At 72.1% G+C, this 56,456-nt stretch carries 51 protein-coding genes, 2 tRNA genes and 1 other RNA gene (2 of these 54 only partly in view); 27 read left to right on the forward strand and 27 right to left on the reverse strand.

Translation table 11 applies throughout. The features are described 5' to 3' along the window. Positions 1 to 463: the 3' end of an alkene reductase gene (locus tag ACIBFB_RS13835; RefSeq protein WP_397229832.1), read on the forward strand. It extends 776 nt beyond the left edge of the window; the window shows 463 of its 1,239 coding nt (coding positions 777-1,239); the start codon falls outside the window, past its left edge; it ends in the stop codon at positions 461 to 463. Between the two features lie 105 nt (positions 464 to 568). Then, complete coding sequence (locus ACIBFB_RS13840) at positions 569 to 1,723, forward strand: methyltransferase domain-containing protein (protein WP_397229972.1); 1,155 nt, start codon at positions 569 to 571, stop codon at positions 1,721 to 1,723. Between the two features lie 56 nt (positions 1,724 to 1,779). Here the strand turns inward: ACIBFB_RS13840 and ACIBFB_RS13845 are convergent, their stop codons facing one another. Next, on the reverse strand, positions 1,780 to 1,971 hold the full coding sequence (locus ACIBFB_RS13845; protein WP_397229834.1) for a DUF6243 family protein: 192 nt from the start codon (positions 1,969 to 1,971) through the stop codon (positions 1,780 to 1,782). A gap of 117 nt (positions 1,972 to 2,088) precedes the next feature. Between ACIBFB_RS13845 and ACIBFB_RS13850 the strand changes: the two genes are divergently transcribed. Next, positions 2,089 to 2,703 (forward strand): TetR/AcrR family transcriptional regulator, encoded by a 615-nt coding sequence (locus ACIBFB_RS13850; protein ID WP_397229836.1) that lies wholly within the window; start codon positions 2,089 to 2,091, stop codon positions 2,701 to 2,703. A 46-nt stretch (positions 2,704 to 2,749) separates the two neighbouring features. Here the strand turns inward: ACIBFB_RS13850 and ACIBFB_RS13855 are convergent, their stop codons facing one another. Beyond that, positions 2,750 to 4,849 carry a DNA polymerase III subunit gamma and tau gene (locus tag ACIBFB_RS13855; RefSeq protein ID WP_397229838.1) on the reverse strand — a complete coding sequence of 700 codons (2,100 nt, stop codon included), beginning with the start codon at positions 4,847 to 4,849 and terminating at the stop codon, positions 2,750 to 2,752. 106 nt (positions 4,850 to 4,955) lie between these two features. Further along, positions 4,956 to 5,051: signal recognition particle sRNA small type (gene ffs, locus ACIBFB_RS13860), an RNA gene on the reverse strand. Positions 5,052 to 5,147: 96 nt separating this feature from the next. Here ffs and ACIBFB_RS13865 point away from each other — a divergent pair. Both ACIBFB_RS13865 and ACIBFB_RS13870 read left to right on the forward strand, forming a co-directional pair. After that, positions 5,148 to 5,235 (forward strand) — tRNA-Ser (locus ACIBFB_RS13865). A gap of 212 nt (positions 5,236 to 5,447) precedes the next feature. Next, positions 5,448 to 6,104 (forward strand): maleylpyruvate isomerase family mycothiol-dependent enzyme, encoded by a 657-nt coding sequence (locus tag ACIBFB_RS13870; RefSeq protein ID WP_397229840.1) that lies wholly within the window; start codon positions 5,448 to 5,450, stop codon positions 6,102 to 6,104. 113 nt (positions 6,105 to 6,217) lie between these two features. Here the strand turns inward: ACIBFB_RS13870 and ACIBFB_RS13875 are convergent, their stop codons facing one another. Next, positions 6,218 to 7,468 carry a DUF418 domain-containing protein gene (locus tag ACIBFB_RS13875; RefSeq protein WP_397229842.1) on the reverse strand — a complete coding sequence of 417 codons (1,251 nt, stop codon included), beginning with the start codon at positions 7,466 to 7,468 and terminating at the stop codon, positions 6,218 to 6,220. A gap of 128 nt (positions 7,469 to 7,596) precedes the next feature. Here ACIBFB_RS13875 and ACIBFB_RS13880 point away from each other — a divergent pair, with 128 nt between their 5' ends. The 3 genes from ACIBFB_RS13880 to ACIBFB_RS13890 all read left to right on the forward strand — a co-directional run bounded on the left by ACIBFB_RS13880 (position 7,597) and on the right by ACIBFB_RS13890 (position 11,176). Next, positions 7,597 to 8,490 carry a PaaX family transcriptional regulator C-terminal domain-containing protein gene (locus ACIBFB_RS13880; protein WP_397229844.1) on the forward strand — a complete coding sequence of 298 codons (894 nt, stop codon included), beginning with the start codon at positions 7,597 to 7,599 and terminating at the stop codon, positions 8,488 to 8,490. A gap of 104 nt (positions 8,491 to 8,594) precedes the next feature. Then, on the forward strand, positions 8,595 to 10,610 hold the full coding sequence (locus tag ACIBFB_RS13885) for an FAD-dependent oxidoreductase (RefSeq protein ID WP_397229846.1): 2,016 nt from the start codon (positions 8,595 to 8,597) through the stop codon (positions 10,608 to 10,610). 20 nt (positions 10,611 to 10,630) lie between these two features. Then, entirely contained in the window at positions 10,631 to 11,176 is a 546-nt protein-coding gene (locus ACIBFB_RS13890; protein WP_397229848.1) for a PadR family transcriptional regulator, read from the forward strand. Between the two features lie 174 nt (positions 11,177 to 11,350). On the opposite strand, the gene ACIBFB_RS13895 is transcribed toward ACIBFB_RS13890, so the two are convergent. From ACIBFB_RS13895 to ACIBFB_RS13910, 4 genes are all read right to left on the reverse strand, one after another. After that, positions 11,351 to 11,438 (reverse strand) — tRNA-Ser (locus ACIBFB_RS13895). A gap of 10 nt (positions 11,439 to 11,448) precedes the next feature. Beyond that, a complete protein-coding gene (locus ACIBFB_RS13900; protein ID WP_397229974.1) occupies positions 11,449 to 11,928 on the reverse strand; it encodes a nucleoside deaminase in 480 nt (159 codons plus the stop codon). Continuing rightward, positions 11,928 to 12,413, reverse strand: coding sequence for a tRNA adenosine deaminase-associated protein (locus tag ACIBFB_RS13905; RefSeq protein ID WP_397229850.1), 486 nt, complete (start codon positions 12,411 to 12,413; stop codon positions 11,928 to 11,930). The genes ACIBFB_RS13900 and ACIBFB_RS13905 overlap by 1 nt, the downstream gene beginning before the upstream one ends. Before the next feature lie 41 nt (positions 12,414 to 12,454). Further along, complete coding sequence (locus ACIBFB_RS13910) at positions 12,455 to 12,955, reverse strand: tRNA adenosine deaminase-associated protein (RefSeq protein ID WP_075925907.1); 501 nt, start codon at positions 12,953 to 12,955, stop codon at positions 12,455 to 12,457. Between the two features lie 315 nt (positions 12,956 to 13,270). Here ACIBFB_RS13910 and upp point away from each other — a divergent pair, with 315 nt between their 5' ends. The 6 genes from upp (at position 13,271) to abc-f (ending at position 18,355) form a co-directional block, all read left to right on the forward strand. Continuing rightward, positions 13,271 to 13,924, forward strand: a complete 654-nt coding sequence (gene upp, locus ACIBFB_RS13915) for a uracil phosphoribosyltransferase (protein ID WP_397229853.1) — start codon at positions 13,271 to 13,273, stop codon at positions 13,922 to 13,924. Between the two features lie 414 nt (positions 13,925 to 14,338). Further along, complete coding sequence (locus tag ACIBFB_RS13920; protein WP_397229855.1) at positions 14,339 to 14,578, forward strand: hypothetical protein; 240 nt, start codon at positions 14,339 to 14,341, stop codon at positions 14,576 to 14,578. A 268-nt stretch (positions 14,579 to 14,846) separates the two neighbouring features. Continuing rightward, entirely contained in the window at positions 14,847 to 15,011 is a 165-nt protein-coding gene (locus tag ACIBFB_RS13925) for a hypothetical protein (protein ID WP_170293704.1), read from the forward strand. Between the two features lie 21 nt (positions 15,012 to 15,032). Further along, on the forward strand, positions 15,033 to 15,542 hold the full coding sequence (locus ACIBFB_RS13930) for a PH domain-containing protein (RefSeq protein WP_397229857.1): 510 nt from the start codon (positions 15,033 to 15,035) through the stop codon (positions 15,540 to 15,542). A 369-nt stretch (positions 15,543 to 15,911) separates the two neighbouring features. After that, a complete protein-coding gene (locus tag ACIBFB_RS13935) occupies positions 15,912 to 16,136 on the forward strand; it encodes a hypothetical protein (protein ID WP_397229859.1) in 225 nt (74 codons plus the stop codon). Positions 16,137 to 16,678: 542 nt separating this feature from the next. Beyond that, positions 16,679 to 18,355 (forward strand): ribosomal protection-like ABC-F family protein, encoded by a 1,677-nt coding sequence (gene abc-f, locus ACIBFB_RS13940; RefSeq protein ID WP_397229861.1) that lies wholly within the window; start codon positions 16,679 to 16,681, stop codon positions 18,353 to 18,355. Between the two features lie 142 nt (positions 18,356 to 18,497). On the opposite strand, the gene dnaB is transcribed toward abc-f, so the two are convergent. Then, entirely contained in the window at positions 18,498 to 20,936 is a 2,439-nt protein-coding gene (gene dnaB, locus ACIBFB_RS13945; RefSeq protein ID WP_397229864.1) for a replicative DNA helicase, read from the reverse strand. Between the two features lie 349 nt (positions 20,937 to 21,285). Here dnaB and ACIBFB_RS13950 point away from each other — a divergent pair, with 349 nt between their 5' ends. Further along, positions 21,286 to 22,635, forward strand: coding sequence for an MATE family efflux transporter (locus ACIBFB_RS13950; protein ID WP_397229866.1), 1,350 nt, complete (start codon positions 21,286 to 21,288; stop codon positions 22,633 to 22,635). Positions 22,636 to 22,821: 186 nt separating this feature from the next. Here the strand turns inward: ACIBFB_RS13950 and ACIBFB_RS13955 are convergent, their stop codons facing one another. Genes ACIBFB_RS13955 through ACIBFB_RS13980 form a run of 6 tightly spaced genes read right to left on the reverse strand, consistent with a single transcriptional unit; the run spans position 22,822 to position 28,280 of the window. Further along, positions 22,822 to 23,532 (reverse strand): response regulator, encoded by a 711-nt coding sequence (locus ACIBFB_RS13955; protein ID WP_397229868.1) that lies wholly within the window; start codon positions 23,530 to 23,532, stop codon positions 22,822 to 22,824. 46 nt (positions 23,533 to 23,578) lie between these two features. Continuing rightward, a complete protein-coding gene (kdpC, locus tag ACIBFB_RS13960; protein WP_397229870.1) occupies positions 23,579 to 24,148 on the reverse strand; it encodes a K(+)-transporting ATPase subunit C in 570 nt (189 codons plus the stop codon). A 1-nt stretch (position 24,149) separates the two neighbouring features. Continuing rightward, on the reverse strand, positions 24,150 to 26,309 hold the full coding sequence (gene kdpB, locus ACIBFB_RS13965) for a potassium-transporting ATPase subunit KdpB (RefSeq protein ID WP_397229872.1): 2,160 nt from the start codon (positions 26,307 to 26,309) through the stop codon (positions 24,150 to 24,152). 8 nt (positions 26,310 to 26,317) lie between these two features. Further along, on the reverse strand, positions 26,318 to 28,036 hold the full coding sequence (kdpA, locus tag ACIBFB_RS13970) for a potassium-transporting ATPase subunit KdpA (protein WP_397229874.1): 1,719 nt from the start codon (positions 28,034 to 28,036) through the stop codon (positions 26,318 to 26,320). After that, positions 28,036 to 28,125: a potassium-transporting ATPase subunit F gene (locus tag ACIBFB_RS13975; protein WP_397229876.1), complete on the reverse strand. Its 90-nt coding sequence runs from the start codon at positions 28,123 to 28,125 to the stop codon at positions 28,036 to 28,038. The genes kdpA and ACIBFB_RS13975 overlap by 1 nt, the downstream gene beginning before the upstream one ends. After that, complete coding sequence (locus ACIBFB_RS13980) at positions 28,122 to 28,280, reverse strand: potassium transporter Trk (RefSeq protein ID WP_397229878.1); 159 nt, start codon at positions 28,278 to 28,280, stop codon at positions 28,122 to 28,124. Before ACIBFB_RS13980 ends, ACIBFB_RS13975 begins: the two co-directional genes overlap by 4 nt. 208 nt (positions 28,281 to 28,488) lie before the next feature. On the opposite strand from ACIBFB_RS13980, the gene ACIBFB_RS13985 reads away from it, so the two are divergent. Continuing rightward, a complete protein-coding gene (locus tag ACIBFB_RS13985; protein WP_397229880.1) occupies positions 28,489 to 31,053 on the forward strand; it encodes an ATP-binding protein in 2,565 nt (854 codons plus the stop codon). Between the two features lie 54 nt (positions 31,054 to 31,107). On the opposite strand, the gene ACIBFB_RS13990 is transcribed toward ACIBFB_RS13985, so the two are convergent. The 6 genes from ACIBFB_RS13990 to ACIBFB_RS14015 form a co-directional block, all read right to left on the reverse strand. Then, positions 31,108 to 31,935: a peptidoglycan recognition family protein gene (locus tag ACIBFB_RS13990; protein WP_397229882.1), complete on the reverse strand. Its 828-nt coding sequence runs from the start codon at positions 31,933 to 31,935 to the stop codon at positions 31,108 to 31,110. Between the two features lie 200 nt (positions 31,936 to 32,135). Next, a complete protein-coding gene (rplI, locus tag ACIBFB_RS13995; protein ID WP_397229884.1) occupies positions 32,136 to 32,582 on the reverse strand; it encodes a 50S ribosomal protein L9 in 447 nt (148 codons plus the stop codon). Between the two features lie 28 nt (positions 32,583 to 32,610). Further along, the gene (gene rpsR, locus ACIBFB_RS14000; RefSeq protein ID WP_013155832.1) at positions 32,611 to 32,847 is read right to left on the reverse strand and encodes a 30S ribosomal protein S18; all 237 of its coding nucleotides are present in this window, start codon (positions 32,845 to 32,847) and stop codon (positions 32,611 to 32,613) included. Positions 32,848 to 32,959: 112 nt separating this feature from the next. Next, entirely contained in the window at positions 32,960 to 33,526 is a 567-nt protein-coding gene (locus ACIBFB_RS14005) for a single-stranded DNA-binding protein (protein WP_397229887.1), read from the reverse strand. Positions 33,527 to 33,644: 118 nt separating this feature from the next. Next, the gene (rpsF, locus tag ACIBFB_RS14010) at positions 33,645 to 33,935 is read right to left on the reverse strand and encodes a 30S ribosomal protein S6 (protein ID WP_397229889.1); all 291 of its coding nucleotides are present in this window, start codon (positions 33,933 to 33,935) and stop codon (positions 33,645 to 33,647) included. Positions 33,936 to 34,205: 270 nt separating this feature from the next. Beyond that, entirely contained in the window at positions 34,206 to 37,049 is a 2,844-nt protein-coding gene (locus ACIBFB_RS14015) for a transglycosylase domain-containing protein (RefSeq protein ID WP_397229890.1), read from the reverse strand. Between the two features lie 817 nt (positions 37,050 to 37,866). On the opposite strand from ACIBFB_RS14015, the gene ACIBFB_RS14020 reads away from it, so the two are divergent. The 3 genes from ACIBFB_RS14020 to ACIBFB_RS14030 are packed head-to-tail and all read left to right on the forward strand — an operon-like array spanning position 37,867 to position 40,999. Further along, positions 37,867 to 38,946, forward strand: coding sequence for an inositol-3-phosphate synthase (locus tag ACIBFB_RS14020; protein ID WP_397229892.1), 1,080 nt, complete (start codon positions 37,867 to 37,869; stop codon positions 38,944 to 38,946). A 57-nt stretch (positions 38,947 to 39,003) separates the two neighbouring features. Continuing rightward, positions 39,004 to 40,302, forward strand: a complete 1,299-nt coding sequence (locus ACIBFB_RS14025) for an MFS transporter (protein WP_397229894.1) — start codon at positions 39,004 to 39,006, stop codon at positions 40,300 to 40,302. 55 nt (positions 40,303 to 40,357) lie between these two features. Beyond that, entirely contained in the window at positions 40,358 to 40,999 is a 642-nt protein-coding gene (locus ACIBFB_RS14030; protein WP_397229896.1) for a LysE family translocator, read from the forward strand. A gap of 5 nt (positions 41,000 to 41,004) precedes the next feature. Here the strand turns inward: ACIBFB_RS14030 and ACIBFB_RS14035 are convergent, their stop codons facing one another. Continuing rightward, a complete protein-coding gene (locus tag ACIBFB_RS14035) occupies positions 41,005 to 41,460 on the reverse strand; it encodes an Lrp/AsnC family transcriptional regulator (RefSeq protein WP_397229898.1) in 456 nt (151 codons plus the stop codon). A 94-nt stretch (positions 41,461 to 41,554) separates the two neighbouring features. Between ACIBFB_RS14035 and ACIBFB_RS14040 the strand changes: the two genes are divergently transcribed. After that, entirely contained in the window at positions 41,555 to 42,025 is a 471-nt protein-coding gene (locus tag ACIBFB_RS14040; protein ID WP_397229900.1) for a rhodanese-like domain-containing protein, read from the forward strand. A gap of 25 nt (positions 42,026 to 42,050) precedes the next feature. Here ACIBFB_RS14040 and ACIBFB_RS14045 read toward each other — a convergent pair whose 3' ends face one another. Continuing rightward, a complete protein-coding gene (locus ACIBFB_RS14045; RefSeq protein ID WP_397229901.1) occupies positions 42,051 to 42,476 on the reverse strand; it encodes a type II toxin-antitoxin system VapC family toxin in 426 nt (141 codons plus the stop codon). After that, positions 42,473 to 42,673, reverse strand: a complete 201-nt coding sequence (locus tag ACIBFB_RS14050) for a type II toxin-antitoxin system Phd/YefM family antitoxin (RefSeq protein ID WP_397229903.1) — start codon at positions 42,671 to 42,673, stop codon at positions 42,473 to 42,475. Before ACIBFB_RS14050 ends, ACIBFB_RS14045 begins: the two co-directional genes overlap by 4 nt. A 148-nt stretch (positions 42,674 to 42,821) precedes the next feature. Between ACIBFB_RS14050 and ACIBFB_RS14055 the strand changes: the two genes are divergently transcribed. Continuing rightward, the gene (locus ACIBFB_RS14055; protein ID WP_397229905.1) at positions 42,822 to 43,547 is read left to right on the forward strand and encodes a class I SAM-dependent methyltransferase; all 726 of its coding nucleotides are present in this window, start codon (positions 42,822 to 42,824) and stop codon (positions 43,545 to 43,547) included. Here ACIBFB_RS14055 and ACIBFB_RS14060 read toward each other — a convergent pair. Further along, positions 43,544 to 45,055 carry a CCA tRNA nucleotidyltransferase gene (locus ACIBFB_RS14060; RefSeq protein WP_397229907.1) on the reverse strand — a complete coding sequence of 504 codons (1,512 nt, stop codon included), beginning with the start codon at positions 45,053 to 45,055 and terminating at the stop codon, positions 43,544 to 43,546. The two genes, ACIBFB_RS14055 and ACIBFB_RS14060, sit on opposite strands and share 4 nt — an antisense overlap. 248 nt (positions 45,056 to 45,303) lie before the next feature. On the opposite strand from ACIBFB_RS14060, the gene ACIBFB_RS14065 reads away from it, so the two are divergent. The 6 genes from ACIBFB_RS14065 to ACIBFB_RS14090 all read left to right on the forward strand — a co-directional run bounded on the left by ACIBFB_RS14065 (position 45,304) and on the right by ACIBFB_RS14090 (position 54,956). Continuing rightward, a complete protein-coding gene (locus tag ACIBFB_RS14065) occupies positions 45,304 to 47,697 on the forward strand; it encodes a DUF6049 family protein (protein ID WP_397229909.1) in 2,394 nt (797 codons plus the stop codon). 83 nt (positions 47,698 to 47,780) lie between these two features. Further along, complete coding sequence (murJ, locus tag ACIBFB_RS14070; protein WP_397229911.1) at positions 47,781 to 49,616, forward strand: murein biosynthesis integral membrane protein MurJ; 1,836 nt, start codon at positions 47,781 to 47,783, stop codon at positions 49,614 to 49,616. A 69-nt stretch (positions 49,617 to 49,685) separates the two neighbouring features. Beyond that, on the forward strand, positions 49,686 to 51,560 hold the full coding sequence (gene murJ, locus ACIBFB_RS14075; protein ID WP_397229913.1) for a murein biosynthesis integral membrane protein MurJ: 1,875 nt from the start codon (positions 49,686 to 49,688) through the stop codon (positions 51,558 to 51,560). A 282-nt stretch (positions 51,561 to 51,842) separates the two neighbouring features. Then, complete coding sequence (locus ACIBFB_RS14080; RefSeq protein ID WP_397229915.1) at positions 51,843 to 53,423, forward strand: discoidin domain-containing protein; 1,581 nt, start codon at positions 51,843 to 51,845, stop codon at positions 53,421 to 53,423. A gap of 25 nt (positions 53,424 to 53,448) precedes the next feature. Continuing rightward, positions 53,449 to 54,075, forward strand: coding sequence for an RNA polymerase sigma factor SigM (sigM, locus tag ACIBFB_RS14085; protein WP_397229917.1), 627 nt, complete (start codon positions 53,449 to 53,451; stop codon positions 54,073 to 54,075). Continuing rightward, entirely contained in the window at positions 54,072 to 54,956 is an 885-nt protein-coding gene (locus ACIBFB_RS14090; RefSeq protein WP_397229919.1) for an anti-sigma factor family protein, read from the forward strand. The genes sigM and ACIBFB_RS14090 overlap by 4 nt, the downstream gene beginning before the upstream one ends. Positions 54,957 to 54,968: 12 nt before the next feature. Here the strand turns inward: ACIBFB_RS14090 and ACIBFB_RS14095 are convergent, their stop codons facing one another. Next, positions 54,969 to 55,694, reverse strand: coding sequence for a response regulator (locus ACIBFB_RS14095; protein ID WP_397229921.1), 726 nt, complete (start codon positions 55,692 to 55,694; stop codon positions 54,969 to 54,971). Continuing rightward, positions 55,691 to 56,456, reverse strand: partial view of a sensor histidine kinase gene (locus ACIBFB_RS14100; protein WP_397229923.1) — the 3' portion only. Its footprint extends 422 nt past the window's final position; the window shows 766 of its 1,188 coding nt (coding positions 423-1,188); its start codon lies beyond the right edge, outside the window; the stop codon is at positions 55,691 to 55,693. The genes ACIBFB_RS14095 and ACIBFB_RS14100 overlap by 4 nt, the downstream gene beginning before the upstream one ends.

Genomic DNA, 56,456 nt, shown 5'->3' on the forward strand with positions numbered 1-56,456 from the left:
CGCGGTCGGCGCCGAGCGGGTGGGGCTGCGGATCTCGCCCGGCAACCCGGAGTTCGAGATGGTCGAGCGCGACCCCGCCCCCGTCTACCGGGAGCTGCTGGCCGCGATCGACCCCCTGGGCCTGGCCTACCTGCACGTCACCGACGACCCCGACTACCCCGCGCTGGACGACCTGCGCCCCCGTTGGAGTTCCACGCTGGTCGGCAACACCGGGGAGCACGAGGTGACCACCGTCGAGAGCGCGACGCGCCTGATCCGCGAGGGCCGCGCCGACCTGGTGTCGGTCGGCCGCCCCTTCATCACCACGCCCGACCTCGTCGAACGGATCGCCGCCGGGATGCCGTGGTCGCCCGACGCGGAACCGGAACTGCACTACGCGTCGGGCCCCCGCGGCTACGTCGACCACCCGCGCCACGACGGGTGGGGAGCCGTTGACCAGCGACGAACCGAGGGCGAAGAGTAGCCCTTGCGTCACTGTCGGTTGAACGGTCGTCCTGCGGGGCACAAACGTCCCGTTGGTGTCCCGACGGCACCACCGGCATCACCGACAGTCACGGGGGACGACGTGTTGACCGCCAGGGAGCGCCACGCGGCTCTGATCGAGGCGATGATCGCGGACGGCACACTGACCGATCCCGCGCTCATCGACACCTTCCGTGCCGTCCCCCGGCACCGCTTCATCCCCGAGTCCGGCGCCCTGACCCCGCGCGGAACCCCGCTCAGCGCGACCGCCAACCCGGAGCTGTGGCTCGCCGCCGTCTACACGGACAACGCCATCGGCACCCGCTTCGAGGGATCGGACCTCCCCCGGCAGCGCGGCGCTCGGGAACAGCCGTCGAAGCCGGGGAGGTCGGCCACCTCCTCCAGTTCCGCGCCGACGGTGCTGGCCCGCATGCTGGAGCTGGCCGACCTCGCCAACGGCCAGCACGTCCTGGAGGTCGGGACCGGGACCGGGTGGAACACGGCCCTGCTCGCCCACCGCCTGGGCGACCGCGCGGTCACCAGCCTGGAGATCGACTCCCGGGTCGCCGCGGCGGCGCGCGGGACGCTGCGCGCCGAGGGCTACACCCCCGGGGTCGAACACGCCGACGGGTACGAGGGGTGGCCGCCCCGCGCCCCCTACGACCGGATCACGTCCCCCTGCGGAGTGCGGCGCCTTCCCCCCGCCTGGGCGCGGCAGGTCCGTCCGGGCGGGCTGGTCGTCTGCCCGTGGGGGCTGCTGGAGGGGGCCGGGGTGATCGTCCGGCTGGAGCGCGCGGAGGACGGATCCCTGACCGGGACCTTCCACGGCGGGGTGGGGTTCGTCCCGCTGCGGGTGCCGGGGCCGCCCGTCCTGCCGGTGCGGGACTCCGGGCAGCAGCCGGACGAGTACCGGCTCACCCAGATCGACCCGCTGGCGCCGCTGACGGCGTTCGCGTCCGCGTTCGTGCTGTCCCTGCTGGTTCCGGACTGGCGGGTGCGGCGGCGGTGGATCGGCACGGGGTCGGGCGTGTGGGTGTGCGACCAGGCGGGGGAGTCGTGGGTGCGGGTGTACCCGTACGGCACCTCGTGGATGATCGAGCAGGGCGGCCCGCGGAGTATCTGGGACGAGTTCGAGGACGCCCTCGCGGAGTGGGAGCGGCTGGACCGGCCGGAGCCGGAGCGGTTCGGGCTCCTCGTGGACGCCGAGGGCGGGCACCGGGTGTGGTTGGACGCACCCGACGGACCGGGATGGGAGGTGTGACCGCGCGCCGCTCCGGGAGCGCGGTCACGGACGGGGACGGGGCAGCGACCCCGCGGTCACTCCCCGTCCCCGTCCTCCTTCGCCTTCTCGCTCTTCTCCTTGAGTTTGCGCAGGAGTTCGCTCTTCTGGTCCTGGGCCTGGGCGCTGGGGCCGCTCGGACCGCCCTTCTTCCCTCCGCGCAGCGCGCCGCGCGAGACGGTGTTGCGCTGACCGCCCAGTCCGAGGAGGTTGTCGCTGTTCCTGGCCATGGGCTCTCCTCTCCCTCACCGCGGGACCCGGGGTCCCGCCTGCGTACTCGGTCCCTAGGAGAGTAACCAGAATCAAGACGAGACGTCTCGTTCTTTTCTGCGGCTACCGTGGGGCCCATGGACACCCCCACGGACGAGACCAGGGAGAGGCGGGCGCCCGACCCCCGACGCCGCAGCGAGCGTGCGCGGCGCGCCATCCTCGACGCCGCCGCCGAGCTCATCGTCGAGGTCGGCTACGCGAAACTGACCATGGACGCGATCGCCGCCAGGGCGAGAGTCGGCAAGCAGACCATCTACCGCTGGTGGCCCTCCAAGGCCGTCGTGGTCCTCGACGTGTTCGAGCGGATGACGGGCGCGCCGGGCGCCCCGCTGCCGGACACCGGTGACCTGGCCGCCGACCTGCGGACGGTGCTGCACGCCACGGTCGACGAGTTCACCTCTCCCGAGACCGACCGCGTCGCGCGCGCGTTCACGGCCGAGATCCAGCACGACCCCGAGCTCGCCGCGACCGTGGCCGAACGGCTGACGCGACCGAACGACGAGGCCTTCCGGGAGCGGCTGCGCACCGCGCGGCGCGCGGGCCAGATCGACCCGGGACTGGACCTGGACATCGCGTTGGAGCTGGTCACCGCCCCCGTCGCGCGACGGTGGCTGATGCGCACGGCGCCGCTCACCCATGCGTACGTGGACGAACTCCTGGACGCGGCGCTGCGCGCCATCGGTCCGCGCTGAGGACGTCGCCCCGCCGCGCAGCGGCAGTCGGGCGGTGGAGTGCGGGTCAGTCGGCCTGAGCCCCGTGCTCGATCTCCTCGATGACGCGACCGCCCAGCTCGGACTCGATGAGCGAGGCGCCGGCCCCCGAGGGGACCTCCGGCGATCCGCTGTCGGCGGGCTTCGCGGCGGGCTTCCGAACGGGCTCCGGTTCCGGTCGGCGCGCGGGTTCCGGGGCGGAGTTCCCGAACTCCGGCGGGGGCGCGGCCGAGGCGTCCTCGAAGGGGTCCGGCGGCGGCTCCTGGAGACCGGTGACGATCCGGTCCGGCGCCGGGCCGGCCGGAGCGCTCGGCTCGGACGCCGGAGCGGGCTCCGGACGCGCGGGCTCGGGCTGGGCGGGCTGCGGCGCGGGCGGCTCCCAACCGGTGGGCTCGACCGGGCGCGGTGCGGGCTCGGGGCGCCGCGCCGGCCCGCCGCCCTGCCCCGATCCGGCGGCCGCCACGCGCACCTCGACGCCGAGGACCTGCCGGACGGAGTCGGCGACCACCTGGTCGCTGCCGCTGTTGGCGAACCCCTTGGCCTCGTTGGGCCGGTTGAAGCCCAGCAGGACGGTGTTGCCCTCCATCCCGACCGGGCGGACGTCGCTTCCGGTGAGGACCATCCAGGTGAACCGGCGGCGGCCCTTGACCACCTCCAGGATCTGCCCCCAGGCGCCCTGGACGCGGCCCAGGTCCAGCGATCCGCCGGAGGACGGTGCGGCCTGCGGAGCGGACGCGGGGCGCGGCGCGGGGTCGGGGGTCGCCCGCCGCGGCGGCGCGGACCAGTCGTCCGGCTCCGCGGCGGCGCGGGGCGCGGGGCCGGGCGCGGCCGGAGGCGTGGGATCCGGGGCGGGCGCCGGAGCGGCCCTCTCCACCGGTGCGGGCGCGGAGGGGGCGGGCGACGACCGGTGCGCCGGAGCCGGGGCGGGCGGAGCCGCCTGCGGCGCGGCCGGAGCCGCGGCCCCCGAGGCGACGCGTCGCTCCATCTGCTCCAGGCGGGCCAGGAGGGCGGCGCTCTCGGCCCCGTCGGTGCCCGGCAGCAGGACCCGCGAGCACATGAGTTCCAGCAGCAGGCGCGGGGCGGTGGCGCCGCGCATGTCGGTCAGGCCCTGGTTGAGGATCTCGGCGGCCCTGGTGAGCTCGGCCGGTCCGAGACGGGCGGACTGCTCCCGCATCCGCTCGGCGGCCCCGGGATCGGCGTTGACCAGACCCTTGTCCAGAGCGTCGGGGACCGCCGCCAGGATGACCAGGTCGCGGAAGCGCTCCAGCAGATCGGTCGTGAACCTGCGGGGGTCGTGGCCGCCCTCGACGACGCGGTCGATGAGGGAGAACACGGCGGCTCCGTCGCGGGCGCCGAGCGCGTCGACCATGTCGCCGAGCAGGCTGGAGTCGGTGTAGCCGAGCAGGGAGACGGCTCCCTCGCGGGTGATGCCCTCCTCGCCCGAACCGGCGATGAGCTGGTCGAGCACGGAGAGGCCGTCACGGGCGGAACCGGCGCCGGCCCGCACGACCAGCGGCAGCGCGGCCGGGTCGTAGGGGATCCCCTCCTCCTTGAGCAGGTCCTCGAACAGCTCCTTGAGGGTGCTCGGCGGGATGAGGCGGAAGGGGTAGTGGTGGGTGCGCGACCGGATCGTCCCGATGACCTTCTCGGGTTCGGTCGTGGCGAAGACGAACTTCAGGTGCGGCGGGGGTTCCTCGACGAGCTTGAGCAGCGCGTTGAAACCCTCGCGGGTCACCATGTGCGCCTCGTCGATGATGTAGATCTTGTACCGGGAGCTGACCGGGGCGAAGAAGGCGCGTTCCCGCAGGTCGCGGGCGTCGTCGACGCCACCGTGGGAGGCGGCGTCGATCTCGATGACGTCGATGCTGCCACCGCCGTCCGGGGCGAGGGCGACGCAGGAGTCGCAGGCGCCGCAGGGGTCGGGGGTGGGTCCCTCGGCGCAGTTCAGGGAGCGCGCGAGGATACGGGCGCTGGTCGTCTTGCCGCAGCCGCGCGGACCGCTGAAGAGGTAGGCGTGGTTGATCCGGCCGCTGCGCAGCGCCTGGCGCAGCGGATCGGTCACGTGCTCCTGTCCGCGCACCTCACCGAACGTCGCCGGACGGTACTTGCGGTACAGCGCGATGCTCACGGTGTGATCACTCCCCTGGTCCCTGCCACGGGTCCATTCAACCCGCACGCGGCGACAACTCGGACGGGATCGTGGAAAGCCGGGGGCTCGTCCGGGCCCGGAGAAAGAGAAGGACCCCCCGCGCACCCGCCAGAGCCTACTTATCCTTGCTGCCTTCCGGCCCTGGGGAGGTTCGTAGGGTGACGCCGCACGAGGGGTCTGCTCCGAGTGTATCCGAACCCCCGAGTGCCCGGGCAACCCTCCGTGCGCCCTCCACACCCGTTCGAACCACCTCCCTCGAACCTGTAGAGTTGTTCGCGGAGGATTCGCCTAGTGGCCTAGGGCGCACGCTTGGAAAGCGTGTTGAGGGCAACCTCTCAGGGGTTCGAATCCCCTATCCTCCGCCACGGCCCACCAGCCAGAACGAAGCCCCGGAGCGCTCAGCGCCCCGGGGCTTCGTCGTGTGTGGTCTCAGTCAGCCGCCCCCAGGCCTCCAGCCGTCCCCTTCGCACCCCTTCTTCCGCCTTGCTCGACCGCATGGCCGCCCTTGACGGGTTTCAGCGTCTCTGACTGCCTGGAGAGGCTGATGTGCTTTCGTCACCACGGTGGGAGAACCGCGATGGAACACGAGGAATACTGGCGGCTCATCGAGATCGAGCGGCGCGGCGTCGCCGACCTGCTCGACGAGCTGGACGAGGAGCAGTGGGACAGCCCCTCGCTCTGCGCGGGCTGGCGGATTCGTGACGTGGCCGCTCACCTGGCCTACGTGACCGACCCGCCCTCCCCTCTCCGCATGGCCGCGGCCGCCCTGCGCGTCGGAGGGAGCTTCCACAGGCTCAACCACGGCTCCGCGGTCGAACTCGCCGACAGGTTGGGCTCCGGCCTGGCCGACCACCTGCGCCGACAGGCCGGGTCACGGCGCCTCCCGGCGGTGACCAACCACCGCAACACCCTCTTCGACGTCCTCGTCCACGGCCAGGACATCGCCGTACCCCTCGACATCCCCCGGACGATGCCCGTCGACGCCGCTCGGGCGGGCGCCGATCAGGTCTGGTCCATCGGCTTCCCGTTCTCGGCGCGCAAGCGGATGCGGGGGCTCCGGTTCACCGCCGAGGACACGGACTGGACCGTGGGCGAGGGAGCCGAGGTACGCGGCCCCGTCCAGGCACTGCTCATGACCCTCACGGGACGCACCGTGTGCCTCGACCAGCTGAGCGGCCCCGGTGCGCCCGCGGTCGCCGACCGGCTCACCGGAGCGCGCTCCGCCCTTCCCTGAGAAGGCGTGCCCGCCGCCCCCAGCCGGATCGCCGTCCCCGCGGCCACCGGCGGCGGCGCGGTACCGCTCGGAGTCCGCTCCCTCCCGCGGCGGGCCCAGCGTCGTCTCCGGGCTCAGCCAGCCGCCCCGTCGCGACGGCGAAACGGCTGCGGGGCCAGAGTGGTCCACACCCGGAGGAGCCATTCGAGGGGGCCGTAGGGGTGGTGGCGCAGCCACCGGCGACTCACCGCGGCCTGCGCGGCGAACAGCGCGAGGGCGATCACCACGGTTCCCAGCGGCGGGACCCGGCCGACGAGCGCCGCCCCGTATCCGGTGAACAGCAGGGCGCACACGAGGGACTGCCCGAGGTAGTGGGTGAGCGCCATGCGTCCGGGCGGCGCGAGCGCGTCCGTGAGCCTGGATCCGTACCGGCCCGTGGACAGCCGCAGGACGGTCGCGGCGTAGGCCGCGGCCAGCAGCGGGGCCGTGACCACGTCGACGCCCAGGGCGAGCACCTGGTAGGCGCCGCCCGGGTGTGCGAGGGACGCGTGGGCGTAGACGAGGCCGCCGGCCAGGCCCACCGTGAAGCCGACCCACTGGAGGCGGACGAGCGCCCGACCGTGCGCGAGGGGCTCCGCCAGGACGCGTCGCCGCCCCGCGGCGAGGCCGAACAGGAACGCGGCCAACGCCGAGGGGGCCTGGAAGAACGCCAGCAGGAACAGGACGTCGGGCAGCTCCGCCAGGTGGGCGCCGACGACCGACGCGGCGTCGCCCCTCAGCGCCTCGGCGGCCCCCGCGGCGGTCTCGGCCGCAGCCGGGTCCACACCCGCACCGCCCACGGCGTGGAGCCCGAGGGCGATCAGGGCGTACACGGCGCCGACGGCCGCGAGGAGCACGACGGCGACGGTCACCGCGGTGCGCGGCTGGAGCCGCCGCAGCGTGAGCAGGACGACGCCGAGCAGGGCGTAGGTGGTGAGGATGTCGCCGGGGAAGAGCAGCACCGCGTGGACCGCGCCCAGGACGAACAGGCCGCTCAGGCGCCGCAGGAACCGGGGGACGAAGCGGACGCCGCGCCGCTCGGCCGAGTCCGTCTGGAGCGTGAGGCTGTAGCCGAACAGGAAGGAGAACAGGAGGAAGAACTTGGCCTCGAAGAACACCGCAACGACCGCGCGGACCGCCTGGTCCAGGGGGCTCCGGAAGGCGGGGTCCTCGATCCCGCTGCCGTGGTAGGCGGAGGCCAGGTAGCCGATGTTGACGATCAGGATGCCCAGCAGCGCGAAGCCGCGCAGGGCGTCGACCTGGGGGATCCGTGCGGTCGCGCGGTCGCGGCGCTCGGCGGTCGGCGGAGCCGTACGCCCCCGGTCTGGTACGGGCCCGTGGGTCATCCCGCACACCTCCAAGAACTATCAGAATCAAAACGAACGTTTTCATAATGAACGTAGTAAGATAGATAGCACAAGGGGGTGCGCCGTCGTGCCGCCCCGACCGACACGACTGACCCCGGAACCGCACGATGAACGCGACGAGCCCCACGCCGGAGGACGCCTCCTGGCCCCCGATCCCCACCCGCCTGCTCGTGCACGCCCTCGTCCGCGGGGACGGCACCGTCGACGCGGGCGAGCTGTACTCGGTCGCCGGCCTGCTCGGCATGACCGACCAGCAGGTCCGGCTCTGCGTCAAGCGCCTGGTCAAGGAGGGCCGGTTCACCCACGAGGGCCGGGGGCGCAAGGCCGTGCTGCGCGCCGCGCCCGACGCGACGGGCGCGCTCGACCCCGATGTCGACTTCGTCCGCCACGCCTACCGCCAGGACCGGGGGCTCGCCCCCTGGGACGGGGTCTGGCGCCTCTTCGCCTTCGCCGTTCCCGAGTCCCGGAGGGCCGCCCGGGACGCGCTGCGCGACACGCTCCTCCACCTCGGGGCCGCCCCTCTCCAGGGCGGCCTCTACACCTGCGCGAACGCGATCACACCGCTGGTCGAGATCCGTGCCCGTGAACTCGGCGTCCTCAGCGCACTCACCCGCCTGACCAGCACGGACCTGCGCGTCGGAGAGCTCACCGACCCGACCGCCCTGGCCGCCGCCCTGTGGCCGCTCGACGAGATCGCGGCCCGGCACGTGCGCCTGGCCGACCTCGCCCGCGCCTGCCTCGCGCGGCTCGACGCCCCGGAAGCGCTCACCGGCCCCGAGAGGTTGACCATGGCCGCGCGCCTGGCGGCGGCCTTCACGGAGGCCATGGAGCCCGACCCGCTCCTTCCGCCGGAGCTGCTCCCCCGTCCCTGGATCGGCGCGGAGTCACGCCGTCTCACGGCGGCGTGCTGGGCCGCGCTCGCCGAAGCGGACGGCGACCCGGCCTCCGGTCCACGCCTGTTCACGCTGTACGAGGGCGTCACGGACGGCTTCGACGAGTGAGGCGCCTCTCCCGGGTCCGCCGGTGGACGGTTTTGCAACTTGTTGCATAATGTGGTTCGGGTCGGCCGGACACCGACCCGCGACGCACCGCGCGAGGAGACCACATGAGCGAGTACCCGCACCTGCTGGCACCACTGGACCTGGGCTACACCACCCTCCCCAACCGCGTGATCATGGGCTCCATGCACGTGGGCCTGGAGGAGGTCCCCGGCGGCTTCGAGCGGATGGCCGCCTTCTACGCCGAGCGCGCCCGGGGCGGCGTGGGCCTCATCATCACCGGAGGCATCTCCCCCAACGAGGAGGGCGTCACCTTCAAGGGCGCCGCCAAGCTCACCACCGAGGCCGAGGCCGACGAGCACCGGGTGATCACCGGGGCCGTCCACCGCGCGGGCGGCCGGATCGCCATGCAGATCCTGCACACCGGCCGCTACGCCTTCAGCGAGGAGTCCGTCGCGCCGAGCGCGATCCAGGCGCCGATCAGCCCCTTCACCCCCCGCGAGCTGACCGACGAGGACGTCGAGCGCACCATCGACGACTTCGCCCGCGCCGCCGAGCTCGCCAGGAGCGCCGGATACGACGGCGTCGAGATCATGGGCTCCGAGGGCTACCTCATCAACCAGTTCATCGTGTCCGCGACCAACAGACGCGAGGACCGGTGGGGCGGCTCCTACGAGAACCGCACGCGCTTCCCCCTGGAGATCGTCCGCCGCGTCCGCGAGCGCGTCGGCCCCGACTTCATCGTCGTCTACCGCCTGTCCATGCTCGACCTCGTACCCGGCGGCTCCACGTTCGACGAGGTCGTCCGGCTCGCCAAGGCGGTCGAGGCCGCCGGCGCGACGATCATCAACACCGGCATCGGCTGGCACGAGGCCCGCATCCCCACCATCGCCACCTCCGTCCCGCGCGGCGCCTACAGCTGGGTGACCCGCAAGCTCATGGGAGAGGTGTCCCTCCCCCTGGTCGCCGTCAACCGGATCAACACCCCGGCGGTGGCCGAGGAGATCCTCGCCGACGGCCACGCCGACATGGTCTCCCTCGCCCGGCCCCTCCTCGCCGACCCCGACTTCGTCAACAAGGCCGAGGCGGGCGCTCCCGAGGAGATCAACACCTGCATCGGCTGCAACCAGGCCTGCCTGGACCACACCTTCAGCCTCAAGATCACCTCCTGCCTCGTGAACCCCCGGGCCTGCCACGAGACCGAACTCGTCCTGTCCCCCACCCGCACCCGCAAGAACGTGGCCGTGGTCGGCGCCGGGCCCGCCGGACTCGCCTTCTCCGTGTCCGCCGCCGAGCGCGGGCACACGGTCACCCTCTTCGACGCGGCCGACGAGATCGGCGGCCAGCTCAACATGGCCCGCAGGGTGCCCGGCAAGGAGGAGTTCGACGAGACCCTGCGCTACTACCGCGTCCAACTCGGCAAACACGGCGTGGACGTACGGCTCAGGACCCGCGTCGCCGCCGCCGACCTCGACGCGTACGACGAGATCGTGCTCGCCACCGGCGTCACCCCCCGCACCCCCGAGATCCCCGGCTTCGACCACCCGAAGGTGGTCAGCTACGTCGATGTCCTGCGGGGCGAGGCGACCGTCGGCGAGCGGGTCGCGATCATCGGCGCGGGCGGCATCGGCTTCGACGTCGCGGAGTTCCTCACCGACGGCGGCGAGAAGGCCAGCCTGGACCCCGACGAGTTCTTCCGCCAGTGGGGCGTGGACACCGACCACACCACCCCCGGCGGCCTCACCGAGCCCACGCGCCCCGCACCGCCCCGCACCGTCCACCTCCTCCAGCGCAAGACCAGCAAGGTCGGCGCCGGACTCGGCAAGACCACCGGATGGATCCACCGCCTCGAACTGCGCCACCGGGGCGTGGAGATGGTCGCGGGCGCCGACTACGACCGATTCGACGACGAGGGCCTGCACCTGACCGTCGACGGTGAGAGCCGCGTGCTCGACGTGGACACCGTCGTGGTCTGCGCGGGTCAGGACCCGCGCCGCGACCTCGCCGACGAACTGGCCGCCGCCGGGCGCCGGGCACACCTGATCGGCGGCGCCGACGTGGCCGCCGAGCTGGACGCCAAGCGCGCGATCAAGCAGGGCACGGAACTGGCCGCCGCCCTGTGAGCCGAACCTAGAATGCGCTCATGTCCCTGCCCCACGCGATCCTCACCGCCCTGCTGGAGAAGCCGTCCTCCGGGTTGGACCTCACGCACCGGTTCGACCGGTCGATCGGGTACTTCTGGTCCGCGACGCACCAGCAGATCTACCGCGAGCTGGGCAAGCTGGAGAAGGAGGGACTGATCAGGACGCTGCCCTCCGACACACCGGCCCGGGGCAAGCGCAAGACCTACGAGGTGCTGCCGACCGGCCGCACCGAGCTGGCGCGCTGGGTCGACGAGTCGGAGGACCCCCGGCCGATCCGCGACCCCCTGCCGCTGCGACTGCGCGCGGCGGGGGTCGTAGGGGTCGGAGGGCTCGTGGCGGAACTGCGCCGCCACCGGGAGCTGCACGCCGCCCAGTTGGAGGAGTACCGGGGCATCGAGAAGCGCGACGCGGCCCGCGAACGGGGCACGGACCGCGACCGCGTGCAGCGCCTGGTCCTCAGGGCGGGAATCGACATGGAGACCTTCTGGGTCACCTGGCTGGACGAGGCGATCGAGGATCTGGAGGAACTCGAAGCGCGGGGGTGAGACCTGACCCCCAGCCTCTTCGCGGCGTCCGGATGTCCGCATCCGCCACGGGACGGAGGTCCCGGCGCCGGCGGTCGTGGGTCCCCTGTCGACCGAAGTCGACCGCGGCCCACGCCGGAGCTTCCCCGAACAGGCACGAAAGAAGCCGCCCCCGGCGCTGCCGGGGACGGCTGGTGGCGGTGGAGGAGGGATTTGAACCCTCGAAGGGTTGCCCCTTACCCGCTTTCGAGGCGGGCGCCATCGGCCACTAGGCGACTCCACCGAGAGGCACTCTACCGGATGCGGCGGCGTGCGAAAAACCGGGAAAGCAGTTCGGCGCACGTTTCGGCGACGTCCTCGCTGACCAGATCCGGCGGGAGGACCTCGGGACGGTGGTTGAGCCGGGGGTCGCGCACCACGTCCCACACCGACCCGACCGCTCCCGCCTTCGCGTCCCTCGCGCCGAACACCAGGCGGTCCACCCGCGACAGCACCACCGCGCCCGCGCACATCAGGCACGGCTCCAGCGTCACCGCCAGCGTGCAGCCGCCCAGCCGCCACTCACCGCGCGCCCGCGCCGCCGCGCGCAGCGCCAGCACCTCGGCGTGCGCCGTGGGGTCCCCGGTCGCCTCGCGCTCGTTGCGGCCCGTGCCCAGGACCGTGCCGTCGGCGTCCAGCACGACGGCGCCCACGGGCACGTCGCCCGTCTCCAGGGCCCGCTCGCCCTCGTCGATCGCGAGCCTCAGGGCGGCGTCCGCGGCCTCCCGGTCGATCACAGCCTCATGCCGTCGAGGATGTCCGAGAATCCGGCGCGCTCGGCCACGACGGCCAGCACGTCACTGGGAAGGACGCCGCCGCCGGTCGACAGCGAGCGGAGTTCGTCCCCGGTCACACCGAGGTCGGTGAGCAGGTCGCCGTCCCCGGTCGGCACCGGGTTGGGCCGCGCCCCCGCGCTCTCCGCGGGCTGGGGCGCGCCCAGTCCGCCCGCCTCGGACAGCACCCCCGCGAGAGGATGGTCGTGCACCACGCGAGCGTCGGACAGGTAGACACGGGGCTCGCCGCTCTCCTCGGCCCGCACGATGGCGAACCACTCGTCGTCGGCGTCCACGAGCAGGAGGGACAGGTCGCTCCCCCGCTCGACGGCGAAGTCGATCATCAGGTCGGTGACGTCGTCGATCACGTCCACCGCCCCGAGATCGACCTCGGTTCCCCGCCACGCCTTCCCGTTGGGAGCGAAGACAGCTGCGAAGGTCGACACCGCGTGCTCTCCTGTTCTCCGTGGTCGTTCTCCAGCTGTCCCTACCCCATACCGTCAAGTACACGCTGGAAGGACTGGGCGAATCCCAACCGTTCGGACACGCTGGCCAGCACCTCGTCGGGATACAGGTCGAGGTCGCCGGCGAGGGCGCCGAGCTCCATCTCGTCCAGTCCCAGGTCCGCGACGATCGACAGGTCCCCGGCGGGCAGCACCTGGTCGAGGTCGTCGTCGTCGGGGAGGTCGATGTCGAGGTAGTCGAGCACGTCCCGGGCGACCTGCCAGTCCACGGACGCGGTCACGTCCGAGAGGAAGAGGGAGACCTCCTCGCCGTAGACCCGGACGATGATGAAGAAGTCGTCCCCGACCGCCACCAGTCCGAGGGAGCCGCTGATGCTGGGCTGCTGGCGCAGCGCGTGGATGAGACCCTTGAGGTCGTGTGTGAGGGCCACCGGGAGCAGGTCGACGTCCCAGCAGTCCTCTTCCCTGTACGCGACGGCCGCGAAGTCACCCGAGTCGTCGTCGCCATGATCGAGCACTGTCATCGTCACCCCAACCCGGCTGGTGTATCGGTGCGGGCGAAGGAACGCCTGATCGCCCGTGCGAGTGCCATGGTAACGATCACTTCCGTTCCGGGGTCGCCCTTGTCACCCGTCAACGCGCCCCACGTTCTCACGACTGGCGCGTGCCCGGGCCCACACCGTCGGGATCGGCCGCTCCGCGCGCCTGGTCGGCGGTCGCGGGACGCCACGGCGTACCACCCGCGCACCCGGTGCGCGGGTGGTACGCACGGTTAGACTCGGGCTGGCCGAAACCTCCCCAGCCACCGTCCCGTTATCCCAGCTCATCCGGAGAACGCTTTGGAAACCCTGGTCGTCGACCACCCCCTGGTCGCGCACAAACTGACCACCCTGCGCGACGTGCGGACCGACTCCCCGACCTTCCGGCGCCTGACCGACGAGTTGGTGACCCTGCTCGCCTACGAGGCGACGCGGGACGTTCGCGTGACGGACGTCACTATCCAGACTCCGCTCGTGGAGACCACGGGCACCCAGTTGACGCGGCCCACCCCGCTCGTCGTGCCGATCCTGCGGGCCGGTCTGGGCATGCTCGACGGCATGACCCGCCTGCTGCCGACGGCCGAGGTCGGCTTCCTGGGCATGGCCCGTGACGAGGAGACGCTCCAGCCCGCCACGTACGCGGACCGCCTGCCGCAGGACCTGTCGGGCCGCCAGTGCTACGTGCTCGACCCCATGCTGGCCACCGGCGGCACCCTCGCGGCGGCGCTCAAACTCCTGGTGGAGCGCGGCGCCGACCACATCACCGCGATCTGCCTGCTCGCCGCGCCCGAGGGTCTCACGGCCGTGGAGCGCAAGCTGACCGAAACCCTGGACCCCGACCACGGAGCGACCCTGCGCGTGGTGACGGCCGCGGTGGACGACCGGCTCAACGAGAACGGCTTCATCCTCCCTGGCCTGGGCGATGCCGGAGACCGGCTGTACGGCTGCTCCTGACGTGGCCGCACCCGCCACACGAGGCGTCAGCGCCCTGCCGAACCCCCGGTAGGGCGCTTTTTGGTTCTTTTCGGTAGGCAGTGAATGAACAGCCGAAAATCGGGCAGAGAGCCAGAGGAGCCCCGCGTCGACCCTGGTGGCAACCGGGACGGACGCAAGCGGCGACACGGCTTTGCACCAGCCGAATTCAATTCGAGATGGGAACGTAACAGATGAGAGTGATCATGGTTCCTGACTGCCCGTAACCCGCGTGAACCGTCAGCCCGAAACCACCCCCATACCGGGTACGGTCCACCGACACCCCCTCGTGTCCGCCCGCTTCCGACGAACGGTTCCGGCTTCCCTCGGACGACTACCCAAAGCCCCCGAGCGACCACGCTTCGCCATCCACCCCCACGGCCTCGAAGGAGTGAGATGCCCGAGACTCCCGCCCCCGCCACCTCGTTCTCCCCGGACCCGAGCTTCGGCCCCGTCGTCAACCGGCTGACGACGGAGTTCTCGGGCGTGCACCACGATTCGACCGTGACCCGGTGCGTGGACGCGGCCAGACACGGAGCCGAGGACGTCACCGGCTCCGCCACCCCGGATCTCGTGGAGCGGATCGCCCGGCAGCACCTCCAGGTCCTGGCCCTGGCCTTCGCCGAACGGCGCTAGCCGGCCTCCGACGGTCGGAGGCCGCACGTCGTGGGCGGTGGACCGGGCGGGAGGGTCCCCGTTCCCCGTCTCGCCCCACCGACCACTCCAGTTACGGACCGTCAACCCCAGTGTTACCAACACCACCGGAACCGGACAGAGCCGGTAAGTGTCGAATGGCCGACATACCGCCACGCCGAGGGTGCGCCCCAGGCTTTACGGGCATCATCGTCAATGGAACAATCACAGCTGGGTTGGTGGGTCAGGTGGATTCCAAGGGGAGTCAGTCGTGGCGAAGTTGAAGAAATGGGGCGGCTACGCGCTCATCGGTTTCGTGGCGTTCTATCTGCTCACGCAGCCGGAAAGCGCCGCCGGAGTGATCCAGAGCGCCCTGGGCGGCCTGATGGGCGGCGCGGAGTCCATGTCCCGCTTCGTCAACGCACTGCTGCCGTAGTGGGGAGTTGGGTCCGGTTCCATGCGGCTCGTAGCGTCGAGTAACAGCGCTCCTGCGTCGGTCAACCGCTACCTCCTGCCTCACGAGCAGGACGTCGTGACGATCAGGCGCCATCCCGCGGTCCTCATCGGCCCGGTCGGAGCGGTCCTCGGGGCGCTGATCGCCGCGGGGATCCTCAGCAACACGCAGATCGCGGACAACAGCGCGGCACTGGCGATCATCTGGTGGCTGTGGCTGCTGGTGGTCGTGTGGTTCGTGTGGCGCGTCGCCGAGTGGTCGGTGGACTACTTCGTCATCACGTCGGCCCGTCTCCTGCTCACGACGGGCCTGATCACCCGGCAGGTCAACATGATGCCGCTGGGCAAGGTCACCGACATGAGGTTCGAGCGGACCCTGCTGGGGCGCTTCCTCGGATACGGCACCTTCGTGATGGAGTCGGCCGGTCAGGACCAGGCACTGAGCCAGATCAACTTCATTCCGTACCCGGAGCAGCTCTACCTGGAGGTCGTGGGGCTCATCTTCAAGGAGTAGCCCCGCCGCGAACGTGAGTGTGGCACCCGCCGCGACGGTGGGTGCCACTCGTGTCTCCCCGGCCGCCCGCCGTCGGCGCTCCAGCGGTCGCGGATCCCCTCCGGCCCTGACGTTCGCGCCTCGTTCACCTTCCGTTCACCTTTCTCCGGCGCCACAGTCTCCTATCTCACAGCCCCGCTGTCGCGCCAGCGGTGGAGATCCACGCGCACCCCTTCCGACCTGGCGTTCTTCGGTGGCCGCGGTACGGGGAGGCGGCTCGACGCGGACGCGGAAGTCGATCTCCACACCTCCACGCAAGAGGGTTGGATTGACTATTAGGTGAACATAGAGTTAACTTTACTCATCAGACACGGAAACGAGGAGGGTTTCATGGCACGCAGGACCGAAAGTGCGCCGCGCCTCGCTCGCTCCACGACCGACCGCCGACGCACGCGCACCGCGCCCGGGACCCGACGCCGCCTGACGAGCGGCGCCGCCTGCCTCCCGCAGCCGCGCGAGAACGCCGACAGCACGCGGTCGCAGCACCCGATCACGCACTGGGTGATGGTCACCGACGAGAACGGCCGGTCCCGCCCCGAGGCGCGCTGGCTCTGACGAGCCGCCCCGAGGGCCTCGGCGGAACCACCCGCCGACCGGAGAGCACGCGAAGGGCCGCCCCGCGGGGCGGCCCTTCGTCGTCGCCGGGGTTCCCCGAGGACGCACGGCGCCGCCCTCTTCCGCGCCGCGACCATCCTCGCCCGGAGCAGTGTCGACAAATCGGCATAGCCATTAACGGAGATTCTTCTGTCCGTAAGTGGGGCCACAGAGGCGCTTAGCGAGTGACACCGGTCTCACTCGACCCGCGTTGACACTGAACGAGACGAGACGTATCGTCTTGTGACATGAGGCTGTACTTCTTCCTGTGATCCCGCATCCGACGCCACGTTCCGAGCACACACGCCCGCTGTCCTGCGGTGCGGCTCCGTCGGCGTCGTCGAACCGCGGTCGACCTGGGAAGCCTCGACGATCCCGTCATCCTCGGACCCCAGCGCGCGTCCCGTCAGCGTGCGCCTGTCCGAAAACCTCGTCGCACGGGCACTCCCGACCGGTCCGCGGCCCCGTCCCACCGGCCCACTCCACGGATCAGGAGGCCCCCCGTGACCACCGCCCCACGCCCAGCCACGTCCCAGCTCCAGCTCACCGGGATCACCAAGCGGTACGGCGACCGCATCGTCCTCGACCGCGCCGACCTCACCGTCAGCCCCGGCGAACGCGTCGGTGTGATCGGTGACAACGGATCCGGCAAGAGCACGCTGCTGCGCCTGCTCGCCGGAGTCGAGGACCCCTCCAACGGCGAGCTCACCGTCAGCGCCCCCGGCGGCGTCGGCTACCTGCCGCAGACCCTCGACGGGGTCTCCGGCGGGGTCCTGACCGGGACCGTCGCGGACGCCGTCGACTCCGCCCTCGCGGTGCTGCGCGACCTGGAGGCCCGGATCCGCGGGGCCGAGGCCGCCCTCGGCTCCGCCCTCTCCGCGGAGCTGGCGGCCTACGGCGACCTGGTCGCGGAGTTCGAGGCGCGCGGCGGCTACGACGCCGACGCCCGCGTCGACGCCGCTCTGCACGGTCTGGGCCTGCCCGGACTGGACCGCGACCGCCCGCTGCGCACGCTCTCCGGCGGGGAGCGTTCGCGGCTGGCGCTGGCCGCGATGCTGGCGGCCTCGCCCGAACTCCTCCTGCTCGACGAGCCCACCAACGACCTCGACGACCGCGCGGTCGCCTGGCTGGAGGAACGGCTCCGTCGGCACCGCGGGACGGTCGTCGCCGTCACCCACGACCGGGCGTTCCTGGCCCGGGTGGCCACCACCGTCCTGGAGGTCGACCACGAGGCCCGCCGGATCCGCCGGTACGGCGACGGGTACGACGGGTTCCTCGCGGCGAAGGCCGCCGCCAGGGCCCGGTGGGTCCGCGAGTACGACGAGTGGACGACGGACGTCGCACGTCAGCGCCGACTGGCGGACGTCAACGCCCAGCGCCTCGACGGCATCCCGCGCAGGATGGCCAAGGCCTCCTTCGGGCACGGCGCGTTCAGACTCCGGGGCCGCGACCACGGGGCCCGGAGCCGGATCCGCATCGCCAAGGAGCGACTGCACCGGCTGACGGTCAACCCGGTGGCCCCGCCTCCGGTACCGCTCCGGATGCACGCCGACTTCGCGGCCTCGGACACCGGTGCCGCGACCGCCGTCGCACCCGCCGCCGTGCTGGAGGGGGTCGCCGTCGACGGCCGGCTCCACGTGCCCCGCCTGGCGCTGGCCCGGGGGGAACACGTCCTGGTCACCGGGCCGAACGGGGCGGGCAAGACCACGCTCCTCCGCCTGCTCGCCGGAGAGCTGGCCCCCGACTCGGGAAGCGTGACCGTGCCCGGGCGCGTCGGCCTGCTGCGCCAGGAGGAGGGACGGCCGCCCGGGACCGGAACGGTCCTGGAGGCCTACGCCTCCGGGAGGCCCGGTCATCCGGAGGACCACCGGGACGAGCTGGGCTCGCTCGGCCTCTTCCGGCCGGAGGAGCTGGACCGTCGGGTGGCCGCGCTGTCGGTCGGACAGCGGCGGCGGATCGAGGTGGCCCGGCTGGCCTCGGGCGCCCACGACCTCCTGCTGCTGGACGAACCCACCAACCACCTGTCCCCCGGACTGGTGGAGGAGCTGGAGGAGGCGCTGTCCCGGTACACCGGGACGCTGGTGACCGTCACGCACGACCGCCGCGCGCGGTCGCGGTTCACCGGTCGCCGTCTCGCGCTCCACGACGGGATGGTGATCCGAGATTCTTACTGTGAGTAATATTGATGTAACTCTTTGTCGATAAATCGGCTTGACCACAAACCGAGATATGGACGAACCGATATCGCGGGGCGGGGCGCTCGGCGCCCGCCCTGCCCCCGCACAGGGCGGCCCCCGTCGTGGACGCCCTGGTCGAGAACGGCTACCCGGGCGCCATGTCGACGAAGCGGCTGTAGTGGCCCTGGAAGGCGACCGTCACGTCGGCGGTGGGGCCGTTGCGGTGCTTGGCCACGATGATGTCCGCCTCGCCCGCCCGCGGGGACTCCTGGTCGTAGGCGTCCTCGCGGTACAGCAGGATCACCATGTCCGCATCCTGCTCGATGGACCCCGACTCGCGAAGATCGGACACCTGTGGGCGTTTGTCCGTTCTCTGCTCGGGACCGCGGTTGAGCTGGGAGAGCGCGATGACCGGAACCTCGAGCTCCTTGGCCAGGAGCTTGAGGGACCGGGACATCTCGGAGACCTCCTGCTGACGGCTCTCCACCCGGCCGGGCGAGGACATCAGCTGGAGGTAGTCGACCACGACCAGCTTGAGGTCGTGCTGCTGCTTGAGCCGTCGGCACTTGGCCCGGATCTCCATCATCGACATGTTCGGGGAGTCGTCGATGAAGAGCGGGGCGCTGGCCACCTCGCCCATGCGCCGCGCCAGCCGGGCCCAGTCCTCGTCGGTCATCTGCCCCGAGCGCATGGTGTGCAGGGCCACCCGCGCCTCGGCCGAGAGCAGGCGCATGACGATCTCGTTGCGCCCCATCTCCAGGCTGAAGAAGACCGAGGTCATCTCGTGCTTGATCGACGCCGCCCGCGCGAAGTCGAGGGCCAACGTGGAGTTGTGGGTGGGGATCATCGACCGGGTGGCCAGGAACAGGTGGTCCGGGTGGTCCACCTGGACACAGCGGACCGGAACGCTGTCCACGCGACGCACGTCGGTGATGAACCTGGCGTCGATGCGGCGGTACCGACGGCCCTCCGCCCGCTCGCGGTGCGCGGATCGCCTGCGTTCGGTCCCGAAGACCTCGCTCCGGGATCCGAACGTGACCGTGTAGCGGACGGACGAGCGCGCGTCGCGTCCGTCGACCCGCGTGGCGCACATCCCGGTCCTGTGGCCGAGGCTGTGCGCGAGTTCGCGGAAGCCCGCCGCCAGCCGCTCGTCGTTCGCCGCGAACCGGATCGAGCCGTCCGCGTCCACACCGCCGTCGCCGTCGAGGAGTCCGGCCAGCAGTGCTCGGCGCTGTCGCTGTGAGGCGCGCAGGTACAGGTCGGGGATGTGCTTGTCCCCGAGGACGCCGATCGTGCGGAGCAGGGCCGCGACACCGCCGAGGCCGCCCTCCGGACGCCCGGCGGGGTCGGCGTCGTCCGTGGGGAGGAACACGCCGTGGGTCAGCCGGGTGGACTCCACCGGCTTGGTGACCAGGCCCTCGGCCTCGATGTTGGTGAGGACCTCGGGGTCGGCGGTGGTGACGCGCGCCGAGTCCGGGGCGCCGCCCCCCAACCACACGCCCAGGAAGTAGGGCGGGAGGGGAAGATCCCTCTCCGGAAGTTCCAGGGCCCGGGCGTTGGACACCGAGTGGTTCGGTCGCCGGTCGGCCGTCTCCAGGCGCAGCGTGCGCGCGATCTCCTCGGTCGTGCGCACGGCGGGGAGCGCACGCGGCCTCCCGGCCCCTCGCCTACGGGCCTCCTGGGCGGCCCGCCGTGACGCGCGCGTGTCCGTCAGCCACTGGTGACCGGCGTCGGCGACGACCTTCGTACCGTCGTCGAAGGTGATCTCGTAACACGGCCGGTCCTCCATCACCTCGCTGGCGGCGACCACCCGGGTGGGTGTGCCGTCGGCGGCGAGCACCTCGCCGCCGACCTCGACCTCACCCATCGTGGTCCATCCCTGGGGAGTCGGAACCGGGGTGTCCAGCGCCAGTGCCTTGCCCATGGCCGGTCGCGCGGCGATGATGACCAGCTGGCCGGGGTGGAGGCCGTTGGTCAGGGCGTCGAAGTCGGCGAAGCCGGTGGGCACGCCGGTGAGGGTGCCGTCCTGGGCGCCGATCGCCTCGATCTCGTCGAGCGCGCCCGGCATGACGTCGCCGAGGATGACGTAGTCCTCGCCGGTGCGCTTCTCGGCGACCTTGTAGACCTCGGCCTGCGCGTGGTCGACGAGGTCGTCCACCTCGCCGTCTCCGGCGTAGCCGATCTGGGCGATGCGCGTGCCGACCTCGACCAGGCGGCGCAGGACCGCGCGGTCGGAGACGATCTTGGCGTAGTAGCCCGCGTTCGCCGCGGTGGGGATGGCCTCGGTCAGCGTGTGCAGGTAGGTGGCGCCGCCGACGCGCGTGGCCTCGCCGCGCTTGGTCAGCTCGGCGTTGACGGAGATGGCGTCGACCGGCTCGCCCCGGGAGAAGAGGTCGACGACGCAGTCGTAGATGATCTGGTGCGCGGGGCGGTAGAAGTCCACGGACCGGATGATCTCCACGACCTGCGTGATCGCGTCCTTGGAGAGCAGCATGCCGCCGAGGACGCTCTGTTCGGCCTGGATGTCGTGCGGGGGTGTGCGCTCGTACCCGCCTTCGTCGGGCGGTGGCTCGGCAACACTCACGAACTCTCTCCCAGGGGCAGTGCTCCGTGTCGGGTCCGGACGCGGACCGACCCTTCCAGCATGCCGCATGCCCGGGAGCGGGGACGCCGCGGAGCGGGTTGTGGACCCGTCCTTTACCACCATCTCCCGCCCCCTGCGGGGCATCCGGGACAACGGTTGTGCACATCACCTGTGGATAACTTTCACGCCATCCACACATACCAGTCTCCACCTGCGAAAACACAGCGTCACCCGACACGTGAAAGATGTCTCACGAACCCCCTTTCCACAAGTTATCCACAGGGTTCGGAGGGGTTGTGGACAACCTCCCAGCGGCTGTCGAACGCCTGTCCGGTACTGTGACGGGGTCATGCCGAAACTCCTCTCGGCGGCCCCGTTCCGCCACCGCCACGACCGCGAGATCCTCGCCCTGGCGGTCCCCTCCTTCTTCGCCCTCGTCGCCGAACCGCTGTTCCTGCTGACCGACACGGCGATCGTCGGCACCCTCGGCACACAGGCCCTGGGCGCGCTGGGTGTGGCGGGTCAGGTGCTGCTGACGCTGGCGTCGGTGTGCATCTTCCTCGCCTACGGGACCACGGCGGCGGTCGCACGCAGGTTCGGCGCGGGGGACGTGCGCGGCGGCATCCGGGACGGGGTCGACGGGCTGTGGCTCGCCGTGCTGCTGGGGGTGGCGGCCATCGCGGTCGGCTGGCCGCTGGGACCCGCGCTCGTCGACCTGCTGGGCGCGTCGGCGGACGTGCGCCCACACGCTCTCACCTACCTGCGGATCAGTCTGCTGAGCACGCCGTTCCTGCTCATCGTCATGGCCGGGACCGGGGTGCTGCGCGGCCTCCAGGACGCGCGGACCCCGCTGGTGGTCGCCGTCGCCTCGTACGTGGGCAACGCGGCGCTGTGCGCGGTGTTCGTGCTGGTCCTGGACTGGGGGATCGCGGGTTCGGCCTGGTCGACGGTGATCGCGCAGGGCGCGGGGGCGTTCTGGTACGTCGCGGCGATCACCCGAGCCGCGCGCCGCGCGCGGGTGTCCCTCGCACCCAGCCTGGGCGGGCTGCGTACCTCGGCCTCGGCGGGGTTCGCCCTGTTCCTGCGCAGTGTGTCGATGCGGGTGGTGCTCCTGGTGACGACGGCCGTCGCCGCGCGGCTGGGAGACGAGTCGATCGCCGCCCACCAGGTGAGCTTCAACGTGTGGGCGCTGCTGGTGTTCGCGATGGACGCGATCGCCATCGCCGGGCAGTCGATCGTGGGCCGGTACCTGGGCGCCGGAGACGTCCCCGGGACCCGGAACGCCACCCGGCGCATGGTGGAGTGGGGCGTCCTGCTCGGCCTGGTGTTCATGGCGCTGCTGCTGGCCGTGCTGCCCTGGGCGTCCGTCCCGTTCACGGACGACCCCCAGGTGCGCGCGCTCATCACGGCCACCCTGGTCGTCGCCGCCCTGTTGCAGCCGCTGAGCGGGGTGACCATGGTCCTCGACGGCGTGCTCATGGGCGCGGGCGACCAGCGCTACCTGGCCTGGGCGTCGCTGTGGACGATGCTCGCGTTCCTGCCGTTCGCCCTGGTCCTGCCCCGGTTGGCGGACAGTCAGCCGTGGGCGCTGGTCGGCCTGTGGGCGGCGTTCGCCGTGTGGATCCTCGCGCGGGCGGTCACGCTCGGGATGCGCGCGCGGAGCGCCGCGTGGCTGGTGACCGGGGCCCGCCGCCCCTGACCTGTCGGGCGCGAGGAGATCGGGCCCCGCGCGCTGTGCAAGGGGTCGATGGGGCGCGCGGGGTCCACCCCCCATTGTGCTCAGCCGTCCGACAGGACGTGGTCGAACCGGCGAGGAATCCGCTCACCCGCACCCCGAAGTCGACACCCCGACATGTCGCCGTCACGACATGTCACCACCGGCGTCTCATTCCTCCGGGGCGCCGGACTGGAACCGGTAGCCGAGCCCCGGGTCGGTGAGGAAGTACCGGGGCCGCGGCGGATCGGGTTCGAGCCGCTGACGGATCTTGGTCATGAACACCCGCAGGTAGTTCGACTCCCGGTCGTACTCCGGCCCCCACACCTCGTGCAGCAGCTCCCGGTGGGTCACGAGCCGGCCGCGGTTGCGCACGAGGACCTCGACGATGTGCCACTGGCGCGGCGTCAGCCGCACCGCCGCACCGTCCCTGGTGACCTGCTTGGCGGCCAGGTCGACGGTGAAGTCGGCGGTCTCCACGACCACCTCCCGCTCGGGGACGCGGGTGCGGCGCATCGCGGCGCGCAGCCGGGCGAACAGCTCGTCCATGCCGAACGGCTTGACGACGTAGTCATCCGCCCCCAGGTCGAGGGCCTGGACCTTCATCGGCTCGGTGTCCCGCCCGGAGAGGACGACGACCGGTACCTCCGTCCAGCCGCGCAGCCCCCGGAGCACGTCCAGTCCGCTCATCCCCGGCAGGCCGAGGTCGAGCAGGACGAGAGCGGGGCGGTGGTGCGCGATCAGCTTGAGCGCGTGCTCGCCGGTGTCGGCGAGCAGGGGCGTGTAGCCGCGGGCCCGCAGGTTGAGCTCCAGCGTCTTGCGCATACGGGGGTCGTCGTCGACGACGAGCACCGACGGCGCCCCGCTCTCATCACCGCTCATGGCAGATCCGCGTCTCCTTCGTTCGCCGTGTGCGTCCGCGGGCGGCTCATGGGGCCGCCTCGTCCAACGCGAGGTTGAGCGTGAGCACGTTCACCGCGGGCTCGCCGAGAACCCCGAGGGCACGGTCCGCGGTGTGCGCCCCGACCAGGTCCTCCACGTATCCGGTGTCCCATCCCCGCTCCCGTGCCACCCGGCCCGCCTGGATCTGGGCGTTGGCCAGGGAGATGTGCGGGTCCAGGCCGGAGGCCGACGCGGTGACCGCGTCGACGGGCACCACGGCGCCCTCGGGGAGTCCGTTCTCCTCACGGTAGGCGAGCGCGCGGTCCGACACGTCGCCGAGCAGCCCCTCGTCCGAGGGTCCGAGGTTGGCGCCGCCGCTGTCGCGGGCGTCGTGGTCGACGGCGGAGGGGCGGGGGTGGAAGTACTCCTCCCCGGTGAACCCCTGGCTGATCAACGCGGATCCGACGACGCGTCCGTCGTGTTCGACGAGGGAGCCGTCGGCGCGGTGGGGGAACACGGTCTGGGCGACCCCGGTGACGGCCAGCGGGTACGCCAGGCCGAGGACCGCGGTGAACACCGCCGTCATGCCGAGGGCGGTGACGATCTGGCGCAGCATGTCAGAGCACTCCCAACGAGGAGACGACCGTGTCGATGAGCTTGATCCCGGCGAACGGCGCGACCAGCCCGCCCAGCCCGTAGACGAGCAGGTTGCGGCGGAGCGTCGCGGACGCCGAGCGGGCCCGGAACCTGACCCCGCGCAGCGAGAGCGGGACGAGGGCGACGATGACCAGGGCGTTGAAGACCACCGCCGAGAGGATCGCCGACTCCGCCGACGCCAGCCCCATGACGTCGAGCCGCTCCAGGCCGGGCAGGGAGGCGGCGAACATCGCGGGGATGACCGCGAAGTACTTGGCGACGTCGTTGGCGATGGAGAACGTGGTCAGCGCGCCCCGGGTGATGAGCAGCTGCTTGCCGATGCGCACGATCTCGATGAGCTTCGTGGGGTCGGAGTCCAGGTCGACCATGTTCCCCGCCTCGCGGGCGGCCTGGGTGCCGGTGCTCATGGCCACGCCGACGTCGGCCTGGGCCAGGGCGGGGGCGTCGTTGGTGCCGTCGCCCGTCATGGCGACGAGCGCGCCCCCGGCCTGTTCGCGGCGGATCAGGGCGAGCTTCTGTTCGGGGGTGGCCTCGGCGAGGACGTCGTCGACCCCTGCCTCCTCGGCGATGACGGCGGCGGTGCGCGGATTGTCGCCGGTGACCATGACCGTGCGGATGCCCATCGCGCGCAGCTGCTCGAAGCGCTCCCGCATGCCGGGCTTGACGGTGTCCTTGAGGTGGATGACGCCCAGAGGTCGGGGCTCGCGCCCGGCGCCGCGCGCCTCGGCGACGGCCAGCGGGGTGCCGCCCGCGTCGGCGACCTCGGCGGCCAGTCGGCCCAGCGCGTCGGGAACCTCGCCGCCCCGCTCGCGGACCCAGCGGGCGACCGCGTCGGTGGCGCCCTTGCGGACGGTGTGGCCGCCGTCGTCGAGACCGCTCATGCGGGTTTCCGCGGTGAAGGGCACCATCGTGCCGCGGCCGTCGTACCGGCCGCGCAGGTGCGGCCGGTCGGCGAGGGCGAAGTCGACGATCGACCGTCCCTCGGGGGTGCCGTCGGCGATGCTGGACCGGTAGGCGGCCGTGACCAGGTCCTCCAGGGGAACTCCGGGCAGGGGGAGGAGCTCGGCGGCCTGCCGGTTGCCCAGGGTGATGGTGCCGGTCTTGTCCAGGAGCAGGGTGGTGACGTCGCCGGACGCCTCCACCGCGCGGCCGGACGTGGCCAGGACGTTGCGGCGCACGAGGCGGTCCATGCCCGCGATGCCGATCGCCGACAGCAGCGCGCCGATCGTCGTCGGGATGAGGCAGACCAGCAGGGCGACGAGGACGATGGTGTCCTGCCGCGCCTGCGAGTACACCGCCAGGGGCTGGAGGGTGACGACCGCGACGAGGAAGACGAGGGTGAGGCCGCCCAGCAGGATGTTCAAGGCGATCTCGTTGGGCGTCTTCCTCCGCTCGGCGCCCTCGACGAGGGCGATCATGCGGTCGAGGAAGGTCTCGCCGGGGCGCGCGGTGACGCGGACGACGATCGCGTCGGAGAGCACCGTGGTGCCTCCGGTGACGGCGGAGCGGTCGCCCCCCGACTCGCGGATGACGGGGGCGGACTCGCCGGTGATGGCCGACTCGTCGACGCTGGCGATGCCCTCGACCACCTCGCCGTCGCCGGGGATGACCTCGCCCGCCGTGACGACGCACTCGTCGCCGACCGTCAGTTCCGTGGCGGGCACCGCCTCGGTGGCGCCGTCGGGTCGGCGTACGCGTGCGACGGTGTCGGTCCGGGCGGCCCGCAGCGCAGCGGCCTGGGCCTTGCCCCGGCCCTCGGCCAGCGCCTCGGCGAAGTTCGCGAACAGCACGGTCGCCCAGAGGAAGAGGATCACCAGGGCGCCGAACACGGCGTGGTCGGTGCGGCCGGTGACCAGGCGCGCGGCGAACACGAGCGTCGAGAGCGCGCTGCCCGCGAGCACCACGAACATGACGGGGTTGCGGAACTGGACGCGGGGGTCCAGCTTGCGGACGGAGTCGGTCAGGGCCCGGCGCAGGATCGGGCGGCTGACGAGCCCGCCCCGGGGCGCGGTGGACTCCGCGCCCCGCTTCTCCGGCGGGTGGACGAACACGGACGGGCGTTCGCCCCCGGTCAGCACGCCCCCACCGGCGGGAGGGAGCTTCGGTTCGTTGTCGTTCATGGGTGCGCTCACAGTGCGAGGTACTCGGCGACGGGGCCGAGGGCGAGGGCGGGAAGGAAGGTCAGCCCGGCGACGATCACGACGACCCCGAGCGTCATGGCGCAGAAGAGCGGGGTGTGCGTGGGCAGGGTGCCGACGGTGGCGGGCACGGGCCGCCGTCGCACCAGCGAGCCGGCGATCGCCAGGACGGGGATGATGAGAAGGAAGCGGCCGACCAGCATGGCGGCGCCCATCGTGTACGTGTACCAGGGGGTGGAGGCGTCCAGACCGGCGAAGGCGGAGCCGTTGTTGTTGGCCGTGGACGCGTAGCCGTAGAGGATCTCCGACAGGCCGTGCGGTCCCTCGTTGCCCAGGGAGGCCAGCGCGGTGTCGTTGACGGCCGTGGCCGCCGCGAGGCCGAGCAGGACCACGGGCACGGCCAGGACGTAGAGCATGACGAGCGTGATCTCGGGAGCCCTGATCTTCTTGCCCAGGTACTCCGGCGTGCGCCCGATCATGAGCCCGGCGACGAACACGGTCAGGATCGCCATGACCAGCAGCCCGTTGAGCCCCACGCCGACGCCGCCGGGGCTGAGCTCGCCGAACATCATGTGCAGCAGGGTCAGCCCGCCTCCGAGCGGGGTGAGGCTGTCGTGCATCGCGTTGACCGAACCGTTGGAGGTGCCGGTCGTCGAGGCGGCCCACAGGGCGGAGGCGGCCGTGCCGAAGCGGACCTCCTTGCCCTCCATGGAGCCGCCGGACTGGTCGGCGGCCACGGACTGGTCCACGCCGGCGCCGGTGAGCGCCGGGTTGCCCGCGCCCTCCAGGGCCATGACCGCGACGGACATGGCCGCCCACACCGTGACCATGATCCCCGCGACCGCGCGGCCCTGCCTGCGGTCGCCGACCATGTGGCCGAAGGCGAACGCCAGGGCGAACGGCAGGACGAGGATCGCCCAGTTCTGGACGAGGTTGCTCAGGGCCGTGGGGTTCTCGAAGGGGTGCGCGGAGTTCGTGTCGAAGAACCCGCCTCCGTTGGTGCCCAGCTGCTTGACGGCGACCTGGCTGGCGGCCGGGCCGCCGGGGATCGTCTGGCTCGCGCCCTCCAGGGTGGTGACCACGGTGTGCCCGTTCAGGTTCTGCACCACCCCCTGGCCCACCAGGACCAGGGCCACCGCGAAGGACAGCGGCAGCAGGATCCGCAGCACTCCGCGGGTCAGGTCCACCCAGAAGTTGCCGACCGTGCCCGCGCCGCGACGGGCGAGCCCGCGGACGAGGGCGGCCATGACGGCCATGCCCGCGCTGGCGGAGACGAAGTTCTGCACCGTGAGCCCGGCCGTCTGCGACAGGTGGCTCATCGTCGTCTCGCCGCCGTAGGCCTGCCAGTTGGTGTTGGTCACGAAGCTGACCGCGACGTTGAACGCCACGTGCGGGTCGAGGCCGGGCAGGCGGAGGGGGTTGAGCGGCAGGACCCCCTGGGTCCGCAGCAGCGTGTACAGCGCGAGGAACCCCACGACGCTGAACGCCAGCAGGGAGAGGGCGTAGCGCGTCCAGTGCTGTTCGCTCCCGGGGTCGACCCGGCAGATCCGGTAGACCAGGCGCTCGACGGGCACGAACACGCGGTCGCCCGGGGCCGTGACCCCGTCGCCGTAGCCGTAGACCCGGGCGACGTAGCGGCCGAGCGGGGGCGCGGTGACGCACAGGAGCGCGACCAGCACCAGGAACTGTGCCCACGCGGTGGCGCTCATCAGAACCTCTCCGGAAACAGCAGGGCGGCCACCAGGTAGACGGCCGTGGGGAGCGAGATCGCCAGCGCGGCGGCCTCCTCCCAGCTCATCGGTTCACCGCCGCGTCGCGCTCGGGGCGCTCCAGGGGGTCGGGTGGGACCTGGGGCGCCCGGTCGGCTCCGACGACGCGCTCGCAGCCGCGGACGTAGGCGGCGCACAGGGCGAAGAAGCCGAGGGCCGCCAGGACGGGCAGGATGTCCGCCATGGAGGTGTTCCTTGTCGATCGTCGTGCGGGGTCGTGCGACCCCCTGGCGCGGGTGCGCCGAGACGACTGTGGAACCGGACGGAGTCCGGGCGCCATCGCGGTAGCGGTTCCTTAGCGCCACCGTTGGGGGATTTAGCGGACAATTAGCGCGAAAACGCCCCGCATCATCCTCTGACCAGCGAAGATGGACCGGTGAGGAGGCGGAGCGGTGACACGTGGCGAGCTACGGGTGTACCTGGGTGCGGCTCCAGGCGTCGGCAAGACCTACCGGATGCTGGACGAGGCGCACCGGCGCCGTGACCGGGGCGCCGACGTCGTGATCGGGCTCGTGGAGTGCCACGGCCGGGTCCTGACCACGGCGATGGTCGACGACCTGGAGACCGTCCCCCGGCGGACGGTCGCCTACCGGGGAAGCCGGTTCGAGGAGATGGACCTGGCGGCGATCCTCGACCGACGTCCGCAGGTCGTCCTCGTCGACGAACTGGCCCACACCAACGTCCCCGGCAGCGGCAACGCCAAGCGCTGGCAGGACATCGAGGTGCTGCTCGACGCGGGGATCTCCGTCCTGTCCACGCTCAACATCCAGCACCTGGAGTCCCTCAACGACGTCGTCGAACGCATCACGGGGGTACGCCAGCGCGAGACGGTGCCGGACGCCTGGGTGCGCGGCGCGGAGCAGATCGAACTCGTCGACATGACCCCCGAGGCCCTGCGGCGGCGGCTGGCGCACGGGAACGTCTACGCGGCGGAGCGGATCGACACCTCCCTGAGCAACTACTTCCGCGTCGGCAACCTGTCCGCCCTGCGCGAGCTGGCGCTGCTGTGGATGGCCGGGCGGGTGGACGACGACCTGGAGCGGTACCGGTCCGAACACGGCGTCACCGAAACCTGGGAGGCCCGGGAACGCGTCGTGGTCGCCCTCACCGGCGGGCCGGAGGGAGAGACCCTCGTGCGCCGGGCGGCCCGGATCGCCGAGCGCGGCAAGGGCGCGGACCTCATGGCGGTGCACGTGACCCGCAGCGACGGCCTGACCGGTGCGGACCCCGCGCTCCTGGCCCGGCAGCGGCTCCTGGTGGAGGACCTGGGAGGCACCTACCACCAGGTCCTGGGAGAGGACGTCCCCAGCGCCCTCATCGCGTTCGCGCGCGGGGTCAACGCCACGCAGCTCGTGCTGGGCGCGAGCCGGCGGGGGCGCGTCGCGCGGATGTTCGCCCCCGGGATCGGGGCCACCACCGCCTCCCTGTCCGGGGCCATCGACGTCCACCTGGTGACGCACGAACACGCGGGGCTGCGGGCGAGGAAGGGTCCGCTGAGCGCGGTCTCGCGGCGCCGGAAACTGGCCGCCTGCGCGTTGGGGCTGCTGTCCCTGCTGCTGGTGGCCTTCGGACTGGGGGTCCCGGCCGACGAGGAGTACCTCGGCAGCGGCATCGTCCTGGTCTTCGCGACGGTCACGGTGGTGGCGCTCGTGGGAGGACTGTGGCCCGCCCTGCTGGCGGCGGGGTGCGGGTTCCTGCTGCTGAACCTCGTCTACACCGAGCCCTATCTGACGTTCGACGTGGCGCATCCGCAGAGCATGGTGGCGCTGGTCGGGTTCGTGGTGGTGGCCGTCTCGGTGAGCGTCGTGGTGGACCACGCGGCACGCCGCACCAGGGAGGCCGCCCAGGCGGGTGCCGAGGCGCAGATCCTGGCCACGGTGGCGGGGAACGTGCTGCGCGGCTCGCGCCCGTTGGAGGCGCTCATGGAACGGCTGTTGGAGACCTTCTCCCTCACGTCGGTGGCCCTCCTGGAACGCGAACCGGGGGTCGCCGGGCGCCCCGACCACCGCCGGGACTCCCGGGCGTGGACCGTGGTCGCCTCGGTCGGGGAGACGCACTGCGGGGCGCCGGGCGAGGGCGACATCGACGTGCCGGTGGACGACACGCTCACCCTCGTGCTGCGGGGCCGCCGACCGCGCGCCGGCGACCGCCGGATCATCGAGGCGTTCGCCGCGCAGGCCGCCGTCGCGCTGCGCCAGGAACGCCTGGCGCGGGAGGCGGCCAGCGCCCGGCCGCTGGCGGAGGCCGACCGGATGCGTACGGCGCTGCTGTCCGCCGTCAGCCACGATCTGCGTGCCCCGCTGGCCTCGGCCAAGGCGTCGGTCACCAGCCTGCGCAGCAGCGAGGTGCGGTTCGGCGAGGAGGACCGGGCCGGGCTGCTGGCCATGGCGGACGAGTCGTTGGACCAGCTCACGCTGCTGGTCACCGACCTGTTGGACATGAGCCGCCTCCAGGCGGGCGTGCTGGGGGTGAGGGTCGAGCCGCTGTCGCTCAGGGAGTCGGTGTACTCCGCCCTGGACCAGCTCGGCGACGAGGGGGAGGCCGTGCGCGTCCGGGTGGCCGAGGAGCTTCCGGACGTCGCGGCGGACCCCGGTCTGCTCGACCGCGTCCTGGCCAACGTGGTCGGGAACGCGCTGCGGTTCAGCCCGCCGGACCGGCCTCCGACCGTGACCGCCTCCTGGGCCGGTGACGTCGTGGAGGTGCTGGTGGTGGACCACGGTCCCGGGGTACCGAAGGAGGAGTGGGAACACCTGTTCGTTCCGTTCCAACGGCTGGGGGACACCGACAACGAGACCGGGCTCGGGTTGGGACTGGCGCTGTCCCAGGGGCTCACCGAGGCCATGGGCGGCTCCCTGGTTCCCGACGCGACTCCGGGAGGCGGCCTGACGATGCGGCTGACTCTGCGCACCGCCCGGGAGACGGAGGAGAGTGAGCCTCCGTCCCTGGACGCCGTGTGAGACGCGGCTGCGCGCCCCTCCCCGGCGTCGCCCGGTAGGCGGTGCGGTGGGGTGTCACGCGGTCGCGTCGAACTCCCCCACGGCCGGACCGTGGTAGAAGGGCATGGTCCGCTCGCCGTGCGGGGTGGGCGGGTAGGTGGGCAGCTGCTCCAGGGTCAGCTGGGTTCCGGCGACGCGGCTCAGGTGCCGCAGCTTCTCCCGCAGGCTGGACTCCACGTCCTTGCGCAGCTCGGGCAGCAACGCGTACAGCCGGTCGCCGGGGCACGCGGTCGCGTTGTAGTCGCGGTGGCCGACGATCGCGTCGGACGGGTCGAGGCGGTAGACGAGGCACAGCCACGTGCACGTCTCGACCAGCGCCTCCATCAGCTCCTCCGGAGGCGTGACGGAGGAGTACAGGCCCTCGTTCTCGATCCCGATCGTGTGGGAGTTGTGGTTGGCGGTGTGCGCGCCGATCACGTGCCTGCCGTCCCAGATCGCGGGCAGCGACTTGTCCCGGCCCTCCATGATGTAGCCGCCGCGGCTGATCGTCAGCTGCTGGCCGGTGTCGTTCCAGCCGTTGGTGTCCATGTGGTGCCGCTGGATCGCGCGGGACAGCGCGGCGGCGTGCGACTTCGAGGTGTCGGACGTGTTGGCCGTGGCCGTGTGGTGCACGACGATGTGGGTCGGCGGCTTGGGCAGGACGTCGACCGACGTCCTCGGCCGGCGGGCGCCCCAGTCGGACCGCTTGTAGATCTTGGGCTTCACCGCGGCGAGCGCCGTGTCCACGACGGACACTCCCACCGTTCCTCCGAGCAGCGCTCCCCCCGCCGCCAGGGCGGACCCCCGGAGCACGGTGCGGCGGTCCACGAGTGGCGGTCGGTCGGGGTTGGGTCTAACGAACATGTTCGTCGTCCTCTCCGTGCGGGGTATCACTACGCGTGATACCGACACAGAGAACACGATAAGTTACAATGCGTAGCTAAAGAGTGCGTTCCGGTTCCTTGGCGTGTCCCCCGCGTCTCCCCCGTCACACGGGCCCGAACACGCGGAAGCCCCGCCTCTCCCGTGGAGAAGCGGGGCACCGACGCGTGGAACGGTTCGGCTCAGGCGCCGACGACGTCCAGCTTGATCTGCGCGGAGACCTCAGGGTGCAGGCGGACCTGGACCTTGTGGGAACCGGCGGACTTGATCGGCGTCTTGATCTCGATCCGACGCTTGTCCAGCTCGGGACCGCCGGAGGCCTTGACGGCCTCGACGATGTCCGCGGGCTTGACCGCGCCGAACAGACGACCGCCCTCGCCGGCGCGCTGCTTGATCCGCACGGTGAGCGCGCTGACCTGGCCGGCGACCTGCTTGGCCTCGTCCAGGGTGCGGATGTCACGCGCGGAGCGCGCCCGCTGGATCAGGTCGATCTGCTTCTGACCGCCGCGCGTCCACCGGATGGCGAACCCGCGGGGCAGCAGGTAGTTGCGGCCGTAGCCGTTCTTCACCTCGACGACGTCGCCGGGGGCTCCGAGACCGTTGACCTCGTGGGTCAGGATCAACTTCACGACAAAAACCTCCCTCGGAAAATCCCGGCTAGCGCGCGGTGCTGGTGTAGGGCAGCAGGGCCACCTCGCGCGCGTTCTTGATCGCGGTCGCGACGTCGCGCTGGTGCTGGGTGCAGTTACCCGTGACGCGGCGGGCGCGGATCTTGCCGCGCTCGGAGATGAACTTCCGGAGAAGCGTGGTGTCCTTGTAGTCGATGTAGGACTGCTTCTCCTGGCAGAAGAGGCAAACCTTCTTCTTGGGCTTGCGAGCTGCCGGCTTGGCCATCGTGGTGCTCCTTCGCAAGAGCCCCGGGGTCCTCCCGGGGATGGTCTGTGGACAAATGGATGGTGACTCGGCGCCCAGGGGCGGGCGCCGGGTCGGATACGGGCGGGACCGGCTAGAACGGCGGCTCGTCGGAGAAGCCTCCGCCGCCGCTACCGCCGAAACCGCCGCCGCCGTTGGTCGCCCACGGGTCGTCGGCCGGAGGGCCGCTACGGCCGCCCTGGCCGCCCTGCGGGCCACCGAAACCGCCGCCCTGGTTCCCGTAGCCGCCGCCCTGGGGCTGGCCGCCACCGAAACCGCCGCCTCCGCCGCCCTGGCGCTGCGTCTTGGTCACCTTGGCGGTGGCGCTGCGCAGAGCCGGGCCGACCTCGTCGACGTCGATCTCGAAGACGGTCCGCTTCTCGCCCTCGCGGGTCTCGTACGAGCGCTGCTTCAGCCTGCCCTGCACGATGACGCGCATGCCACGCTGGAGGCTCTCCGCCACGTTCTCCGCGTAGGCCCGCCAGACGGTGCAGGTGAGGAACATGGACTCGCCGTCCTTCCACTCACCCGACTGGCGGTCGAAGGTGCGCGGCGTGGACGCCACACGGAAGTTGGCGACCGCGGCTCCGCTGGGCGTGAAGCGCAGTTCAGGGTCGTCGACGAGGTTGCCGACGAGCGTGATCTGGGTTTCGCCTGCCATGAATCGGCTCCGGTTCGAGATAGTCGGATCAGGCGGGGTCGCCTGCTCCCCCATCATCCGTGCCGGTACCGACATACTCGGACGACACGGGGCGGGGGGTGCGGGCGTGAACGCCCTCTTAGTGGACCTCGGGCCGGATGACCTTGGTGCGCAGGACGGACTCGTTGATCCCGAGCTGGCGGTCCAGCTCCTTGACCGTGGCCGGCTTGGCGGTGAGGTCGATGACGGCGTAGATGCCCTCGGGGTTCTTGTCGATGTCGTAGGCGAGCCGACGCTTGCCCCAGATGTCGACCTTCTCGACCTTGCCGCCGTCGTTGCGGACGACGGCGAGGAAGTTCTCCAGCGACGGGGCGACGGTGCGCTCGTCGAGGCCGGGCTCGAGGATGACCATGATTTCGTAACGACGCATAGGCGTGCGTTCCTCCTCTGGACTGTCGCGGCCATGGAATCTCCATGGCAGGAGGGCAGGAGCCCGGGACGTGCTCCGCTCCGCGTGAGCGGGACGCCGGGTGGGCTCTGAGCCATACGGAATGCAAGATTACCAGCCGACACGCACCGCGTCGGTTGACGTGTGGAGACCTGTGGACAGGTCGACAAGGCGTCCTGGTGCGCGGACACGCGAAGGGCCGGTGCGCGGGGCGTCCGCGCACCGGCCCTCGGTCATGGCCGCGTGGCCGGGTCAGTCCTCCCGTGCGGGTCGGACCATGGCGTTGTTGCCGCCCTGCCTGCCGTTGCCGTCACCCGTGCCGGTGTCACCGTCCGTGGGTCCGTCGGTGGGATCGGGCTCCTCGCAGTTCCAGTCGAAGGGCCCGCACTCATCCGGATCTCCGGTCGGATCCGTCGGGTCGTCGCAGCCGGGTTCGAGGAGAGGGTCGCAGTCGCCGGTGCCGTCGTCGTCACAGCCCGGGATCCCGTTGCCGTTGCCGTTGCCCGGGTCGCACACGTCGTCGTCGCTCGGCGACGCCGACGGGTCCTCGCTCGGCGACTCGGACGGTTCCTCCGAGGGGCTCTCGCTCGGGCTCGGGCTGGGCGCGAAGTTCATGTCCTCGCCGCCGTAGACGGGCGGCGGGAAGTCCTCCGGCGGAAGCTCCAGGATGCCGACGGCCTCCTCCATGAACGACCGCCACACCAGGGCCGAGGTGCTGCCACCGAAGACCGCGCTGTTGCCCACGCCCTCGAACGCGAGGGGCTGCTGATCGATCCGGCTGAGCCCCACCGCCGCGGTGAGGTTGGGGGTGTACCCCACGAACCACGCCGACACGGCGCTGGACGAGGTACCGGTCTTGCCCGCCACCGGACGGCCGTCGGAGAGCCGGGCGTTGCCGCCACCGCCGTTCTCCACCACCTGGCGCATCGCGTAGGTGGCGTCGGCGGCGACGCCGGACTCCAGGACCCGCTCGCCGTCCTCCAGCAGGTCCGCGTCGTCCGGTTGCACCAGCTGGCCCTCGCCGTCGTACAGCGCGGTGATCATGTGCCTCGGGAGGTGCACGCCCTGGTTGGCGAAGGTCGAGTACGCGCTGGCCTGGTCGAGCGTGCTCACCTGGTGGGTGCCCAGCGCGATGAGCGGGCCGCGCGCCGAGGTCTCGATCTGCTCCTCTCCCACGCCCAGGTTGACCGCCATCTGGTCGATGGAGTCGAGGCTGTCGACACGTGTCGCCAGGTCCACGTAGCTCGTGTTGATGGAGTTGGCCGTGGAGTCGATGAGATCGGTGGGGTTGTGGTCCTGCAGATCCGCGTTGTACACGGGGCTGGCCAGCCCGGGGAACTCCCTCCCGTTGCTGCCGTCCAACTGGGTGCGCAGACTCATGTTCTGGGAGAGCGCGGTCGCCATCACGTAGGGCTTGTAGGACGACCCCGCCTGGGTCCGGTGGATCAGCGAGTTGTCGACGTCGGTCACCACGTCGTCCCCGCCGTGGAAGGCGACGATCTCACCGGTGGCGGGGTCGATCGCGGTCAGGCCCTCCATGAGCGCCTCCTGCTCGAACCCGGACACCGGCGGAAGCTCCTCGAAGGCCGCGGCCGCGGCGTCCATCAGACCGGGGTGCAGGGACGTCTCGATGCGGTAGCCGTTGGTGGCGATGTCCTGAGCGGTGACGCCCGCGTCCTCGTAGCGCTCGGAGATCTCGCTCATCACCGCCTGGCGCACGTACCCGAACTTGGGGTCCGGGTCCTCGTTCTCGACCTCGTAGGGGATCCGTTCGGGGATCTCCAGGGCCATCGCCTCCTCGCGGGGAAGGCCGAGGTCCGGGTCCGCCTCGTTCATGAGCGCCAGCTGCTCCTGCACGTAGGGCCAGCGCTCCTCCTCCAGGTAGGTCTCCGTCCAGGACCCCTCGGCCGGGTTCTCGAACTCGCTCGGCAGCTGGATGATGATGCCGAGGAACGCGCCCTCGGCGTCGGTCAGCTCGTCCAGCTCCTTGCCGAAGTAGCGCTCCGCGGCCATGTCGATGCCCGAGGCCCCGCGACCGAAGTAGATCGTGTTCAGGTAGGTGGTGAGGATCTCGTCCTTGGAGCGCTGCTGGTCCAGCTTGATCGCGATGAAGATCTCGCGGATCTTGCGGATGTACCGGTTCTCGTCGCTGAGGTCGCCGTAGTAGTTCCGGGCCATCTGCTGGGTGATGGTCGATCCGCCGCCCGACTGCCCCGCGGACAGGACGGCGCGGCCGATGCCCACGATGTTGATGCCGCCGTCCTCGTAGAAGGTGCGCTGCTCGGCGGCGAGCACGCCGTTGACGACGGCCGGGGGAAGATCCCCCTCGTCGACCATGATGCGCTGCACCTCGCCGGTGGTCACCGCGACCTCGGGGTCGGACTCCTCGTCCGCGGGCGCCCAGAAGATCTGGGAGGCGGACATCTCCTGCTCCGCCCGCTCCTCCAGGTCGTCCGGGCCGTCGGCCATCGCGTAGAGGATCGCGAAGGCGGCCACGCCGCCGATGACCATGAGCCCGCAGACGGCCAGCAGCGGCTTCCAGGTCTTGGACCAGGCCCGCTTGATCCACGGGCGGTCGTCCGGCTCCTCCTGACGCCCGCGCCGACGACCGCCGCCGCCACCGCGTCCACCGCCACCGCGTCCACCGCGCCCGGGTCCGCGGCCGCCGCCCTCCGAACGCGCGCCGTGCTCGCGGTCCCGCGGGTCACGCGGCCCGTCCGCGCGCCTCCGGCCGCCGGCGGCGCCTCCGGCCGCCGCTGCCGCCGCGCCCTCCGGGCGTCGCCGGGGCCGGTCGCCCTCGGGACGGCGGCGCTGGCGGTCCCCGTCCTCCGGGGGACGGCGGCGCTGCGCGTCGGGGCGCCTGCGGGGGCCGCCCTCCGCGCGCGTCTGGTCGGACTGGGGACGGGGGCGCCGGGGGCGCTCGGCGGGTTCGTCGCCCCAGAAACCGCCCTCGTCGTCAGGGCGTCGGCGTCCGCCCGCGCGGCCCTCCGGCGGGGGCCCGTCCGCCCTACGTCGTCCGCCGCCTCGCGGACCGTCGCCCGGGCCCTGGGCCCTGCGACGGCCGCCGTCGGCATTCCGTCGTCGTTCGGTACTCACGTGGTCCTCGATTGCCTCTCACGGCCGGTCGGCCTGACGATTCCTGGGTGGAACGGGGGGCGGTCCCCCTGGGGGATCAGTGATCCGCGACCTGTCCGCGGTCGACCGGCGTGGGACGGCTCGTTCGTCCGACTCCGCCGATGCGCCTGTCGTCGAAGGCTCGCTAGGGGGACGCTCAGGGCCCCCTGTGGGTTTTCAACAGGTCGCGAAGACGTTGGCCGCGCTGTTTCCTCCTGGTCGTTGGCCTGCGGGGGCACAGCCCCGTGCCGGTGCCCTACTCCGACAGGGACACCGCCGCGGCGAGGACGGCGTCCGGGGTGCTACTGGCCGCACACGCAAATCACAGGTCACGTTAGAGCGATGGAACGGTATAGCACAACCCACGCGCGAGGGTAACGCGTCCGACCGGACGCACGGACACGCACGGGGACCGGAACCGGCGAACGCCCAGGTCCCACGCGGTTTCGGGCCGGGCAGGGGCCCCGTCGCACCCGTGTGACATTCGCCGCGAACCGGGCGCCGGGAGGCCGGACCCGCCCCGTCCCGCCGCGTCGCCGCATTCCGCGGCGCACCCGCGTGTCACCCGCCTGACATGCGGCTCCTCCGGGGCGCGGGGATAGAGTCATTGCCTACAAACCAGCCAGACATGCATGTTCTCCCCGCGCCCGCGTGCCGTGCACGGGAACAGAACCGCCGTGTGCGCTGCTGACCACATACGGAAAACGGAAGCGGGACGACGGTTCCGGCCACGGCCGGAGCGGTTCCGCCGTCGTGCGCTGTGGAATCCATGTTCGCGGAGAAGAAGGAGCAAGGACCTATGGGTTCGGTACGTGTAGCCGTCGTGGGCGTCGGCAACTGTGCGGCGTCACTCGTGCAGGGCGTGGAGTACTACAAGGACGCCAGCCCCGAGTCACGGGTTCCCGGCCTGATGCACGTCCGGTTCGGCCCGTACCACGTGCGCGACATCGAGTTCGTCGCGGCCTTCGACGTGGACGCGAAGAAGGTCGGCCACGACCTGGCCGACGCCATCGTGGCCAGTGAGAACAACACGGTCAAGATCTGCGACGTCCCGCCGACCGGCGTGACCGTCATGCGCGGCCCGACCTACGACGGGCTCGGCAAGTACTACCGCGAGATGATCCAGGAGTCCCCCGAGGACGCCGTGGACGTCGTCGCCGCGCTCAAGGCCAGCAAGGCCGACGTGCTGGTGTCCTACCTGCCGGTGGGCTCGGACGAGGCGGGCAGGTTCTACGCCCAGTGCGCGATCGACGCGGGCGTGGCCTTCGTCAACGCCCTGCCCGTGTTCATCGCCTCCGACCCCGAGTGGGCCGAGAAGTTCACCGAGGCGGGCGTGCCGATCATCGGCGACGACATCAAGTCGCAGATCGGCGCCACCATCACCCACCGGGTGCTGTCCAAGCTGTTCGAGGACCGCGGCGTCATCGTCGACCGGACCTACCAGCTGAACTTCGGCGGCAACATGGACTTCAAGAACATGCTGGAGCGCGACCGCCTGGAGTCCAAGAAGATCTCCAAGACCCAGTCCGTCACCTCGCAGATCCCGCACGAGCTCAACGCCGGGGCCGTGCACATCGGCCCGTCGGACCACGTGCCGTGGCTGGACGACCGCAAGTGGGCCTACATCCGCCTGGAGGGCCGCGCGTTCGGCGACGTGCCGCTGAACCTGGAGTACAAGCTGGAGGTCTGGGACTCCCCCAACTCCGCGGGCATCATCATCGACGCGGTGCGCGCCGCGAAGATCGCCAAGGACCGCGGCATCGGCGGCCCGATCCTGGAGCCCTCCTCCTACTTCATGAAGTCCCCGCCCGTGCAGTACAGCGACAGCGAGGCGCACGACGCGGTCGAACGCTTCATCGCGGGCGACGCCGAGAGCTGACCCGGGCGCCCGGGGTCCTCGGGGCCCCGGGCCCACCCCAGGGCCTAGGCTGATCGCGTGTCCTTCTTCGGCGATCTGCGCGTGGTCCTGCGGGGGCCGAGGTTCCGTCGGCTGTTCGGCACCCGTCTGGTGTCCCAGTTCTCCGACGGCGTCTACCAGGCGGGCCTGGCGGGCTTCGTCTTCTTCAACCCCGAGCAGCACACGAGCGCGGGCGCGGTGGCCGCGGCCTTCGCCGTCCTGCTCCTCCCCTTCTCCGTGGTCGCTCCGTTCGCCGGTGTGCTCATCGACCGGTGGCCGCGCCGCCAGGTGCTGCTGCTGTCCTCCCTCGCCAAGGCGGTCCTGGCCACGCTGACCGCGCTGCTGGTCTCGAACGGGGAGGGCTTCTCGTTCTTCGTCGCCGCGCTGCTGGTGATGAGCGTCAACCGCTTCTTCCTGTCCGGGCTCTCGGCCGGTCTCCCGTACGTCGTGCCCCGGGACAAGCTGATGATGGCCAACGCGGTCACTCCGACCAGCGGCACCGTCGCGAGCTTCCTCGGCGCCGGGGCGGGCGCGGCGATCGGTCTGGTCGGCGGTGAGGCCGCCCTGGGCACCGGGCTGATCCTGTTCGCCGCCGCGCTGGGCTTCGCCGGGGCGGCCGGGGTCTCGCTCACCCTGGGGTACCGGGAGCTGGGCCCCCACCTGGAGCGCGAGCCCGAAGCCGTGCGGGCGGCCGTGCGCAACGTCGTGCGCGGGATGGTCGCCGGGCTGCGGCACGTGTGGGAGCGCCCCGCGCCCAGGGACGGCCTGCTGACGATCGGCGGCCACCGGGTCCTGTTCGGGATCGCCACCCTCATCACGCTGCTGCTGTACAACAACACGTTCACCGGCGGCGGCGTCGCCGGGCTGGCGGGGTTCTCCGTGGCGATGGGGCTGTCGGCGGTCGGGTTCTTCCTGGGCGCCGTGGCCACGCCGTGGGCGACCGCGCGGGTCAGCCCGAGCACGTGGATCGCGGTGCTGCTGGCGCTGGCCGCGGTGACGCTGGCGGCGTTCGGGCTGCCGTTCTCCCCCGTGCTGTTCCCGGTGGCCGCGTTCGTCCTGGGCCTGGTCTCCCAGGGCGTGAAGGTCACGGTCGACACGTTGGTTCAGCGACATGTCGACGACGCGTTCCGCGGGCGGGTGTTCTCCGTGTACGACGTGCTGTTCAACGCGACGTTCGTGCTGGGCGCGGCGCTCACGGCCGGACTGGTGCCGCCGTCCGGGGTGAGTGTGCCCGTGGTGGCGGGGATGGCGGTGGGCTACCTGGCCATGGCCGCGGCCTGGGCGGCCCGGGCCCGGTGGACCGCGGCCCCGGAGGAGGACGGGGCGCGGTCCGCCTAGCGCTCCGGCTACGCTCCTGGGAAGGCCGTCCGCACCGACCCGAACCGGGGACCCCATGCCGACCGTGACCACCCTCCTCGCCTTCTCCCTCGCGTCCGCGCTCCTCGTCGTGGTCCCGGGACCGAGCGTGCTGTTCGTCGTCGGCCGGGCCATCGCGCACGGGCGCGGCGTGGCCGTGCTGTCGGTGCTCGGCAACGCGCTCGGCGGCCTGGTCCTCGTGCTGACCGTGGCCTTCGGCGTCGGGGCGCTGGTCACCGCGTTCGCGCCGCTGTTCACCGCGGTGAAGCTGGCCGGAGCCGCCTACCTCGTCTACCTGGGCGTCCAGGCCATCCGCCACCGCAAGGCGGCCTCCGACGCCCTCGCCGGGTCGGCCGCCGGTCGGCTGTCCCACGCGCGGTCGCTGTGGGACGGGTTCGTGGTGGGTGCGACCAACCCCAAGACCCTGGTCTTCTTCGTCGCGGCGCTCCCGCAGTTCGCCGACCCCGCGCTCGGGCCGGTCGCACCGCAGATCGCGCTGTTCGGCGCCGTGTTCCTGCTGACCGCGATCGTCTCGGACATGTGCTACGGGCTGCTCGCGGGCACGGTGCGCGGATGGTTCGCCGCCAGGCCCCGGCGGATGGAGGTCACCGGGGTGGTGTCGGGGGCGCTGATGATCGGGATCGGGGCGCAGTTCGCGCTGACCGGCCGACGCGCCTGAACCCGTCAGCCCGCGGCCCCGGTCGGCGGCCGTCCCGCCACCGGGCTGGAGTAGACGACGTTGGTGGTGGTCGGGCCCAGGGAGCCGATCCGGCAGACCACCTCCTCCAGGTGGGGCATCGAACGGGCGACCACCTTCATCAGATAGCAGTCCTCGCCGGTGACGTGGTGGGCCTCGACGACCTCCGGGGTGGTCGCGAGGAGGTCGTGGCAGGGTTTGCGGTTGTTGGTGGGGTAGCGGAGCCGGACGAAGGCCAGGACGGGCAGGCCGATCCGCTCCGGGTCCACGACGGCGGTGTAGCCGGTGATGACACCGGTCTCCGCCAGGCGACGCACGCGCTCGGTGACGGCGCTGGCCGACATGGACACGGCCCGCGCGAGTTCGGCGTAGGTGGCCCGGCCGTCCTCCTGGAGGGCCTTCAGGAGGCGCAGATCGGTCTCGTCCAGGGAATCAACGGTCATGTCCCATGGATACCGTGGTTCGTCCGGTGACATCACCCGTACACCGCGGATACGGCCTGGTCGAGGAGGGATCCTCCTCCGTAGTGTCGTGGGCATGACGACACACGCCAACCCCGTCCTGCGCTCGGCCCCGGCGGACCCCGCCATCGCGGCGGCGCACTTCGCCGCCCGCCTCTCGCTGTACACCGACGTCTCCGACGTCCACGCCGCCATGGAGGGCGACGCCCCCGGCTTCACCCTCGTGGACGTCCGGAACGGGGCGGCCTGGGAGCAGGGGCACGCGCCCGGAGCCGTCCACCTGCCGCACGCGCGGATCCCGGAGGCGGCGGCGGACCTCGTCGACCCCTCGCTCCCCGCCGTGGTCTACTGCTGGAGCCCCGCCTGCGACGGCGGCGCCCGGGGCGCGCTCGCCCTGGCCGGTCTCGGCTACCGCGTCAAGGAGATGATCGGCGGCATGGAGTACTGGGTGCGCGAGGGCCTGCCCGTGGAGACCGCGCACGGGATCGAGCGCCAGTCGGCCGATCCGCGGGTCGCTCCCGCGAGCGGCCTGGCCTGTTCCTGCTGACGGGGCGCCGCCGCGCCCGGGGCGGTCAGGCGGCGGTGTCGCCCGTGGCCAGCACCTGGGCCTCGCAGGCGTCGAGGAGCCGGCGGCCCCCGCAGGCCACCACGGGTTCACCGCTCTTGAGGCGCTCGGCGGACGCGCAGTGGATCGCGGCGTACCCGCGCAGACCGCAGTCGCGTGCGAGGTCTGCCGCGCGCTCGACCAGCGCCTGGTCCACATCCAGAACGTTCACCTCCTGCCACATGTCCGCGAGCATCCCCCTGCCGCTGACGTACTGCGACGCGGTGATCCGGTTCATCCGCTCGGCCTGGGCCAACGCCGCCGCGGCCTCCGCGTACAGGACACGAGATGAGACGACCGAGTCCGATGCCTCCCACAACCGCTCGCACCTCGGGGATCCGGGTTCGTCGATCAGGAGGGGGACGAAGGCCGAGGTGTCGAAGTAGCAGATCACCTACGCTGCTCCCCCACGAGGTCACCCACCGTGCCGCCGGCCTTGATCCGTGCGGGGGCGCCGCGCTTGGCACGGCGAGCCGGTGTGACCTGCCCCTCCAGGATGAGTCGGTCCAGGGTGCTGTGCTCTCCCACCGGCACGATCCTCGCGATCGGCTTGCCGTGGTCGGTGACGGTGATGGTGTGCCCCTCGCGCACCTCGCCGAGGTGTCGGCTCAGTCCGTCTCGACTCCGCCGACCGGCCGTGCCCCCGCGGAGGCCTTCTCCCCCATCCCAGGGTGATGGGAACGTCACTTCATGTAGTGTCCCCCGAAAGGACTCGCCTACGAGCAGGGGATGGTGCGCCATGACCGGCGGATACGGACTCGGGAACCCGACGAGCGCCCTCGGCGCCCGGGGGGTGGCCAAGCGCGTGGGGGCCGTGTCCCAGCACCTGCCGACCTACGGCGACCGCCTGCTGGACGTGGGCTGCGGAGACGGCGCCTACACGGTCGAACTGGCGCGCGGGTACGTGCGGGTGGACGCCGTCGACGTGGAGCCGGACCGCCTGCGGGCGTTCGGGGAACGCATCGCCGGAACCGAGTTGGAGCACCGCGTCGGCGTGCACAAGATGTCCGCCGAGTCCCTCGCCTTCGAGGCCAACACCTTCGACCGGGTGACGGCGTTCGAGGCGCTGGAACACCTGGAGGACCTGGAGGGCGGCCTCGCGGAGATCCACCGGGTCCTCAAGCCCGGCGGCGCGTTCTCCCTGACCACGCCCAACCGCTGGTTCCCCTTCGAGACCCACGGGGTGCTCTGGGGCGCGCGGCGCCGCTCGGCCCTGACCGCCCCGTTCCTGCCGTGGGTCCGGCCCCTGCACGACCGCATGTCCGACGCGCGTGCGTTCAGCACCCAGGAGATGGGCCGCCTGCTGCGCGGCGCCGGACTGCGCGTACGGGCGATCAGCTACATCATGCCGCCGTTCGACCGCCGCCCCCGGCCGGTCCAGACGGTGTCGGACCGGCTGGAGGGCACCCCGCTGCGCGTGTTCGGCATGGCGATGGCCGTGACCGCGGTCAAACCAGGACGCTAGGTGTCCTGCTCCAGGTGCTCGGCGGCCCAGACGCGCAGCGCGGCGGTCGCGTCCTCCTTGGCCATCGGCCCGTTCTCCAGGCGCAGCTCCAGCAGGAACCGGTAGGCGCGGCCGACGAGCGGCCCCGGCCCGATGCCCAGGATCCCCTGGATCTCGTTGCCGTCCAGGTCCGGCCGGATCCGGTCGAGCTCCTCCTGCTCGGCGAGCTCGTCGATCCGGCGCTCGATGTCGTCGTAGGAGCGCGCCAGGGCGGCGGCCTTGCGGCGGTTGCGCGTGGTGCAGTCGGCGCGGGTGAGGATGTGCAGCCGCTCCAGCTGGTCCCCGGCGTCGCGCGCGTAACGGCGCACCGCGGAGTCGGTCCACTCGCCCTTGCCGTAGCCGTGGAACCGCAGGTGCAGCGCGACCAGGGTGCTGACGTCGGACACCGCGTCCTTGGGAAAGCGCAGCGCGGTGAGGCGCTTGCGGCTCATGGACGCGCCGACCACCTCGTGGTGGTGGAAGGTGACCCGGTTTCCCGACTCGAAGGACCGCGTCCTGGGCTTGCCGATGTCGTGCATCAGGGCGGCCAGGCGCAGCACGAGGTCGGGCTCGTGTCCGCGCTTGCGCTCCAGGTCGATGGCCTGGTCCAGGACGGTCAGCGAGTGCTCGTAGACGTCCTTGTGCCGGTGGTGCTCGTCGATCTCCAGCCGCATCCTGGGGACCTCGGGCAGCACGTGCCGGGCGATCCCCAGGTCGACCATGAGCTCGATCCCGCGCCGCGGGTTCGGGCTGAGCATCAGTTTGACCAGCTCGTCGCGGATCCGCTCCGCGGAGACGATGGTCAGCCGGTCCGCCATGCCCCGGGCGGCCTCGGCCACCTCCGGGGCGAGCGTGAAGCCGAGCTGGGCGGCGAAGCGGACCGCGCGCATGATGCGCAGCGGGTCGTCGCTGAAGGAGTCCTCGGGCCGCCCGGGCGTGCGCAGCACACCGGCCCGCAGGTCGGCGAGCCCGCCGAAGGGGTCGACGAACTCCCGGCTGGGCAGGCGCACCGCCATGGCGTTGACCGTGAAGTCCCGGCGCAGCAGGTCGTCGCGGATGTCGGTGCCATAGTCGACCTCGGGCTTGCGCGACTTGGGCGAGTAGGACTCGCTGCGGTAGGTGGTGATCTCAAGCTGCAGACCGCGCTTGCGCAGGCCCACGGTGCCGAACTCGATCCCCACCGTCCACACGGAGTCGGCCCAGCCGTCGACGATCTCCAGGATCCTCTGGGGCACGGCGTCCGTGGTCAGGTCCACGTCGTTGGACGTTCTGCCGAGCAACGCGTCGCGCACCGGCCCGCCGACGACGGCGAGCTGCTGGTCGTGCGCGGAGAACCGGTCGCCGAGTTCGCCCGGGACGGGCTGGATCGAGTCGACCAGCGCGGTGACCGCCGCCCGCTGTTCGCCCGTCAGCGCACCCTCGACGGTCTCCGTCGGGGTGTCCGGACGCTGGGCGGTGTCGTTCTCACTCGAAAACTCTGTGTTCGGCACACCACGCAGATTAGGGCATGTTCCACGGCCGCACTCCCCGCCGACGACGGCCGACGCCCGCCTGAGGAGACGGCGGGCGGCCCCGGACGGTATCTTCGGGAGCGGTGGTGGGACGATCCGTCGGCCTCACGTCCCGTCCGACCCACGTCCGCCGCGTGCGCCGTGCGGGCGCCGAGACCGATCCCGCCCCCGCGCCGTGTCCCCGGCGGGACGGCCACCTGGACCCGAATCAGGAAACCGGTCAAGCGTTGCGTCGATTTGCCTCCGCGACCGCGGTCATGGTCATGACCGCCGGTCTGCTTCCGATACCGGCCACGACCGTTCTGGCGGAGCCCGAGAACGACGAGTCGGTCGAGCCGCTCGTCGTCGAGCGCGTCACTCCCGACGCCGTCGACGCGGACAGCACCCTGCGGGTCTCCGGGGTGGTGACCAACACCACCGCGGACGGCGTCGAGGACGTCACCGTCCGGATGCGCTACTCCCGCCACCCGTTCAGCGACCGCGACGACCTGGACGGGTTCGCCTCGGGCAACGGCTGGCAGCCGGGCGCGTCCGGTCCCGACGAGGACGTGGCCGACTCCCTGGAACCGGACGCCAGCGGCGAGTTCTCGCTCAGCGTGCCCGTCGAGGACCTCGAACTGTCGTCCTTCGGCGTCTACCCGCTGATGATCGAGGCCGTCGACGGCGACGGGGAGCGCCTGGGCGCCCAGTACACCTTCCTGCCCTTCACCGGCGAGGACGGCGAGGACGTCCCCTCCGTGGACATCGCGTGGGTGTGGCCGCTCATGGCCCAGCCCCAGCGCGCGGACGACGACACCTTCCTCGGCGACGCGCTCTCGGGCGCGGTGGGCGAGGACGGCCGCCTGGGCCGCCTGCTGGAAGCTGGCGCCCAGAGCGACCTGTCGTTCGAGACCGGAGACGAGGACCTCGTCGAGCTGCTCGGGCTGGACGAGGATCCGGCGGAGGCCACCGCCGAGCCGGACGCCACGGACGGACCGTCGGAGGGCGCGACCGCCGAGCCCTCCGACGCGGAGCCCACGGAGGGCGGGACGACGGACGACGGGGACGCCGAGGCCTCCGCGGAGGCCGAGGACTCCGACGAGGCGGAGGCCGGGGCGGCCGAGTCCGCCGGAGTCCCGGTCACCTGGGCGGTGGACCCCGCGACCCTGGACGACGTCGTGCGCCTGGCCCGGGAGTCCCACGACGTCCTGGACGACCCCGGCGCGGTCTCCGAGGGCTCCGACCCGGGGCGCGAGGAGCGGCCGGCGGACGTCGCCGCCCAGATCTGGCTGCGCGAGGCCAGGGCGGCCCTGGCCGGGGAGACCGTCATCGCCACCCCCTACGCGTCCGTCGACCTCGCGTCGCTCCTGCGCAACGGCATGGAAGCGGACGCCGCGGCCTCGCTGGAGGCCGGCCGCGGCGCGGTCGAGCGGGCGCTGGGCGTGGCGGCGGACGGGTCCTTCGCGCTCCCCGCCGACGGGCTCATGGACGACGCCGTGTACGAGTTCCTCTCCGTCGACGGCGCCCACCGGTTCCTCCTGGACGAGGCGGCCAAGCCCGCCGTCTCCGACCTGTCCACCACCCCGACCGCCCAGGCCGCGCTGCGCCCGGTCGAGGACGGCCCCGCGGAGGAGCCGTTCGCGCTGGTCGCCGACCGGGGTCTGGCGGACGTGCTGGCCATGCCGTCCCGCGAGCCCGGCGAGAGCGAGCTGGCCCTCCAGCGGTTCGCCGCCGAGACCGCGATGATCGCCGGGGAGAACGCCGGTGACGACCGGGTCGTGGTCGCCTACCCCGGCCCCGACTGGAACCCGGGCGCGGAGCTGGCCGCCGGGGTCCTGGAGGCCAGCGACAGCCTGCCGTGGCTGACGCCCGAACGGCTGGAGGACGTCGGGCTGGCCGACGAGGACGACCGGGAGACCACCCGCCGGGCGCTCACGTACCCGGAGCGCGGCTACGGGGACGAGCTGACCGCGACCTACCTCGGCCAGGTCGCGGACGTCAACCGCGACGTGCGCCTGTTCAACAGCGTCCTGCTCGGAGACAGCGACCCGTTCCGCCCGGCCGTGCTGCGGATGGAGTCGTACCACTGGCGCGAGCGGGAGGACCTGGCCGCGGCCGTCCGGTCGCTGGTGTCGGACTCGATCGACGAGCACCTCGGAGACGTGCGGATCATCCCCGGCGAACCGGTCACGCTGGCCAGCAGCACGGGCACCACCGGCATCGTCGTGGCCAACGACCTGGAGGACGAGACAGTCCAGGTCATCCTGTCGGTGTACTCGGAGAACTCCGAGCGGCTGAGCGTCGGCGGATACACCCGGTCCTTCGAGATCGCCCCCGGCGCGAAGACCACCGTGTACATTCCGCTCACGGCCAGGATCAACGGCCGCACGGAACTCCAGGCGAGCCTGCAGAACGAGGCGGGCGAGCCGATCAGCGCCCAGGACACCGTGATTCCGGTCAACGCCACCGGCCTGGGCACCCAGGCGCTCCTGATCAGCGGCATCGGGCTGCTGATCCTCGTCGCGGCACTGGCCCCGCGCGCGGTCCGCAAGTGGCTGCGCGGGCAGGCCGCCCGCGCCGCGCGAACCGACGCCGCCGGGGACACTGGTCACGACGCGGGCGGGACCGGCGCGACGAAGTGACATATCCCCCCGCCGACAGGTCGTCATGTCGACAGGACGACACGTCGCCCTCCCCGGTCCTACGAAAGGAAGCCTGATCCACGGTGGTCACCGACTCCCCGAACGACGGCGGACACCGCGCCGACCGTTCCCCCCAGTACCAGCCGCGCCACCGTCGGGGCCCCGTCCCTGGTGAGGACCCCCTCCGTCCGAGCGGCGGCCCCGCCCCCACCTTCGAGGAGGGGGAGCTGCCCGAGCCCGTGTTCGAGGAGGACGCCCGCCGCGGCGGGGAGGACGGGGAATCCGGCTCCGGTTCCGGGTCCTCGGGCGGGCTGATGCGGTCGAGCGCGATCATGGCCGTGGGCACCATGGCCTCCCGGATCACCGGGTTCGCGCGCACGATCGTGCTGGGCGCCGCGATCGGAACCCACCTGCTCGGTGACGCCTACAACACCGCGCACACGATCCCGTTCATCCTCAACGACCTGCTCATCGGCGGCCTGATGGCCAGCGTGATCGTGCCGTTCCTGGTCAAGCGCCGCAAGCGCGACGCCGACGGCGGCAAGGCCACCGAGGACCGGCTGTTCACCACCACGCTGCTGGCGCTGCTGCTGCTCACGACGGTCGCCGTGCTGTCGGCCGAGTTCCTCATCTGGATGTACGGGTCGCAGTTCACCGCGGCGCAGTTCGACGACTCGGTGTTCCTCGCGCGCTACCTGCTGACGCAGATCTTCTTCGTGGGCATGAGCGGCCTGCTCAGCGCCATGCTCAACACCCGGAACCGGTTCGGCGCGCCGGTGTGGGCCCCCGTGCTCAACAACCTGGTGATCATGGCCGTCGGCGGGATGTTCCTGTGGGCGGCCGGTCCGGGCAGCGAGCCGCCGGTCCCCGACGCCCAGCTCACCCTGCTCGGCGCGGGCACGGCGGCGGGCATGGCCCTCCAGGCGCTCGTGCTGTTCGTCGCGCTGCGCCGCTCCGGGTACCGCTGGCGGCCCCGGCTCGACCTGCGCGGCAGCGGTCTGGGCGAGGCCCTGCGCACCGCCGGGTGGATGATGCTCTACACCCTGCTCACGCAGGCCGGGCTGTGGATCACGACCAACATCGCCAACGCCGCCAACGTGGCGGGGATCGAGCAGGGCCGCGACGTCGGTGCGGGCATCACCGCCTACAACCTGGCGTACCAGCTCTTCCAGCTGCCGTACGCGATCATCGCGGTCTCTCTGATCACCGTGCTCCTGCCGCGGATGAGCGCGCACGCCGAGGACCGCGACTGGGCGGCGGTGCGCTCCGACTTCTCCCGGACGCTGCGGATCTCGTCCTTCGTCCTGGTGCCGCTGGCCTTCGCGATCGCGATGTACGCCGTCCCGCTGTCCATCCTGGCGTTCGCCCGCGGGTCGATCTCGGTGGCCGACGCGACCAGCATCGGCCAGATCCTCGCGGTCATGGCGCTGGGCCTGGTGCCGTTCACCGTCTTCCAGCTCATGCTGCGCGTGTACTTCGCGCTCGGCGACACCCGGACCCCGGCGATGATCGCCGTCGCCAACCTCGCCGTGCACAGCGCGCTCGCGCTGGCCTCCTATCTGCTCCTGCCGCCGGACCGCGTCGTCGTGGGCGTGGCCGCCGGGTTCATGTTCTCGTTCGTTTCCGGCCTGACCATCGCGGGCAACCTCCTCAGCCGCCGTCTGGGGGGGCTTGACGGGAGGCACGCGGTTGGCACATTGTTGCGCCTGCACGTGGCCGTCGTCCCGAGCATCGCCGCCGGACTGGGCGTGCTCTGGTTCTTCGACGCCTACGTCGGCCCCGGCCTCGCCAGCTACATCGGCGCCCCCGCCGCGGGCTGCCTCCTGGGCGCGCTCCTGTTCCTGGGGGCGGCCAAGCTGCTGCGGGTGCCCGAGCTCACCTCGGCCGTGGAACTGATCCGGGGCCGCCTGCGTCGATGACCCCGAACACGTCCGCCCGGCACTGACCCCGCCGGCCCGGCACGCCCCCGAGAGAAGGACGGCCCGACGGTGCCCAGCGACCACCCCAGAGAGCAGGCCCGCGTCCCGGACGCCGGACCGGACGCGCGCGAGGAGCACCGTCGGCACCTGGTCATGCCGGAGGACGTGCTCGACACCTACGAGCGCGACGATCCGGACACCGTGCCGGAGACCGGGCTGGCGACCGTCCGGGACCCGAGCGACATCGGCGACGCGGGCACCGCCGACCGCGCCGGCCTGGAGGACGGCGACGAGATCGGCGGCACCGCGCACACCGCCCCGGGCAACATCGCCCGGTCGAGCGCGATCATGGCGGTCGGCACGATCTGTTCGCGCGTGACGGGCTTCGTCCGCACGATCGTGATCGCGGCGGCCATCGGCACCCAGCTGCTGGGCGACGCCTACCAGGTCTCGGGCATGGTGCCGTACATGATCTACGACCTGCTCATCGGCGGGTTGCTGGCGAGCGTGTTCGTGCCGTTCCTGGTCAAGCGGCGCAGGCTCGACGCGGACGGCGGCGACCGGACCGAGCAGCGGTTGGTCACGCTCATGCTGCTGGCGCTGTTCGCGATGACGGTGCTCTCGGTGCTGGTCGCGGAGTGGTTCATCCGGATCTACGCGGGCGGGTTCGGGGGCGCCCAGTTCGACGTCTCGGTGGTCCTCGCCCGCTACCTCGTCCTCCAGATCTTCTTCATCGGGGCGAGCGGGCTGGCGAGCGCCATGCTCAACGCGCGGGGACGGTTCGGCGCCCCCATGTGGGCGCCGGTGGTGAACAACCTGGTCATCATCGGCGTCTGCCTGTGGTTCCTGTCCATCGCCGGGCCGGGCAGCACCCCCGAGGACATGCTGGCCAACCCCTCCCAGCTCGCCCTGCTGGGCCTGGGGACGGCGCTGGGCCAGATCGTGCAGGCCGCGGTCCTGGTGTGGGCCCTGGCCGCGGCGGGCTTCCGGTGGCGGCCGCGGCTGGACGTGCGCGGTTCGGGGCTCGGCGAGGCGGCGGCGGCCGCGTCGTGGATGATGCTCTACATCGTCGTGGCGCAGGCCGGGGCGCTGGTCTCGACGAACGTGGCGACACGGGCGGGCGCGGCGGCGGCGGAGCTGGGGTACGGGACGGGCGCGGGCATCGCCGCGTACAAGTTCGCGTCCATGCTGTTCCAGCTGCCGTACGCGATCATCGCGGTCTCGGTGATCACCGCGCTGCTGCCGCGCATGAGCGAGCACGTCGCCGCGGGCCGCAAGGACCAGGTCCGCTCGGACTTCTCGCGCGGGTTCCGGCTGTCGTCGGTGCTGCTCGTCCCCATCTCCGTGGCGATGCTGGTCTTCGCCGTCCCGTTCTGCGTGATGATCTACGCGCAGGGAAGCACGAGCGCGCAGGACGCGGAGGCGATCGGGCGCATCCTGATGGTCTTCGTCGTCATGCTCGTCCCGTTCACGCTGTTCCAGCTCCAGATGCGGGTGTTCTACGCGCTGGGCGACACCCGCACCCCGGCGCTGGTGTCCATCCCGGCGGAGATCGCGCACGCGGCCACGGCGTTCGCGCTCCTGCTGTGGATGGACCCCCAGTCCGTCGTCCTGTGGCTGCCGGTGCCGTACGGCCTGTACTACGTCGTCGGCTCCGGCATCATGTGGACTCTGCTGCACCGGCGGCTCAACGGCCTCGACGGCCGCCGCACGGCACGGGTCCTGTTCAAGCTCCACCTCGCCGCCGTCCCGGCGGCCCTCCTCGGCTGGGCGATGATCCACGTGTTCCGGGGGCTTCCCGGCGACGTGTGGCCCGCCCTGGCGGCGATGGCCGCAGGTGGCGCGGGGGGCGCCGTCCTGTTCGTCCTCACCGCGAGAATCCTGAAAGTGACTGAAGTCACATCGTTCCTCGAATTGCTCAGAACACGGCTGCGACGTCGCTGATCACCAGGAATGGATGACGTTGGGTAGTCGTGCACCCGATCGCCCGAGAAGGTGAACAGTGGTCCCCTGTCCTCCAAAGATGCTGTTCAAGCGTCCTAGCATGGACTGGCATCGCTCAATCGACATAGCAACTTCCGACCGAGCTGCCCGAAGGGAGGCTGGGGACAGCACGCAGGGCCGACACCCCCTCACACGACACACCCCCGTACCGACACGCGCCACCTCCCCCGGCGCGACGGAACCCCGTGTGAACCTCCGGCACTGCCACCCGTCACTCCCATCATGAGCACCTTCCTGATCGAGCCCGGGGCGAAGCTGGCCAACCGGTACCGACTCGACCACGTCGTGAGCGAGACCGGTGGAGCGACCCGCTGGAAGGCCACCGACGAGACCCTCGCGCGCCCCGTCGGCGTGTGGACCTTCGCCGACGGCTTTCCGCGCACCTCCGAGGTCGTGCACGCCGCACGCGCCACCAGTCGGATTCCCGACGCCCGCGTCACCCAGGTCTTCGACGCCGACGACACCGCCCCCGTCCCCTACGTCGTCGAGGAGTGGGTCAGCGGCTCCTCCCTCGCCGACCTCATCGCCCAGGGCCCGATGGAGCCCGAACGGGCCGCCGGTCTCGTCGCCGAGGCCGCCGAGGCGATCGCCGCCGCGCACGCGGGCGGCCTCCACCACCTGTGCCTCACCCCCGCCAAGCTCATGTGGAGCAGCGGCGGCGCGGTGAAGGTGATCGGCATCGGCGTGGACGCGGCGCTCCTGGGCGCCAACGTCGCCGACCCGGCCGCCGTGGACGCCCAGGGGCTGGGCAGCCTGCTCTACGCGGCGCTCACCGGCAGCTGGCCCGGCGGCCCCCAGGACGGTCTCCCAGCCGCTCCGCAGGGCCCCGCCGGCCCCTACCCGCCCGCCCAGCTGCGCACGGGGATCACCGAGCCCCTGGCGACCATCACCACCCGGGCCGCCCTGCCGCAACTGGCCGGGCAGCTGGTGCCGGGCGGGCCGATCACCTCGCCCGCCGACCTCTGCGCCGCGCTGGCCGAGGTACCGCGGCTCATCCCGCTGCCCGTCACCCCCGCCGAGACCGCGCCGCCGCCCGAGCACGGCACGTCCCGGCGCACGGGCGAGTTCGACTCCACGGGCCCGCGCCGCGGTGCGCGGAACGGTTCGGCGTCGCGGGGCGCGGAACGCGCCGCGTCGACCCGGTCCGCCCCGGAGCGCCGTCAGCCCTCCCGAATGGAGGAGCGCGCGGCCCGCACCCAGGGGTCGCCCCGCAGGATCCTCATCGGCGTGGTCGCGCTGGTGGTGTTCGCGGCGGTGGTGGTCGGCGCGTGGACGGTCGGTTCGATGATGCGCCCGGGCGGCGAGGAGCCGACCGGTCCGGACGCGCGGGCCTCCGAGGACACGTCGGACTCGGCGGAGCTGGAAGCCCTGGACATCGGCGGGTCGCGCGGTCTCAACCCCCACGGTGACACCGACGAGCACACCGAGAACACGCCCAACGCCTACGACGGCGACCCTGGGACCGCCTGGAACACCCAGGGCTACCGCGATCCGCTGGCCATGATCAAGCCCGGCGTCGGGCTCCAACTCGACCTCGGCGAGGTCCGCGAGATCCACGAGGTCGAACTCGACCTGGCCGGCAGCGGCTACGAGTTCGACGTCCGGGTCGCGGAGACCGACGGCGCCACGGAGGACGACTACGAGGTCGTCGCCACGGGGAGCGGGAGTGGCGGCTCCCAGGTGGTCGAACTCGAGGAACCCGTGTCCGGACAGTACGTCCTCATCTGGTTCACCGTGCTTCCGCGGAACGAGGGCGACTACCGTGGAACGGTCAACGAGGTCGAGATCCGGGGCGTGGCCTAGGTGCGGGGATACGTGAGCTGAACTGATGGACGCGGTCCAGGAGCTTCCCGACCGGGAGCTGTTGTCGAGGCACGCTCAGGGTGACGACCAGGCCTTCGGGGTCCTGGTGCGGCGGCACCGTGAGCGCCTGTGGGCTGTGTCGGTCCGGATGATGGGCGACCCCGAGGAGGCCTCGGACGCCCTCCAGGACGCCTTCCTGTCCGCGTTCCGCGCGGCCGACCGCTTCCGGGGCGAGGCCCAGGTCAGCACGTGGCTGCACCGGATCGTGGTCAACGCGTGCCACGACCGCCTCCGCCGCCGCAAGGTGCGCCCGGCGACCCCCACCGAGGACGAGACGCTCGACGTCATGTCCAACGAACGCCTCAGCCGTCTCGGCGGGGCGCCCGACCACGCCTCGCAGACCGAGTCGCGCCTCGACGTCCAGGCCGCCCTGGAGCAGCTGCCCCTCGACCAGCGCCTGGCGCTCACGCTCGTGGACATGCTCGGCTACCGCGTCGAGGAGGCCGCGCGGATCCTCGACGTGGCGTCCGGCACGGTCAAGAGCAGGTGCGCGCGCGGTCGCGCGAAACTTCTTCCGACTCTCGCCCATCTAAGGAACCCTCAGCCGCCGCGAGACGTCACATCTGGGAGAGGAGGTGCCAACCCATCGTGACGCCCCATCCGGACGCGGAGGCACTCGCGTTCCTCGCCGAGGACCTACTCGAACCCGACGAGGAACGCACCGTCGCCGCACACATCGAGACCTGTTCCCTGTGCGCCGCCACACTGGACGAGCTCACGGGCGTGTCCGAGATCCTCGCGTCGGTCCCGGCCCCCGAGCTTCCGCGGGACGTCGCCGACCTCCTCGACCAGCGCATCGCCGACGCCGCCCGTGAACGCGCCGGGCACGGGACCGCGGCCGACGCCTCCGCGGAGACGGGACCGGAGGTCCCCGCCGGCGCCACCGTGACCTCCCTCGCCGCGGCCCGTCGCAGGCGCGCGTTCGGGCTGCCCAAGCTCCTGGTCGCAGCCGCCGCGGGGGTGTTCGTCGTCGGCGGCGGCACCGCCGTGGTCAACGCGGTGCTGTCGGCGGGCGGCGGAGCGGGCGAGGTCGCCGCTCCCCTGGAGGATTCGGAGGCGGCCCCCCAGGAGGGGGAGGCGCTCCCGGCCTACGTTCCGCGGCTGGTCGCCTCCGGGACGGTCTACACCGACGACGCGCTCCCCGAGCAGGCGGCGCAGACCCTCGACCTCGCCGCCGACGACGACGGCCCGGACGCCGAGCACGACCCGGACTCCGCGGACGGCCAGTCCGTGCCGATGGACCAGGCCGTCACGCTCGAGGTCGAGCAGTGCTCCGTCCGGGTGGAGGAGGCGTACGAGACCCGCGTCACCCTGGTGGACGACGCCTTCTACGGCGGCGACGCGGCACGTGCCTGGGTCATGTTCGCCCCCGGGAACGACCAGGTCGACGTGTACGTGGTCGACCCGCGCTGCGCCCAGGGCGACGACACCGATCAGGCCGTGCTGGCCCGGACCGCCGTCGACGCCCCCTGATCCCCCCTCGGCTCAGCCCTCCCGCCCGGGGCGGACCAGTCCGCTCTCGTAGGCGATCACGACCAGGCCCACCCGGTCGCGGGCCCCGAGCTTGGCCAGCACCCGCCCCACGTGGGTGCGCGCGGTCGCGGGGCTCAGGTGCAGCTCCGCCCCGATCTCGTGGTTGGACATGCCGCGCCCGACCAGCGCCAGGACGTCGCGCTCGCGGTCGGTGAGCACGTCCAGCCGGGCGGCCGCCTCCGGTGCGACGGTGGCGTCGGAGAGCCGTTCGATCACCCGGCGGGTGACACCGGGCGAGAGCAGGGCCTCCCCCTGGGCGACGGTGCGCACCGCGTCCCGGAGCGTGCGCGGTTCGGCGTCCTTGAGCAGGAAGCCGGACGCGCCCAGCCGCAGGGCGGTGAACACGTTGTCGTCCTCGCCGAAGGTGGTGAGCACGACCACCCGCGTGTCGACGTGTCGACCCTCCGACCTGTCGACGTGTCCCCGCGTGTCGTCGCGTCGACTCGGCGACGTGTCGACACGTCGCCTCTCCCGTTCGCGGAGGACGGCGAGGCCGTCCATGCCGGGCATCTGGAGGTCGAGCAGGACCACGTCCGGCCGGAGCCGGTCGATGTCGGCCAGGGCCGCGCGACCGTCCTCGGACTCCCCCACCACCTCGATGTCCTCGTCCCGTTCCAGGAGCGAGCGCACCCCCGCGCGGACGAGCGGCTGGTCGTCGACGAGCAGGACGCGGATCACCGGTCGCCTCCGAGCGGCAGCCGGGCGCGCACACGGAACCCGCCCTCGGGCCGGGGACCCGCCTCCACGCTGCCCCCGACCATGCGGACCCGTTCCCGCATGCCCGCCAGCCCGCTGCCCGGGGAGTGTCCCCCAGACGCGGCCGGGGGACGCGCCCCGGCCGCCGGGCTCTGCCCGCCGTCGTCGGTCACCACCACGTCCAACTCCTCACCCTCGCGTGCGAACTCCACCCGGACCCGGCCCGCACGGGCGTGCCGGAGCGTGTTGGTCAACGCCTCCTGGACGATCCGGAAGGCGGTCGCGTCGACCATTCCCGAGACGTCGCCCGGCGCCGGGGCGCCGTCCACCCGGACGTCCACCCCGGCCGCGCGGACCGACTCCACCAGTTCGTCCAGACGGGCGAGGGAGGCGACCCGCCCGCCGTCGGGGTCGGTGTCGCGCAGGGCGCGCACGGTGGCGCGCATCTCGCTCAGGGCCTCCCTGGAGGCCTGACGGACGTGCCCGAGCTCGGACCGGGCCCCGGCGACGTCCGCCGGGGCGTCGTCGAGCGCCTCGGCGGCCACGGCCGCGTGCAGGGAGACGACCGACAGGTGGTGCCCGACCGCGTCGTGCAGGTCGCGGGCGATCCGGATCCGTTCGAGCGCCACGGTCTCCGCCGCCTCGGCGGCGCGCGCCTGCGCGTCCAGAACCGCGATCCGGGCCCGCTGCCGCTCGGCCCGCGCCCGCTGCCACTGGACGTGTCCCAGGGCGGTGGCGGCGCCC

It is taken from the genome of Nocardiopsis sp. NPDC050513 (assembly GCF_044457925.1).
Taxonomy (GTDB): domain Bacteria; phylum Actinomycetota; class Actinomycetes; order Streptosporangiales; family Streptosporangiaceae; genus Nocardiopsis.

What these genes read in the sequence shown, in the direction of transcription:
- ACIBFB_RS13845 (WP_397229834.1), bottom strand. Translation starts at nt 1,971, where the DNA reads ATGGCCAGGAACAGCGACAACCTCCTCGGACTGGGCGGTCAGCGCAAC.
- ACIBFB_RS13850 (WP_397229836.1), top strand. Translation starts at nt 2,089, where the DNA reads ATGGACACCCCCACGGACGAGACCAGGGAGAGGCGGGCGCCCGACCCC.
- ACIBFB_RS13870 (WP_397229840.1), top strand. Translation starts at nt 5,448, where the DNA reads ATGGAACACGAGGAATACTGGCGGCTCATCGAGATCGAGCGGCGCGGC.
- ACIBFB_RS13875 (WP_397229842.1), bottom strand. Translation starts at nt 7,468, where the DNA reads ATGACCCACGGGCCCGTACCAGACCGGGGGCGTACGGCTCCGCCGACC.
- ACIBFB_RS13880 (WP_397229844.1), top strand. Translation starts at nt 7,597, where the DNA reads ATGAACGCGACGAGCCCCACGCCGGAGGACGCCTCCTGGCCCCCGATC.
- ACIBFB_RS13885 (WP_397229846.1), top strand. Translation starts at nt 8,595, where the DNA reads ATGAGCGAGTACCCGCACCTGCTGGCACCACTGGACCTGGGCTACACC.
- ACIBFB_RS13890 (WP_397229848.1), top strand. Translation starts at nt 10,631, where the DNA reads ATGTCCCTGCCCCACGCGATCCTCACCGCCCTGCTGGAGAAGCCGTCC.
- ACIBFB_RS13910 (WP_075925907.1), bottom strand. Translation starts at nt 12,955, where the DNA reads ATGACAGTGCTCGATCATGGCGACGACGACTCGGGTGACTTCGCGGCC.
- ACIBFB_RS13920 (WP_397229855.1), top strand. Translation starts at nt 14,339, where the DNA reads ATGCCCGAGACTCCCGCCCCCGCCACCTCGTTCTCCCCGGACCCGAGC.
- ACIBFB_RS13930 (WP_397229857.1), top strand. Translation starts at nt 15,033, where the DNA reads ATGCGGCTCGTAGCGTCGAGTAACAGCGCTCCTGCGTCGGTCAACCGC.
- ACIBFB_RS13935 (WP_397229859.1), top strand. Translation starts at nt 15,912, where the DNA reads ATGGCACGCAGGACCGAAAGTGCGCCGCGCCTCGCTCGCTCCACGACC.
- ACIBFB_RS13950 (WP_397229866.1), top strand. Translation starts at nt 21,286, where the DNA reads ATGCCGAAACTCCTCTCGGCGGCCCCGTTCCGCCACCGCCACGACCGC.
- ACIBFB_RS13955 (WP_397229868.1), bottom strand. Translation starts at nt 23,532, where the DNA reads ATGAGCGGTGATGAGAGCGGGGCGCCGTCGGTGCTCGTCGTCGACGAC.
- kdpC (WP_397229870.1), bottom strand. Translation starts at nt 24,148, where the DNA reads ATGCTGCGCCAGATCGTCACCGCCCTCGGCATGACGGCGGTGTTCACC.
- kdpB (WP_397229872.1), bottom strand. Translation starts at nt 26,309, where the DNA reads ATGAACGACAACGAACCGAAGCTCCCTCCCGCCGGTGGGGGCGTGCTG.
- kdpA (WP_397229874.1), bottom strand. Translation starts at nt 28,036, where the DNA reads ATGAGCGCCACCGCGTGGGCACAGTTCCTGGTGCTGGTCGCGCTCCTG.
- ACIBFB_RS13975 (WP_397229876.1), bottom strand. Translation starts at nt 28,125, where the DNA reads ATGAGCTGGGAGGAGGCCGCCGCGCTGGCGATCTCGCTCCCCACGGCC.
- ACIBFB_RS13980 (WP_397229878.1), bottom strand. Translation starts at nt 28,280, where the DNA reads ATGGCGGACATCCTGCCCGTCCTGGCGGCCCTCGGCTTCTTCGCCCTG.
- ACIBFB_RS13990 (WP_397229882.1), bottom strand. Translation starts at nt 31,935, where the DNA reads ATGTTCGTTAGACCCAACCCCGACCGACCGCCACTCGTGGACCGCCGC.
- rpsR (WP_013155832.1), bottom strand. Translation starts at nt 32,847, where the DNA reads ATGGCCAAGCCGGCAGCTCGCAAGCCCAAGAAGAAGGTTTGCCTCTTC.
- ACIBFB_RS14005 (WP_397229887.1), bottom strand. Translation starts at nt 33,526, where the DNA reads ATGGCAGGCGAAACCCAGATCACGCTCGTCGGCAACCTCGTCGACGAC.
- rpsF (WP_397229889.1), bottom strand. Translation starts at nt 33,935, where the DNA reads ATGCGTCGTTACGAAATCATGGTCATCCTCGAGCCCGGCCTCGACGAG.
- ACIBFB_RS14020 (WP_397229892.1), top strand. Translation starts at nt 37,867, where the DNA reads ATGGGTTCGGTACGTGTAGCCGTCGTGGGCGTCGGCAACTGTGCGGCG.
- ACIBFB_RS14030 (WP_397229896.1), top strand. Translation starts at nt 40,358, where the DNA reads ATGCCGACCGTGACCACCCTCCTCGCCTTCTCCCTCGCGTCCGCGCTC.
- ACIBFB_RS14035 (WP_397229898.1), bottom strand. Translation starts at nt 41,460, where the DNA reads ATGACCGTTGATTCCCTGGACGAGACCGATCTGCGCCTCCTGAAGGCC.
- ACIBFB_RS14040 (WP_397229900.1), top strand. Translation starts at nt 41,555, where the DNA reads ATGACGACACACGCCAACCCCGTCCTGCGCTCGGCCCCGGCGGACCCC.
- ACIBFB_RS14055 (WP_397229905.1), top strand. Translation starts at nt 42,822, where the DNA reads ATGACCGGCGGATACGGACTCGGGAACCCGACGAGCGCCCTCGGCGCC.
- ACIBFB_RS14080 (WP_397229915.1), top strand. Translation starts at nt 51,843, where the DNA reads ATGAGCACCTTCCTGATCGAGCCCGGGGCGAAGCTGGCCAACCGGTAC.
- sigM (WP_397229917.1), top strand. Translation starts at nt 53,449, where the DNA reads ATGGACGCGGTCCAGGAGCTTCCCGACCGGGAGCTGTTGTCGAGGCAC.